This window comes from Helicobacter pylori NQ4053 (assembly GCF_000274605.1).
Taxonomy (GTDB): Bacteria; Campylobacterota; Campylobacteria; order Campylobacterales; family Helicobacteraceae; genus Helicobacter; species Helicobacter pylori_CV.
The window spans coordinates 115,344-173,014 of the sequence record NZ_AKNV01000001.1; the positions used below are offsets into that span (position 1 = coordinate 115,344).

The window sequence follows — 57,671 nt, forward strand, 5'->3', positions numbered from 1 at the left end:
ACGCTAAGCCGGTGGTGCCGCTCCCCATGAAAGGATCTAGCACGATGTCATTAGGGTTTGTGTGGATGGAAATGATTTTTTCCATTAAGGCTAGGCTTTTTTGCGTGGGGTGTTTCACTCTTTCAATCCCGCTCACCACAGGGCTTTTTAAGATCAAAGGCCGTAAATATTTTTTATCTTCAGGTTTGTTAAACACCCATTTGGCTTTCTTTTTAACCGCCCATAGGGCAAATTCTGTGTCTTGGACATAGCGCCGGTGGATGTTTCTTGGCATGGGATTGGTTTTAACCCATTGGATAAAGTCTTTGACTACAAAGCCGTTTTCTTCTAAAAAATCAGCGATATAGCTTATAAACCTGTAAGAGCAAAAAACCACCATGCAGCCGTTTGGATTGACTAAAGGGGCGTAATGTGTGATCCATTCTAAAAGCTTGAAATTTTTATCCCATTCCCCAAAATCTATGCCTTGCCTTTTAGCGCTCTTTAGGGTGGAAAAATTGTTTTTAACCGAAATGTTGTAAGGAGGATCCGTGATGATCGCATCCACTTTTAAATTTTGCTGGTGAAAATCATTGATGATTTCAAAAGCGTCAGCGTGATAAATCTGTATCATTTCTTGTGCTTTTTAAGATCGCTTTGCCTAAGGCTAGGGCTAGAAGAGGGGGCACAGCGTTACCGATTTGCTTACAAACGCTCGTTTTATTACCATAAAAGATATAATCATCGCTAAAACTCTGTATCCTGGCGGCTTCTCTGGGCGTGATAGAGCGGTGCAATTCAGGGTGGGAGTTGGTGCCATTGCTCGGAGTTACTAAATGAGAGCGGTTAAAAAAGTCGTTGTCTATGAGCAGGTTTAAAAGTTTCTTATAAAAAGCGTTTTCGTCTAAATTTAAGTCGTTTTCTAAAATGAAAACAAAAGTTCCTTTGATTTTTGTAACGCTTTCTTGATTGGATTGCCAAATTTGATGCGCGCTTAAAATATTGAGAGCGTTTAAAACTCGTGCTTTGCTTTCTTCATAGCCAGAGGTAAATTTTGAAGCCCTATAAGAGCACACCCCATAAATACAACCATTTTTAATTTGAAAACGGCTCAACAACACCCCTAAATTAAAGGGATCAATAGCGTTTAAAAAGCGAGAAACAAGCAACAATAACCTTTCATTTTTTTAAAGGATTATAAAATAACGCTCATTAGTTTTTGTTTAAAGGTTTTATCATACTGCTAATGCTACCAACAGAGCATGATTTAAAAAAATTTCAATCTAAACTCTCATCAAAGAGCTTTAAGTTAAAAGACTTACGATATTGAATAAGCGCATCATTGGATTTCTTGGGAGTGTCATTTAAATTTTTAAACACATCATAGGGTTTTAGCATTCAAAAATAGGTTTGCAAAAGAATACAATCATATCAATTAACATAGTGAGTTTTTTGACTCCATTTAAAAAAAGCGTGAGTTTAAGCGTAAAAGAAAACTTGTATCAAGTTTTATTGGAGCTATCTTTGACCCAATACAATTTTAAAAAACAAGGAAATCATAAAAATTTTGAGAAACAAACAAGTCTTTTGTTATTGTTTCAAGCTTGTTTTTGCAAGCTTTGATAGCTAAACTGGAATTATCAATGCCTATAAATTTTCGTTGCAATAAAAATGCAGATTTTAAGGTTGTTCCAGAACCACAAAAACAATCTAAAACAATACTATCTTTATTAGAAGAGGTTTTAATGATTAAGTCTAATAATTGAGCGTTTTTTTCTGTAGGGTAGCTTGGATATTGTGGGTCTTTAAATTCCCAGATGTCTTGGACTCTTTTGCCAGCTTGTTCTAAGGCATAAATTTTTTTTCTAGGGTTATTATTGTTAGAATACTCAATCAAACCTTCTTTATCCCAACGCTCAAGTGTGGCAATATCAGTACGCCAATGCCGCCCTTTTGGAGGTAGCATGCCTTTAAATGCTTTAGAGCATTCGCCACTTTCTACTTCTCCTGGAGCATGTATTGGAACGGTAGTGTAACGCCTTTTATCCTTGTCAATTTTAGGGAATCGTTTTTCTAAATCTTGTGGCGTATAAGGGATCTTAGGCTCGTTAAAAATGGGATTTTTTCCTTTAGAATAAAATAAAATCATATCTTTTATATTGCCATAGCCCATCCTTTTAAAATTTTTAGGATTGCACTTTATGCGTGTGATTTCATTTCTAAAATTTTGTATGCCAAATATTTCATCTAACATTACCTTAACATAATGTCCTATCTTATAATCTGTATGCACATAGATAGAGCCTTGTTCTGAAAGCAATTCTTTAAGCAATACTAGGCGCTGCTTTAAAAATTCTATAAAATTCATACCCACTACTTTGTCGCTATAAGCAATATCGCCTTTCTTAGAATTGCTAATTGTGGTTGCTCTACCATTTGTGATAGTAAAATGATTGTTTGTAGCAAATGGAGGGTCAATATATATCAAATCTATTTTTCCTTTTAGGTTTTTGTCATTTAACAAAAAAAGTAGAGCGATTGAATTTTCTGCTTGTATCAATAAGTTTTGCATTTCTCTTATTTAAATTTGGTATAAAAATTCTCGTAGCACTAACGCGCTCATAATATGATAGTTTCTATAAGTAGTATCTAGCAATTTACGCATTTTATTATTGCTTTCAATATATAATACGCCATCTAAAATAGCTACTTTAATCGCTTTGATGTTGGGCGTTTCAATTGTGTTGATAGCGTCGTTAAATTGAGCGTTTTGGTGTCCTCCAAAATCAGTTAAAAATTTAGCTTCGCCAATAATGTATTTTTTGTTAAATCTTGCCACAAAGTCTAGCCCTTTATGATGGTGATAATTTAAATGAGATTTGGCAAATTCTGCCATGACATTATCGCTTGCTTTTAAAATGGCATCGTTTTCATTCGCTATAAAATCATTTAAATCTACAGGCTCAACACCTAAAGATTTATTATTGATCCAATCTTTAAACATAGGACCGATTTGGCGGTTTGTTTCTTTTGGTTCACTGCATTTTTCAAAAATTTTATTAAGCCCCATTTCATACAATCTCCCACAAATACGATTAATTGTTCTTGGATTGCGTTCTAAAGCGCTTTTATCCCGTTTTAAATAAGCCATATAACTATCTTTAATAGGGAATAAATCTAAATTAAGCAATTCAGTTATTAAGGCTAAATTGTCTTTTCGTTTAAAATGATATTCAACATTAGACCAAATTTTTGAATCAATCTCTCTCAAACCTTCTGGAATTGTAGGATATACTTGAAACAAGTCATCCAAATAGGAGCGTTGATTAGCGTATTCTATGCTTAGCTTTGTCCAATAATTCACCAATTTAACCTTTTTGAAAAATAGTTTCACTGCATGGATTGTAACAAAAATATTGCTTAAATTTCTAAAAATAATTTTAGGATAAGAAGTGTTTTTGATTGAAAAATAAGTTTTTAAAGTTCGCTATTTTATCAAATAAAGACGACCATTTTTAATTTGGAAACGGCTCAACAACACTCAAATTAAAGGGGTCAATAGCGTTTAAAAAGTAAGAAACAAGCAACAATAACCTTTCATTTTTTAAAAATTGATTATCTCATTATAGATCCTATAATCGCCATTCAAATTTTGATCTATCATAGTTCCTATATCCTAAAAGCCCATAGCACCCCACTCCTGCCCCAGAAAATAAAGAAATATAGGTTAAGGTTTGATTAAAGAGCATAGGGGGATTAAGGATTAAACTAAACTCATTTGAAGCGTTTTAATGCCTCAAGCTCTCAATTTCTTTAAGCATGGTTTCAAAAGCCTCTTTAGTGCCTGCTCGCACGCTAGAAAACAAACTAAACACCACAATGGCTATGCTCGCCACAATAAAGCCCGGAACGATTTCATAAATATCCAAAAAGCTTTTGCCAAATTTATCGTATAAAATCACCGTGCTGGCCCCAGAGAGCATGCCAGCAATCGCGCCAACGCGCGTCATTCTTGACCAAAAAAGTGAAAACAAAATCACAGAGCCAAAGCTCGCGCCAAAGCCAGCCCATGCGTAACTTACGATGCTGAGAATGCTGGCGTTTCTATCCGTTGAAATGAAAAAAGCGATGCAAGCCACCCCTAAAACCGAAAGCCTAGAAATAACCATCACTAGTTTTTGCGGGGCGTCTTTATTGAAAATCGTCGCATAGAAGTCTTCAGCAATGGTAGAAGAGCTTACAAGCAGTTGCGAACTGGCCGTGCTCATCACCGCCGCTAAAATCGCACTCAATAAAATGCCTGTGATCCAAGGGTTAAAGAGCAATTGACTCATCACAATGAAAATCTTTTCAGGGTCTTCTAAACTCAAATCAAATTTATGCGCATACGCAACGCCTAAAAGCCCCATAACGCATGCCCCAATCAAAGAAATAACCATCCAAGAAATCCCAATAGTGGTCGCTTTAGGGACATCTTTAATGGAGCGGATAGACATGAAACGCACTAAAATATGAGGTTGCCCAAAATAGCCTAACCCCCAAGCAAGGCTTGAAATAATGGCGACTATGCTAGAGCCTTGCAAGAAAGAAAGGTTTTCAGGCTTGATTTCTCTAATGATCTTAATCCCCTCTCCAATCCCTCCAAGATGGATTATCATAACGATCGGCACCACGATTAAAGCGCTCATCATCAAAAGCCCTTGAATCAAATCCGTCCAGCACACCGCCTTATACCCCCCTAAAAAGGTGTAAGAAACAATAATCAGCGTGCCAATGCTTAAAGCGTAAGTGTATTGAATGCCAAAGGTCGCTTCAAAGAGTTTAGCCCCACTCACCAGCCCTGAAGAAATGTAAAAAATAAAAAAGATCAAAATCACAAAAGCTGAAATCAAGCGCAAGATGTGTTTATCATCGCTAAAGCGCGTTTCAAAATAATCTGAAATGGTGATAGAATTAGCGATCACGCTCGTATAAATGCGTAAGCGTTTAGCCACAAAAACCCAGTTAATGAGCGCGCCCAAACTCAACCCTATGGCGATGTGTGAATTGATTAAACCCCCCACATATAAAGCTCCAGGCAATCCCATTAAAAGCCACCCGCTCATGTCGCTCGCCCCCGCGCTCAAAGCGCTAATGATAGGACCCATGGAACGATCGCCCAAGAAATAATCTTCAGTCGTTTCATTCTGTTTGTAAAAATAAAAACCAATATAGAGCATTAACAGCGAATAAACGACAAACATCGTAATAATAGGGGTGCTTAAAACAACATGTCCCATTTTGATCTCCTTATCTAATACAATATTTATTTTTCAGCACAACATGATTTGTGGCAAGTTGGTTGCCTTAAAACCCTTGAGCCTAAATTCCCGTAACGATGATAAGAGATGCTAACCGATCGCTCTAAGTGGTAATACAGCAATTCAAAACGCCCGTTTAAGCATGGTTTAGCCGTGGCTAAAACAATCCCTAATCTGCTCGCTTGTTCATGCAATAAATCCAAATCGCTTTTTAAATAACGGACACGATTGAAAGCGTTCAATTTCTCGCTAAATTTTTGCAAGCTTTCATAAACAATGGGGGTGTTTGCTCGGAGCGCTTTTAAGCATTCTAAGAAAAATGGTAAATCTTTGTTCGCTCGTTCGTTTTCTATGCTGAGCGTTAAAGGGATTTGAGAGATTAAACACGCTAAAGCCACGCCCAACATGTCGCTTAAGGTGTCCTTTTCGGTGATGCGATAGCCCACGCTTTTAACCTTAGTGTAGGAAAAGAGGTTGTCTTCGCCTCTGATTTTGACATAGTCTTTAGCTTGGCTGAATTCATGTTTATAATGATAAGCGTAGCTCTTTGCCATAAAAATCGCGCGCTTCAACTCATGCGTGTGTTCGTCATAGCCTTTTTGAATCAAGCCCTCTAAAGTTTCGCTTAAGGGGTTTTTTAGGGCGTGTTCGTCTTCTTCGTCTTGGTGGATATTCACAAATTGCGTGATGTAGTTGAAAATACCTACCTTCCTCCCAAACCCCACAGCGGATTTTTTAATCCCCCCAAAAGGCTGGCGCAAAACGATCGCCCCTGTGGTGGGCTTGTTGATATAGATATTACCGGCTTCAATGCGTTTTAAATAGTATTCCCACTCCCTTTCGTCTAAAGACTCTAACGCGCTAGTCAGCCCGTAACCGGTAGAATTGACTATCTCTATCGCTTCGTCTAAATCTTGCGCTTCCATCACGGATAAAATGGGCGTAAAAAGCTCAGTTTGGTGCGTGAAATCGCCTTTTTTAGTGCCGTATTTGATGCTTGGCTTCATTAAGTAGGGGTTATCACCAACAAAGCTTGCCGGGATTTCGTAATTTTCATAGCTTTTCAATTCATCTATGGCTTTAATGACTTTTTCATTAGGCTTGTCCGCTAGAGCGCCGATTTTGTTTTTGAAATCAAAAGGATCGCCCACGCTAAGGCTTAGAGTCGCATCTATCAAAGTCTTTTTGAAATTCTCATCTTCATAGACTTCTTTTTCCAACACTAAAAGCGAAGTGGCGGAGCATTTTTGCCCTGAATTGCTAAAAGCTGAATGGATGACATTCTTAATCGCTTGATCTCTGTCTGCCATTTTGCTCACAATGGTGGCGTTTTTACCGCCCGTTTCAGCGCTCAAGGCTAAAGTGGGGTTAGCTTCTAGCATTTTATAAGCGGTGTCTTCGCCCCCGGTTAAAATGGCAAACTGGATGCTTTCATCTTTTAAAAGGTGTTCGCTAATATCGCTCCCTTTAGAGGGCAAGTAAATGAGTGCATCTCTAGGTACGCCCGCATCCCAAAAGCACTCACAAAGCTTATAACCCGTTACGCTAGACAAGCTTGAGGGCTTGTAAATCACCCGATTGCCAGCGGCTAGGGGGGCAGCGATAGTGCCTACAGAAATACCCACAGGGAAATTCCATGGAGCGATGACCACGCCCACGCCTTTAGGGGTGAATTTCGTTTTTTGGTTTTGCTCTTGTAACACCCTTAAGCTGTAAGGGTAAAACTCTAAAAAATCAATGGCTTCGCTCACTTCAGCGTCCGTTTCAGCGAAAGTCTTACCCACTTCTAAAGCCGAAATCCCTACTAAATCGCCTCTCCTTTCTCTAAAAATCTGGGCGGTTTGACTCAATAAAGCATGGATTTCTGTGAAGCTTTTTTGACTGAAATGACTCTTATCGCTTTTAGCCACTTCTAGGGCTTTTAAAATCGCTTCTTTATCCGCTAAATGCACGCTGGCGATTTTTTTATGATGGATTCTATCAAAGACTTCTAAAGGGGTTAAATTAGGATCTTCAAACCTCCCATCTATTTCTGGGTAAAGCTCTAAAATAGGAGCGTTATGTATTTTCTCGCGCACTTTTTTAGCCCATTCTCGGTTGGCTTTTAAAATAAAATCGGTATCGCTTTCGTTTTTAAAGGAGTGGTTTGGGTAGGTGGTGTGGCCGGTTTGTTTGGCGTTTCTGTCTTGGGTCCTGTGGGTGGCGTTGTCTAAAGTGGCGATTCCTTTAAGGCTGTTTAAAAAGCGTTGCTCTTGGTCTTTCCATTCGCTCGTGCCTACTTTGAGATTGAAGAAAGCTTTCATGAAATTATCGCTTGAGGTGTTTTCATCTAGCCTCCTCACCAAGTAAGCGATCGCATTGTTAAAATGCGCTTCATCGCACACCGGCGCATAAAGAATGAGCTTGTGCATCTCTTTTAGTTCCTGGCTCGCTTGCAAGCTCATGCCCTCTAGCATTTCAAAGCTAAAATGCTCCAACACAACAGGGTCATTAAGGGCATGGATGCGCGTATAGACATAAGCGATTTCAAAAATATTATGGCTCGCTGCACCGATATGAATGTATTTATAATTATCGCCCTCTAAAACAAAATCCAACATTTTATTGTAATTAGAATCGGTGTCTTGCTTGTTGGAAAATGTGGGTAACGCCCAGTCTTTCACGGAAGCGATAGTCTCTTCGCTCTCCATGTTCGCTCCCTTAACAAAGCGGATTTTAATGGGCTTTAACCCTTTTAAAACCCTTTCTTTAGAAAAAGCGTGCAGTTTTTTCAAATATTCATAAGAATCAGGGATATAGGCTTGCAGCACAATACCAGCGTTCAAATCAAATTTAGCGATGGATTCCATAAAAGACTCCACCGTGAGCTCCAAATCCCTAAATTCCTCCATATCCAAATTAATAAATTTAGGCATGCCTTGCTTTTTTTCTTCTTCTAAAGCTAGGGCATAAAGAGCGTCTAGGCGTTTGACAATCTCTTTTTTAGAGTATTCAAAATCAAGGATATTGATTTGAGAAAAAATCGTTGTGATTTTAATGGAAATGTATTGGATGTAGTTGGATTTTAGGGCTTGAGAGTATTTTTCAAAACGCGCATTAGCTTCTTCTTCGCCTAAAACCTCTTCGCCAATAAAATTCACATTCAAAATGATTTTTTCATTTTTTCTTTTTAAAATCCGCTCTTTTAATTGGCTTTCTTCTTGATCCAAGACCATCGCTTTCGTGTCGCTTCTGATTTTATTGACAAAGAAAGGCACGCTCATATCAGGGAGCATTTTCCCAAAGCTTAAAAACCCCATTAAAAGCCATTTTTCAAACGAAGAAAAAATCTCACGGCTTTTGTATTTGTCTAAAACATGCTCAATCATTTCAAAGCGGGCTTTATTGTCCAAGCACCTAAAACTCCGATCCATAAGCTCTATGAGCATGACCTTGTTTTCAGGGTTGTTTAAAAGCTTTTGCATTTTAAAATGGAACGCTTTTTCTTGATCGCTCAAATGGTTACTGATACTATCTTGCAGTTTTTTAGCTAATTCTAGTGAATCGTCAATGATTTTTTGCATGAGCTTACCTTTTATTTAAGAATTTGGCTTGATTGTAGCATGTTTTAAGCGGGTGGCTTTAAGTCTCATTTATTGGTAATGTTTTTTAAGTTTTAAATTTTGTTCTAGCGGTAATTAATTCTCATTCCAACCTGTTTGAGTTTATCACGCATTTTTACACAATGATAAGAATTTGAGTGATAATTTGTATTGTTTTTAGCTTCATTTACTTTTCGTTTAAAAATAAATTATACCATTCGCATCGTGTAATTTAAAGTTTAGCTTATTCAATTAAACGATTTTAAATTAAACGGATTTATAACAAATTTTACAAACAAAGGATATAAAATGAAAACAATTAAAAATGGTATTATGATTGGCACACTCGGTGCGTTGTTATTGAGCGGTTGTTCTAGCTTTGATACTCAGCGTTTCGCTTGTCTTCCTAAAGACCATTCTTCAAAAGACGCTTCTACAAAAAAAGAAGTGCAATACACGCCTAAGGGCTTTTTTGACCCTTATTCTTCTAATTTAAACCACTGGGATTCTACATTCTAGGGGTTTATAAAGAGGGGGCTAAAGGGGGGGATAATAAAGCTCATTTTAAGTTTTCTCAAATTACAATAAAAACCTTTTTAACATTGATATAAGATAAAAGGAGATATTTTTATGAGTGGTGCTCATATTGTAGAAAACACGAATACAGAAAATACGAATATTTCAAGAACGACTGCTTCCACCCCCCCAATAATGAAGAGCCTTTAAAATCTGTTGAAGATCTTGCAGATCGCTTTAAAAAACTAGAAGGCAAATTAGAAGACCTTGAACCCCTTATAAAGATCTCTCGTTTCATAGGCTTCTTTTTTAGAAAATCCTCTAACGACACCCAAGAAAACTCAAAAGACGCTCAAGGAAGAGAGGAAGCGCTTAAAAAAGTCCAAGAAGAAAACACCAAACTAAAAGAAGCAAACACCGAACTAAATAGAGAAAGAAATGATCTAGCTAGAGAAAAAGATAAGCTAGCTAGTCAAAATACCGAGCTGACTGAAAAAAATAAAGCTCTATCTACAGAAAGAGAAAATCTAAACAATCAGCTTAATGCATCACAAAAGCAAGTGAAAGAGTTAGAACAATCTCAGCAAGTTTTAGAAAATGAAAAAGCCGAGCTAACTAACAAGATCACCGAGTTATCAAAAGAAAAAGACAAGTTAGAGCGAAAACACGCTCCATACAAAAAGTTAGAAAAACTCTATGAAGTCTTTTTGGAAGTCAAAGGGTGCTTGAATTTTAATTTTGTAGCAACAACTCATAGCGCAATGGATTTGATCGCATACGTTCTTAGCGATAGTAAATACTATTTAGAAAGCCTTTATGACAAAGCGAGCCAAGAATTAAGCGATAAGAAGAGCGATAAAGGCGAAAAATTAGCTGAATTGTTTGATTTGCTTTTTGAATATGTTAAGGATAAGAAATTTGAGCGTTTGAAAGAGCCAAGCGCTTATGACTCTACATGCAAAAGCCTATACCCAGAGCAAAACACTTCTCAAAAGATGCAAAGAGTGGTCTTAATCGGTTATACATACGACAAAAAAACACCACCATATTATACTATCGTGGATATTGGATCATAAAGTGGGAACATTCATTGAAAAATACTTTGGCTTCTATCAAGTGAGGGAAGAATTAGAAGCTCGCATCAGTGGGTTAAAAGACGCCAACAATCAATTAAGGCAAAAAACGACAATCTATTCACAACAAAAGAAAAGCTAACTAAAGCAAACACTGATCTAGGAAACAAAAACGACAAATTATCTAAAGAAAACAAAAACTTAGCTGTAAAAATCAGTGGGTTAGAAAACCCTAACGATCAATTATGGCAAGCTAAAGAAAAGCTGACTAAAGAAAAAGCCGAATTATCAAAAGATAAAGAAAATCTAACTAAAGCAAACACCGAACTGATTGAAAAATAAAGCTCTAACCACAGATAAAGAAAATCTGACTAATGAAAAAGCCGAATTATCAAAAGATAAAGAAAATCTAACTAAAGCAAACACCGAACTGAAAACCGAAAACGACAAGCTCAACCACCAATTTATCGCGCTCAATAACGAGCAGGGCAGCCTCAAACAAGAGCGAGCGCAATTGCAAGATACGCATGGGTTTTTAAAAGAATTATGCGCTAATTTAGAAAAAGACAACCAATACCTAGCCGACAAACTCAAAAAGTTAGAAAGCGCTCAAAAAAATTTAGAAAACTCTAACGATCAATTGTTGCAAGCTAAAGAAAACATAGCCGAAGAAAAAACAGAATTGGAGCGAGAAATCGCGTGCTTGAAGAGTTTAGAAGCCACAGACAAAAGCGAGTTGGACTTACACAACAGTCGTTTAGCGAACGCAAACCAGGATTTAAAACGCCAAAACCGAAAATTAGGAGAAGAGAACATCGCTCTCAAAGAGAGGGCTTACGGCTTGAACGAGCAACTCTTCACATTGCAACCACAAAAACCACAATAAAGGAAATATCATGGTAAACCCCTTACAAAGTTTAAGACTGTCTCTTGGCCACCCCTTAGTAGAGGAGCTGTGCAAGCTGTCTTTAAACAATAAAGCCGCATTCAATGAAAAAAGTAAAGTCAATTTCAAAGAAGAAGTGTCAGACGAAGACAAAATCAAATTCAAACAAGCGCTGCGGGTGCTTCATGCGATCGTCAATAATGAGACTTCTTTAAGGTATCTTTCTGATGAAAATCAAAAATTCATAGAGGATTTAGCGCAAGATAAAAAGATCACTAATGAGAAAATAGAAAAAACCTTAGAGATCGTTTCTTATAGCGATGTGTATGTGGATTTTGAAGAATTTAAAAAATTGATGCTCGAGGTGGATAATATAGCGGTAGGCCTTAAGAGCTATAGCCAAAGCCAATTGCTTGATTTGGACGGAGGGCATTGGGATTTAGAGGTGCCTAGCTTGTCTAAAGAAAGCGTAACCTTTAGATTTGATAATTTACCCAAAAACTCTGACGGAAAAGAAGAGAACTTCTATGCCCGCTCAAGCTTGAAAGACTTAAACAAGGGCGTTGTCGCTATTGACTTTGGGACTAAAAGCACGACTGCAAGCTATATGGATAATAACGGAATATACCGCTTGCTCTCTATTGGTGGGGATGTAGATATAGAGAGTTTGGAAAAGTATGAAAACCCCACGATAGTGGAGTTCAGAGATAAAGAAAAGTTTCTTAAAGATTACAACGCTTTAGATCACCGCCCTTTCACAGAAAAGAACGATATAAAAGTGGCGCATGAAGCCCAAAAGAATCTTTCAAACACTCAAGGTAATGATTTGTATCGGTTTTTTTCTCAATTGAAGCAATGGGCTGGAGCGGATGAAAAACGGAATTTTAGGGATTTATTTGGGGATTTTTCTTTAGAAAGCTTCGCTCATTGCACGGATTTTAACCCCATAGAAATCTATGCTTACTATATTGGTCGCTGCATCAACAACATGCAAAATGGCGTGTTTTTGAAATACTTTTTATCCTATCCTATCAAGTATGAAAAGCATCAGGCTGAAAAAATCAGAGAGAGTTTTGAAAGAGGCTTGAAAAAATCCTTACCCAGGCATGTTTTTGACGATGAAAAAACGGCTAAAACTTTCAAAGTGGAATTGAGAGCGAGCGAGCCTTGTGCGTATGCCATTAGCGCTTTAAAAAGCTACGGGTTTTTTAAATCAGAGAAGTTAGACAAACCGGTTTATTACGGGGTGTTTGATTTTGGGGGCGGGACGACGGATTTTGACTTTGGCAAATGGGAAAAAAGCGCTAACCCCAAATTCTTTTACAAAATGACGCATTTTAGCAGCGGAGGGGATAAGTATTTAGGCGGTGAAAATTTATTGGAATTGTTGGCTTTTGAAGCGTATGCCAAAAATTTCCAAGAGCTGAAATCAAAAGACATTGTCATCGCTAAACCCAACTATGACAGGATCGATACGCAACGCTTTGGATCGTTTATGCAAAATTCCAGGGAAGCGCGCTTGAACTTGCAAGCGATCGCTTCTCAATTACACCCTTTTTTAGAAAATTTAGACGCTGATATTATAGAAGCGATAGAAGAAAATGAAGAGTTTAGCATAGAGGGTTTTGAAAAGGATTTTAAAGCTCAGCTGTTTGATAGGAATGGGGTAGAAACAGAATGCGATCTTAAAGTTGATTGCAAAGAGATTTTAAGCCTCTTAAAAGACAAGATAGATGACGGCGTTGCCAACTTCTTTGCCGGATTTTCTAAAGTGATGGCTGAAAACATTGATGATCAGTGTCGGGCGTTTCATGTTTTCTTAGGCGGGAATGCGAGCCGTTCGGTGCTAGTCAAACAAGCGTTTGAAAACGCCAAAGAAAAGCAGCTCAAAGATTACAAGCAAAAGACTTCTAAAGATGATTTCACATTCATTCTTTATGAACCGCTAGGCACAGAAAAATCAGACAAACAGATTTTAGAGCTTACAGGAGAAGACATCTCTAACACGCCCGCTTATGTGAAAGCCACTTGCAAAACCGGGGTGGCTTTTGGGCTTTTAGAAAGTAGGGACAAGGCTAAAGGGATTGAAATGCCCTCTATAAGCTCCAATCCTGTGTTTAAATACGATTTGGGTATTGAGAGAGAAGGGAAATTCCACACTAAAATCCATAGGGATTCTTTAAAGCCTAATGAATACCAGATTTTCCAAACTAAAGAGGAATGGGGAGGCTTTGATGAGTTAGAGATACGCTACAGCGACAAAGCCCTAGCCAACACCAACACTTTGGACATTAAAGATACGCAAATGATTTCCATAGCGCTAGAAGAGATTGAAGAAGTGGATGTGAAGGTGTGTTGCGTGGATTCCCAAAGCATTAAAGTGGGGCTGTTTAAAGATGACCAACTAATCTATGAAAGCGAGGTAGAAAAATTATGATGACTAAGAACGCTTATGCGTTTGTCGTGATTGAAAAAAGCATTATGGTGTTTAAACACACCCAAGACAAGAGGCTAATCCCTATCACTGAAGGCTTTGCGCCTTTAAAAGAGGGCTTTTTGAGAAGTTTTAAAGAGCGTTGCAATCTGGAATTTTTAGAAAATTTAGACCTTTTGTTTTTGTATGACTACCAGTTTTCAAGCGAAGTTTTTTCCTTGTGTAAGGATTTGAAAAATTCCATTTGGGACAGGAAGCTTGTGGTAGCGTTAGTGGAGGCTTTAGAGAATTTTAAGGGCTTGAATTTGTCTCTTAAGATAGAAGACAGGTATTCTAACAGCTTGGGTAATGGCGCTAAAAAATTGCTCACCAACGCTGATTTAGGGAGCATCCACAAAACAATCGTGATAGACAGCATGAAAACATACCACCAAAGCCAGCAAGAAAAATACAAAAGAGAAAGAGGCGAAACGCTAGAGGTTCGCCCCACAACACCCCCTAGCTATGGGGGTGGGAGCATTAGAATCAGCGGCGATAAAAAGCCTGATTCTAATGAAGAAAATTTTTAAAAGAAAGGACAACCGATGAGCAGAGTGCAAATGGATACTGAAGAGGTCAGGGAATTTGTAGGGCATTTAGAACGCTTTAAAGAGTTACTAAACGAGGAAGTGAACAGCTTGAGCAGCCATTTCCATAACTTGGATTCATGGCAAGACGCTAGAAGAGACAGATTTAGCGAGGTGTTAGACAACTTGAGAAGCACTTTCAACGAATTTGATGAAGCCGCGCAAGAGCAAATCGCATGGCTTAAAGAGAGGATTAGGGTTTTAGAGCAAGATTATTAAGGGGTTGTTTATGGCTGAATGGAAAACGGACACAGAAGAAGTCAAAAAGGTTGTTGATGAATGCAGGGAATTTAAAAAAACCTTGCAAGAAGAAAAGTGTCTTCAATTTATCACAAATCTTGATAGTTACGCACTAAAAATCCTAGTAGAACGCAACAAAATTGAAATGCGATTGGAAAAAGCCATAGGAGAATTAAAAAAAGCCAGAAAGGAGCGAAGTGGTTTTTGGGGAGTTCTTGGGGAGATTGGGAGAAGTTTTTGTAATGCGGTAGGGTCGGTTATCCCTCCTGTTAAATTATGCGCTGAACTTTGTGAAAAGGGCTTAAACCTTATGGAAGACAATATAGAAAAATGGGAACACAATGTAAGGTTATTAAAACAAATGCTTGAAATCTACTCCATTCAAGCCAAAGCGAGCGTGGAACTTGTAGAGGGAGCTTGGGAGAGCGTTAAAAAGAGGTTGCATTTTTATACTGATAAGCACCAGGAATTTATCAGGCGCTTGAACTATGCGAGCGCGGCGATAGATAATGAATACAATATTGCGCCCCCAGAAAGTTTAAAGGAGCGCGATTTTGAAAGCCCTAAGATTGCTTATACCCCTAAAAAAAGCGTTTTTGATGAGCGCTTGAAGGATTTGAGGGAAGATTTTAGCTTTTCTTTATACGCTGATCTGAAAGATAAAATCAGCGCTTTTTCTTATAGGGATCGCGCCACAACTTCTAAAGAGCGAGAATTGGATTTGACGGGCACATCTTTTTATGATGAAAACCCTAACGATGAACTGGATCGCATGGCAAGCTCTAAAGAGCGAGAATTTGAAAAGAGTTTAGAGGATTTGATGCCAAGCGTTTTAAGCGTGCTTTCTTATAACGAAAGCTTGACTTTAGCCAAAAATCGTTGCGTTAAAAATTGTAAGAAAGCTTTAGAAGATTTTGCAGAAAAAATCAAAGAAACCCCCAACGATTCAAACGCTGTGAATGAAGCTTTTGATAGCTTGGAAACAGAGTTAGAGCGCGCTACAGAAAGTTTGAGTCAAAAAATCGACCCCGTTTTAGAACGCAATGAAGATTATACGCAAAAAGCGTTGGAGTATAGGGAGTTTTTAGAAAGCCGTAAAGAGGGCTTTATTGTGGATGAGCAAAACCCCTATCCGGAAGAAGTCCGCTTTAATGAGTGGCGTTTGGCGGAATTTGATAGCGTTTTTAGCGCCATTGTGCCTTTAGAAGATTGGAGTAAAACCGCATGCGCTCATCATGCCCTAAAGGCTTTACAAGCTACGCTTAAAAAGACAACGATTTGGGCTTTGATGCGGCAGAGTTGGAATAGATCGCAAAAGGATTCATTCCTAGGGGTTATTTATGGCATTTCGACGCGAATGTTTTAGGGAATTTAGTGCTGGTGAGAGAAGAGTTATTATTAGGCGTGAAACACACGAAAGGATATTCACTATGGACAGAATTTCTACAGAAACAGAATTGAATTGGGAATTTGTAGAGCCGCTCAATAAAAATGCGTTGAACGGGTTAGAAGAGCGGTTGAAAATAGGCTTTAGCGATGCATTTAAGGACTTCATCAAACGATCAAATTATGGTTTTAGCCAATTGCGTTATTTCATGGTGGGCAATGAGTCTTACATGTTCAAACATGTTTTGAATTTCAACTTAGAGGGCAAGGGTTTGTTCATTGATTTCATGCAGAGCTTAAAAGAATGGTTAGAGCCTGAAGAAATCGTTTTTGCTAATGACGGGTATGGGGGGTATTATCTTTGGAATACCACCACTGATGTGGTGCTGTTTTTAGACACCGATAATGGCTCAAAAAAAGCGCTATTAAATCTTAATATGTTTTTAAAAAAACTGGAATCAAGGGGTTAAAATGTTTTCTCATAAAGTTTTTTTGGAGGGTTGCACCAATGAGTTAAAAAGGATTTGCGACTATTTCGTAGAAGAGGCCATGCAAGATGATTTTGGGGCAGAAACTCAAAAGTGAAGCGCTAGAGGAGATGCTAAAAATCGCGCATGATTTAGAAAATTTAGAGCAGGAAACTCAATACGAAATGAGAAAAATCAACGAGCAAATTGAAGAAGCCAAGTATTTGGAGAAACAAATTCATATGAGTTTCCATTCACAAAGCGAGATCGATAGGCTTATGCGTGAAGCAAAAGAGCATGAAAGAGAAGCTAAGAGGCGCTATGATGAATATCTTAAGGATAAAAATGATTGATGCGGGTAATTTATTAAAAGAACTGGACGACGCCTTAGATAAAGTTGTTGCTAAAAAAGAGCCAGAGAGTTTTCTCAAGCCGATCGTCTCACAAATAGAGGACTATCAAAAGAGTATCAGGCAAATTCAAACGCAATTCACAGACGCGCCAAAGTTCAATGAAACGACCACTTACCCTAAATTTTTAAGCTGTGGTTTGTTGGAAATTAAAGGCAAAAATGGCGCTAACATGGAATTTTTATTGCCTAAAGTTTATCCTTTCCCCCCTAAAAGCTTGTATATAGAGCATGAAAAAGACGGGCAGTTTTTGAGAGAAATGCTCATGCGCTTACTCTCCAGCGTGCCTTTAGTGCAATTAGAGGTCGTCTTGGTTGATGCGTTGAGCTTGGGGGCATTTTCAATCTGGCCAGAAGGCTTTTAGATAAAGACAATGATTTTATTTACCAGCAAAGGATTTTGACCGAAAGCAAGGAAATAGAAGAAGCCCTAAAGCATTTGTATGAATATTTAAAGGTTAATTTGCAAGAAAAATTGGCCGGTTTTAGAGATTTTGCGCATTATAATGAAGAAAAAGAAGACCGCTTGCCTTTAAAAGCGCTTTTTTTTAAGCGGGGTGGGTGCTTTGAGTAAAGACGCGCTTTATTATCTAGAAAAAAAATCATGCGTTTTGGCTCTAAAAATGGGGTTTTGAGCTTTGTCAATTTGGAGAGCGAAAAAAACAATCAATCCGCAGAAGATCTGAAAAAACATGCGGAGTTTTTTAGGGATACGACAAGTTTTGAACGCTTTAAATATCTTAACGTGGAAGTCATCAATGATCATGGTATCCAATCCCAGCACATGAAAGACTTCGCTGATAAAATCAAAGCGTATTACAAGCAAAAAAAAGAAGTTAAAAGGGAGTTGAAGGACTTACAAAGAGACAAAGAATTTTGGACTAAAAGCTCTCAGCATGAGGTGGTTGTGCCGGTGGGGTGGGATATTAACCACAAAGAGGTGCGTTTTGAGATCGGTGGAGCGCAAAACCACACGCTCATTTGCGACCACAGCGGGAGCGGGAAATCCAATTTCTTGCATGTGTTGATCCAAAATTTAGCTTTCTACTACGCGCCCAATGAAGTCCAACTCTTTTTATTAGACTATAAAGAGGGGGTGGAATTTAACGCATACACAGATCCGGTTTTAGAGCATGCGAGGTTGGTGAGCGTGGCGAGTTCGGTAGGTTATGGCATGAGTTTTTTAAGCTGGCTTTGTAAAGAAATGCAAGAAAGAGCCGAGCTGTTCAAGCAGTTTAATGTGAAAGATTTGAGCAATTACCGAAAACATGGCGAAATGCCCAGACTGATCGTAGTGGTTGATGAATTTCAGGTGCTTTTTAGCGATAAAAAAAGAAAAGGTGAGGTGGAGTGGTATTTAAACGCTCTGCTTAAAAAGGGCCGTAGCTATGGGGTGCATTTGGTTTTAGCCACTCAAACCATGCGCGGCGGTGAAATTGATTCAAGCATTAAGACTCAAATCGCCAACCGCATCGCTTTGCCTATGGATGCAGACGACAGCGCTAAAATTTTGGACGATGATGTAGCTTGTGAGCTTGTCAGGCCAGAAGGCATTTTCAACAACAACGGAGGGCATCAAAAATACCACACCAAGATGAGTATCCCTAAAGCCCCTGATGATTTCACAGCGTTTATCAAAAAAATCCATGAAGAATTTAACCAAAGAAATCTCACCCCCATAGAGCATAAAATCTATAATGGCGAGAAGCCTTTAGAAATGCCTAATATCCTTAAGACTAATGAAATGCGTTTGCATCTGGGCAAAGAAGCGGATTATGAGCAAAAGGACTTGATAGTGGAGTTTGAAAACAACGAATCGCATTTGTTGGTGGTGAGCCAAGATTTAAACGCTCGCATCGCTTTAATGAAGCTTTTCGCTCAAAATTTCAAGACTGCCAACAAAGAGTTGCTCTTCTACAACGCCGAAAAACGCCTTGTGAGAGAACTTGATGAATTGAAAAAACACCACATCACGCCCATGCAAGGCCCTCTAGGGAGCGTTTTAGACACCGCTATGAATCCTAACAGCGCGCTTGTGATAGACAATCTCAACGAAGCGAAAGAATTGCACGACAAAGTAGGGGCGGAAAAGTTAAAATCGTTTTTAGAAAAAGCCATAGACAACGAGCAGTATTGCGTCATTTTTGCACATGACTTTAGGCAAATTAAAACTAATTACCATTTTGACAAGTTAAAAGATTTGTTAAACCACCACTTCAAGCAATGCCTAGCCTTTAGGTGCAATGGGGAAAACTTGAACGCTCTCCAAAGCGGTTTATCTTCACCAAGCAGACTCAATGCGCTATTGATAGAGCTTTCTAAAGACAGCCGCACTGAGTTTAGGCCCTTCAGCTTACAAGATTAAAAAAAGGGGGGGTTAAAAAAAGAGAGTTAAAAAAAGAGAGTTAAAAAAAGAGAGTTAAAAAAGAGGGGGGTTAAAAAGACTAAAGGGATTTAATCTTTTTAAAGTGCTTTCAAACCTTTTGTGTGGTGGTTTGCGTAACCAGGCGAGCGATTTTTTCTCTTAAATGCAACAAGGGTTCTGAGCCTTTCGCCAAAGCTTTCAGGCATAAATGAGAACTAGCGATTTCACTCACGGCCCCATCCACCCCTTCGCTTTCTTCAATGCATTCTCGCACACTAGAGAGCTCTATGGGGCAATTGACAAGCACCAAATTCAAATAATGCGTATAGCCATCAAACATGCACATGTTATTCATGTCGGTGGTTTTGGGATCTAAAATCGTGTTGTCATAATAGATGGGTTTCTCATCTTGTAAAATAGAGATTTTGGTGTGCAAGCGGTTGAATTTAAACAACTCATTGCACGCCACTCGCCCGGCGACAATGATTTCACTATAGAGCAATTGAGAGCTAGAGCACAAAGAAATCGTGGTGTTGCCCTTAAAATGCGCGTTTTCAAAGGGGATTAACGGGAAAGGCGCAAAATCTAAAAAAGCGTTTTCCCCCACAACAATGCACATGTCTCTGCTGGCAAACCCGTCTTCAGTGTTATGGATTTTTTCAAAGGATTGCGAAGTGATCCTTAGCTTGCAATTTTGACCGATACTCAATTGCACATCTTGCGCATCGCCTTTCATTAAGCCAGGGCTTACCGCTAAAAGCATGATTTCAGCTAAATCGTCTTTAGGGTAAAAGGGTGCCATGAGCTTAAAGGGGGGCGTGAAAAAATTATCTTCAATCACGCACCGCCCGTCAGCCCCTATTTTGGTTTTTAACCTGAGCTTGGATTCTTGAGCGTAAGTGTTCATCAATCTTCCAATAAAGCGTTGTGCTTGATCCAAGCGATCACATCGTCTAAACCTTCTTTAGCGCGGATATTCGTAAAAATAAAGGGCTTTTCGCCACGCATTTTTTTAGAATCCCTTTCCATGACTTTCAAGTCCGCTCCCACATAGGGGGCTAAATCAATCTTATTGATGACAAGCAAGTCTGAGCGCGTGATTCCTGGCCCGCCCTTTCGGGGAATTTTATCGCCCTCAGCCACATCAATCACAAAGATCGTAAAGTCCGCTAGCTCTGGGTTGAAAGTCGCTGAAAGGTTATCGCCTCCGCTTTCAATCAAAAGCAATTCCAGATTAGGGAAACGGCCATGCATTTCTTCTACGGCTTCTAAATTCATAGAAGCGTCTTCTCTAATAGCCGTGTGCGGACAGCCTCCTGTTTCTACGCCAATGATCCTCTCTCGTGGCATCACCGAATTTTTACACATAAACTCTGCGTCTTCTTTCGTGTAAATATCATTAGTGATGACCGCCATGTCATAATCCTTTGACATGTGGCGCGTTAAAGCTTCAATCAAGGCGGTTTTACCGCTTCCTACAGGACCACAAACTCCAATTTTTACCATAAAATTCCTTTCAATTTGAGATTAAAATTCAAGACATATAAAGGCGCGAGTATAAACTCTCATGCTGCATCGCCTTAATGTCGTTTTGAACGCTTGCCGCGCACAAGTGGCTTTCGTCTAGTTCTAGGGTTTTTTCTATGAGCTGGTTAAAAGGGCTTTGCAAGCTCAACAAGATTTTTTGCCCATCGTTTTGGGATAAGGGGACGCTTTTAACGCAGTTGATCACCATGTTAGAAGTTTGCGCATAAAGATAATGCCTTAAAGCCTTTTTCAACTCCATATTCAAACTCGCTGCAAAAACGCCATAGCTAGTGGCATGGGTTGGATCTTTGGTTTTTTGAGTGTAAGCGTTAAAAAATGTGCCCATGTCTAATTCGTTCATGGCTTGTAAGGTTTTAATGAAACGATTGCCTAGCTTTTGATTGGCTAATCGTAATTCCATGGGGCTTGTGGATAGCATGATGATTTCTTCAATCCCTAAGATTTTTTCTAAATCCTGTTGGAGGGCGCTTTCATAGGTGAGTTTCAAACTCAGCATTTCCGTGTAAAGGAACTGGCTAGAAAGATTGGCTTTTAGATATTCTAAAGCGCTTTCTTTATTGGTAACTTTTTTTTGCTGGATGTAAGTTTCTAGCCCAAAAGAATGCGTGTAAGATCCAATAGGGAACACCGCATCATTGACTTGCAAGATCAGAAATTCATTATCCACATGAGCATTGTTGTCTGTCTTTGGGGTTTTTGGGGGCATACCCACGCCTTTTTTAGTGCTTTTCACGCTCTTTCCTTTATCCATTCTGTTATTTTTCTATTTCTTTTCTATTTTACGACCACTTTAAAATCGCTCGCTAGTGAAACCTTAAAATTAGGCTCACTATGGGGCATGCTCACGGTTAAGCGCTCTTTGGAATCCAGTTTTGAACTTAAAACACGATTTTGAACCCCTAGCTTTTCTAATAACGCTAGCGTGGGCTTTTCAAATGGTGTTTTAAATTCAAATTGAGACTCGCCATAGTATAAAGCCGCATGGCGGTTCCCTATTTCGTAGCATATTTTCGCTACTTCTGCCACGCTCTTGGCTTGGATGTGAATGACTTCAGAATCCAAGATATTAACGGCGATAATTTCCTTCTCTTCTTTAAATAAAATATCCCCTTGAGAGAGACCCAACTTGGGAGCGTCTTTAAGGCGTATGGCTATGTCTTTGCCTTGCCTGGTTTTAAAGCGAGCGATTTTTTTCCTCGTTTCAAACCATTCCAAATCCACATGATCCACATTGAAATCCAAGGGGTTTAAATCCCTTAGATTGCCTATTAAACGCTCTATGATCATCTCACACCCAGTGTTGGATAAAGAGTAACCAAGCAGGGATCCAAGCGGTTAAAATACCCTCAATGATAGCAAGCCATGGAGTGAATTTCCCTAAAGGGATTTTCAAGATGTTTTCAATGAAAGCGGTAAGCCACAAAACACCCCAAGCCAACCAAATGATCGCCCACCAATCGCCCTCAGTGATGCCTAACACTTTGTGGTCATCAAGCATATCGCTATAGTGGGATAAAATCGCAGCAGGAACAGTGTTGATCGCTACGAATAAGCTATACCAAGAATACGGCCTCCAATCCAAACCAAAAGTGTGGTTGATAGCCGCATACAAGTAGGTAAAACCAAACAATAACCCAGTCGCTGGCCCATAGAAACTAGTCAAATGGTGCGATACTTGAGCAATATCTTCTGCACCTTCTACAGGGGCTGTAGGGTGGAGAGCGGAATAAGTGATGACAACTATATTACAAATAATGGAAAGTCCGCCCACAAAAAAGTTCATCACCGCAGTGCTTTTAGGATCGACTTTGGTTAACCCGCAAATCCCATTGCTGATTAAAACAATCCCAACATATAACAATACAAGTCCTAGCATTGCCTTTTCCTTCCAAACAAAAATTTTTACAACAAACGCACCTTACGAATAACTTTTGTTGCTTGAGCTAATCATAAAGAAAAATAGTAAATTGACAAAAAATAAAAACAAAAAAAGCCCCCAATTTTTTGATAAACAAAAAATCAGAGAGCTAAAAACTAAGGATTTAAGGAGCATCGCTCCTAAAAAATCCTAGAAAATGCTAAAGAGTTGCGCCAAGCTCACTTTATTGGCTGGTTTAGAAGTTACTTCTTTGCCATCCACGAACACATGGTAAGTTTCAGGATTGACTTCAATGTGAGCGGTAGTGTCGTTGAATTGCATGTCTTTTTTAGTGATGTTTCTGCAATTTTTTACCGGCAACACTTGTCTTTCAAGCCCTAATTCTTCTTTAATGCCTTTGTCATAAGCCGCTTGAGACACAAAAGTGATATTTGCATCGTATTTAGCTTTACCATGATGAGCGAACATTTCTCTGTAATAAACCGGTTGTGGGGTAGGGATAGAAGCGTTCGCATCACCCATTTGACTTAATGCAATGAACCCGCCTTTGATGATCATGTTGGGTTTCACGCCAAAGAATGCTGGACTCCACAATACCAAGTCAGCCACTTTGCCCACTTCTACAGAACCTACATACTCGCTAATCCCATGAGCGATCGCTGGGTTAATGGTGTATTTAGACAAGTAGCGTTTGATCCTGAAGTTGTCGTTATCGCCTTTTTCTTCTTTCAAACGGCCAAATTCTTTTTTGTTTTTGTCAGCTGTTTGCCAAGTTCTGGTGATAACTTCACCCACACGACCCATAGCTTGAGAGTCAGAACTGGTGATGGAGAAAATCCCCATGTCATGCAAAGTGTCTTCAGCCGCAATGGTTTGAGGGCGGATCCTTGAATCAGCGAACTGAACATCTTCTTTAATGCTTTTATCCAAGTGGTGGCACACCATAAGCATGTCCATGTGTTCGGCTTCTGTATTCACAGTGAAAGGGATAGTGGGGTTAGTGGAAGCGGGTAGAATGTTGTGTTCGCCGGCCACTTTAATAATATCAGGAGCGTGTCCGCCGCCAGCGCCTTCAGTGTGGAAAGTGTGCATAGTGCGCCCAGCAATAGCTGCCATAGTGTCTTCTACACAACCGGCTTCATTCAAAGTGTCTGTGTGGATAGCGACTTGCACATCGTATTTGTCCGCAACATCTAACGCATGATTGATTGCAGAAGGAGTGGTACCCCAGTCTTCGTGGATTTTAAAGCCAATCGCACCGGCTTCAATTTGATCGGCTAAGCTTGCATCGTTAGAAGCGTTACCTTTAGCCAAGAAACCCAAGTTCATAGAATATTCTTCAGCCGCTCTGAGCATCCATTTTAAATTTCTTCTACCTGGAGTGATAGTGGTTGCGTTAGTGCCATCAGCAGGACCAGTTCCGCCACCAATCATAGTTGTTACACCGCTTGCAAAAGCTGTAGGGATTTGTTGGGGTGAAATGAAGTGGATGTGTGTGTCAATACCACCAGCCGTTACGATCAAGCCTTCACCGGCTAAGGCTTCAGTAGCAGGACCCACGCTAAGATTGTTTTTAACACCATCTTGCATGTCTTTGTTACCGCCTTTACCAATGCCAGCGATTTTGCCATCTTTAATACCAATATCCGCTTTATAAATACCGGTGTAATCTACGATTAAAGCGTTAGTGATGATTAAATCCAGTTCTTCTTTGCTGGGGTTGTTAGATTGGCTCATGCCTTCTCTTAGGGTTTTACCGCCGCCGAATTTAAGCTCTTCGCCATAAATGGTGTAGTCATGTTCTACTTCAGCGATCAAGTCTGTATCGCCCAATCTCACTTTATCGCCTGTAGTAGGGCCATACATAGAAACATATTCTTTTCTGCTAATCTTTTTCATTTCTTACTCCTTAATTGTTTTTACATAGTTGTCATCGCTTTTAGCGCCATGAAAACCACGCTCTTTAGCTCTGTGTAAAGCAATTTTTTTGCTTTCGTTGTCTGCTTGCCTATCAACCAACGCGTTAAATCCAAAGATTCTTCTGTTACCGCCAATGTCAATCAACTCTACGGATTTTTCTTCGCCAGGCTCAAACCTTACCGCTGTCCCGCTCGCAATGTCTAAGCGTTTACCGAAAGTTTTTTCTCTGTCAAAATCTAAGCATCTATTCACTTCAAAGAAATGGAAGTGTGAACCGATTTGAACGGGTCTGTCGCCCACATTTTTAACTTTCACGCTAACGGCTTTTTTGCCTTCGTTGATAGTGATGTCTTCATTTTTTAAGAACAACTCACCAGGAACTAATTTACCATTGGCCTCAATAGGGGTATGCACGGTTACGAGTTTAGTCCCATCAGGAAACATCGCTTCAATACCCACTTCATGGATCATGCTTGCCACGCCATCCATCACATCATCCGGTTTTAAAAGAGTGCGCCCTTCTTGCATCAATTCAGCCGCAGTCTTTTTACCAGCTCTCGCCTCTTCCATAATATGGGCACTAATCAAAGCTACTGCTTCTACATAGTTAAGCTTAATGCCTTTTTCTTTGCGTTTCCTAGCTAATTCTCCAGCGTAGTGGAGCATCAACTTATCTAACTCTTTTGGGGTGAGTTTCATCTCATTCTCCTATTCTTAAAGTGTTTTTCCTTGAAGACATAACGCAATCAAGGTTGGAGTAATTGTAGCAATGTTTTGATTTACTAAGATTAACAGAAGCGTTCATTAACTAATTATTATTTAAAATGAATTAGTGTTATGTTTTTGAAGTGCTATAAAAGCGTTATTGGGAGTGCATTTAATACCCCTTTAGAATTTATAAAGATCAAAAACTCGCAAAAAAATGAGAATTAAAATTGGAGTGATAATGGTGGCCACGACTGGACTTGAACCAGCGGCCACTACCATGTCAAGGTAGTGCTCTACCAACTGAGCTACGCGACCTTTATTAAAAAGGGCAATTATGCCTTAATTTTGTTTTGTTTTTGCTTAAAAAAGAATTGTCTTAACAATAAAACGCCCACGCCCACATCTATCATGACATCAGCGAAATTAAAAATGGCAAAATCAAAGCCATAATGATAATACACATAATCCACCACGCCCCCATGCACAAACCGGTCTAAAACATTAGAAACCCCAGCGCCAAACACCATGCCAAACTCTATGGCATGGCTTTTAAAAAGCTCCTTTTGGCGCATTAAAAAGATAAAAAGCCCTAAAATCAAAAGGATTTGCAAGTATTTCAAACCCCCCTCTAAAAAACTGAGCAAGGAAAACGCCACGCCTTTATTGAACACCAAAACAATATCTATCATCAAACTTTCATAGCGAAACCCCTCTAAAATAGCGTATTTAATCGCTTGATCCGCGCCAAAAATAAGAAAAAAAACCCCTATAAAAACCAACAGGCTTTTTTGGGTGGTTTTTAGCACAAATGCCCTTCAAAAAACTCTTTTAATTCTTGCATTTTGGATTCTAAAAGTTTTTCATCTTTAGCTTCTAAGAGAATGCGTAATTTGTTTTCAGTGCCGCTATAGCGGATCAAATGGCGGATCTCTAGTTGGTCTAATTCTTTTAAAAGAGCGCTATAACCTTTCAGGCTTTCTAAAGGAGGCTTTTTTTGGATATTCAAATTCACTAGGCTTTGGGGGTATAATTCAAAGGGGTTTAGTGCAACAGAGCTTACTTGCTTGCTTTCTAACACTAACGCGCTCACTTGCAAAGCGCACACCAAGCCATCGCCTGTTTTAGCGTAATCGCTAAAAATGATATGCCCGCTTTGCTCGCCTCCAAAATTGGCTTTATTCAATTGCATGCATTCGCTCACAAACTTATCCCCAATCGCGCAATGCTTCAATTCTAAATCTTGGGATTTTAAATATTCTTTAAGGGCTAAATTGCTCATGCTCGTAGCGACAATTGCTTGAGAAGAAAGGGCGTTTTTAGATTTTTGATAAACCCCTAACACCCCTAAAAGCTTATCCCCATGCACGATATTCCCTAAATTATCCACCACCACTAGCCTGTCAGCATCGCCATCAAAAGCAAAGCCCAGATCCGCGCGGTATTTTTTCACTTCCTGGCTCAATTGGTTGGGGTGTAAAGCCCCGCATTGCTCATTAATATTACACCCATTAGGCTCATCATTAATCACTAACACATCAGCCCCAAGCTCGCTAAAAACGACCGGAGCCACCTTATAAGCCGCGCCATTAGCGGTATCTAGCACGATCCTTAAACTCTGTAAATTCAAATGTTTGGGGAAAGAGTGCTTTAAATGCACGATATAGCGCCCTATGACATCGTCTATCCTTTTAGCGCTACCGACGCTCTCGCCCACTTTATAGCTAGAGTGCAGTAATCCTTCATCATGAAAGATTTCTTCAATCGCTCTTTCTTCTTCTTCTTTAAGCTTATAACCATAAGAATTGAAAAACTTGATACCATTATCTTCAAAAGGGTTGTGGCTCGCGCTTATCATAATGCCCGCATCACAGCGCATGTCTTCGGTTAAAAACGCAATCGCAGGGGTAGGCATAGGCCCTATTTGAATCACGTTATAGCCTATGGAAGTGAGAGCGCTCACTAAAGCGTTTTCTACCATGTAGCCGCTTTTTCTGGTGTCTTTACCAATTAAAATTTTATTCGTTTGAGAATGTTTTTTAAAATACAACCCCGCAGCAATGCCTAAACGCATCACAAACATGGGGGTGAGTTTCACCCCTGCTTTACCCCTCACGCCATCAGTCCCAAAAATTTTCATCGTTATAAAATACCTTTTAAACTATTTTTAATCAATTTTTAGATAGAATTATGCCAAATTTTACATTACAAAGGGATTAAAACAAGGCTATGGCAAATCATAAGTCCGCAGAAAAGCGAATCAGACAGACCATTAAAAGAACCGAACGCAACAGGTTCTATAAAACTAAAATTAAGAATATCATTAAAGCCGTGCGTGAAGCGGTCGCTATCAATGATGTAACAAAAGCTCAAGAGCGTTTGAAAATCGCTAATAAAGAGTTGCATAAATTTGTCAGCAAAGGGATTTTAAAGAAAAACACCGCTTCTAGGAAAGTTTCAAGGCTTAACGCTTCAGTGAAAAAAATCGCTCTCGCTTAGTTTTGGGGCGTTTTTGACTTCTTTAAGCTCAATAACGGGTTTTTATTATTGGGCTTCTTTTTAAGTTTTGCGTTTTTTAGATTGTTGCATCTTTTATTCACATCTTTTTATAGGTAGTCTCGCATGTCTATTCTAGCTGAAAAGCTTTCTTCCATTCTCAAACGATACGACGAACTCACAGCGTTGCTTTCTAGTGCTGAAGTGATCAGCGATATTAAAAAACTCACCGAATTGAGCAAAGAGCAAAGCTCCATTGAAGCAATCTCCATAGCGAGTAAAGAGTATTTGAGCGTTTTAGAGAATATCAAGGAAAATAAAGAACTTTTAGAAGACAAGGAATTGAGCGAACTGGCTAAAGAAGAGTTAAAAATTTTAGAAATCCAAAAAAGCGATCTAGAAACTGCCATTAAGCAACTCCTTATCCCCAAAGATCCTAACGACGATAAAAACATTTATTTAGAATTAAGAGCCGGCACGGGGGGCGATGAAGCGGGCATTTTTGTAGGGGATTTGTTTAAGGCGTATTGCCGTTATGCGGATTTGAAAAAATGGAAAGTAGAGATAGTGAGCTCTAGCGAAAACAGCGTAGGGGGCTATAAAGAAATCATCGCTTTAATTAAGGGTAAGGGCGTGTATTCAAGGCTCAAATTTGAAGCAGGCACGCATCGAGTCCAAAGAGTCCCTGAAACAGAATCTCAAGGGCGCATCCACACTTCCGCTATCACAGTAGCGATCATGCCTGAAGTGGATGATGTGGAAGTTTCTATCAACCCTAGCGATTTAAAGATTGAAGTGTTTCGCGCTGGCGGGCATGGGGGGCAATGCGTCAATACCACAGACTCTGCGGTGCGCATCACGCACCTTCCCACTAATATCAGCGTGAGCATGCAAGATGAAAAATCCCAGCATAAAAACAAGGATAAAGCCCTAAAAATCTTAAAAGCGCGCCTTTATGAAAAACAAATTGAAGAGCAACAACTCGCTAACGCCAAAGACCGAAAGGAGCAAGTGGGTAGTGGGGACAGGAGCGAAAGGATCCGCACTTATAATTACCCGCAAAACCGCTTGAGCGAACACCGAATCAATTTAACTCTGTATAGTTTAGAAGAAATCATGCTTTCAGGGAATTTAGATGAAGTGATTAACCCTTTAATCGCCCACGCCCAAAGCCAGTTTGAATAAGATTTTTACACGATACGCCCAAAAACGATAAAACACCCAAGCCTTTTTTAAACCACCCACTACCACCAAAAACCCTAGCATGCTTTTTTAAATTTTCGCCCCAAAACAGCGTAAGAGCTTCCATAAAATCTAGTTAAATATAATTTTAAATTATATATATGAACTTTTAAAAATAAAGTTTTATTTAACCCATTCTTAACAAAAAATTCACTTTTTTGTAGTATAACTCCAAAGCTTAATATTTGTAAAAGCGGATTATATTCTGTAGAAGCGAATGCATGAGGACAACTCTCAAATTTTGATAGCTCCCTATTTTTTCCACCATGCATGAATACAATGAAAAAAGAAATTCTTAGGATTTCTCACATTAAGGAGTTTTAAATGAAAAAAGTTTTTTTGGGTATGGCGTTAGCCATTAGTGTGTCCATGGCAGAAAAAAGCGGTGCGTTTTTAGGGGGAGGGTTTCAATATTCTAATTTAGAAAACCAAAACACCACCCGCACCCCAGGCGCTAACAATAACACCCCGATAGACACTTCAATGTTTAGCAACAATCAACCAGCTCCAGCCCCCCAAACGCAGAGTGCTTCTAAACCGGATACTAAAGTCAATCCAAGAGTGATTAACACCAATAATTACGGGCAAATGTATGGGGTAAATGCGATGGCAGGGTATAAGTGGTTCTTTGGTAAAACCAAACGCTTTGGCTTTAGGACTTATGGATACTACAGCTATAACCATGCGAATTTAAGCTTTGTAGGCAGTAAGCTTGGAATCATGGATGGCGCATCTCAAGTGAATAACTTCACTTATGGCGTGGGCTTTGATGCGCTCTATAACTTCTATGAAAGCAAAGAGGGCTATAACACAGCAGGGTTGTTCTTAGGCTTTGGATTAGGAGGGGATTCGTTCATCGTGCAAGGAGAGAGCTACTTGAAATCTCAAATGCAAATTTGCAACAACACCGCCGGTTGTTCAGCGAGCATGAACACAAGCTACTTCCAAATGCCTGTGGAATTTGGCTTTAGGAGCAATTTCTCTAAACACAGCGGGATTGAAGTGGGCTTTAAATTGCCTTTATTTACCAACCAATTCTATAAAGAAAGGGGTGTAGATGGATCGGTAGATGTGTTCTATAAAAGGAACTTCTCTATCTATTTCAACTACATGATCAACTTCTAAGCCTTTCTCTTCTTTCCAGCAGAGGGTTTTTTAAAAACTAAAGAAACGCTTGAAACAGAACCTTTTGTTTTGAGATTTGGTTTTTTACTTTGGCTTGTTTTCAAAAATCATTTTGATTTCTAAAAATAGTCTATAATGCTCGCAAGAGATATTTTTTAAGGTTATCAATGAAAGCTATAAAAATACTTTTTATAATGACACTCAGTTTAAACGCTATCAGCGTGAATAGGGCGTTGTTTGACTTAAAAGATTCGCAATTAAAAGGGGAATTAACGCCAAAAATAGTGAATTTTGGAGGTTATAAAAGCAGCACCACAGAGTGGGGAGCTACGGCTTTAAACTATATCAATGCGGCTAATGGCGATGCGAAAAAATTCAGCGCGTTAGTGGAAAAAATGCGTTTTAACTCCGGTATATTGGGGAATTTTAGAGCGCATGCGCGTTTGAGGCAAGCCCTAAAATTGCAAAAGAATTTGAAATATTGCCTTAAAATCATCGCTAGGGATTCTTTTTATAGTTACCGCACCGGTATTTATATCCCCTTAGGCATTTCTTTAAAAGATCAAAAAACGGCTCAAAAAATGCTCGCTGATTTGAGCGTGGTAGGGGCGTATCTTAAAAAACAACAAGAGAATGAAAAGGCTCAAAGCCCTTATTACAGGAGCAACAACTATTACAACTCCTACTATAGCCCTTATTATGGTATGTATGGCATGTATGGAATGTATGGCATGGGCATGTATGATTTTTATGACTTTTATGATGGCATGTATGGGTTCTACCCTAACATGTTTTTCATGATGCAAGTTCAAGACTACTTGATGTTAGAAAATTACATGTATGCGCTCGATCAAGAAGAGATTTTAGACCATGACGCTTCCATCAACCAACTTGATACGCCTACTGATGATGACAGAGACGATAAGGACGATAAATCTTCGCAACCAGCAAATCTCATGAGTTTTTATCGTGATCCCAAATTCAGCAAAGATATTCAAACCAACCGCTTGAATAGCGCCTTAGTCAATTTAGACAACAGCCACATGCTCAAAGACAATTCGCTCTTCCACACTAAAGCCATGCCCACTAAAAGCGTGGATGCGATCACTTCTCAAGCCAAAGAGCTTAACCATTTAGTGGGGCAAATCAAAGAAATGAAGCAAGACGGGGCGAGTCCTAGTAAGATTGATTCAGTTGTCAATAAAGCTATGGAAGTGAGGGATAAATTAGATAATAATTTAAACCAGCTAGACAATGACTTAAAAGATCAAAAAGGGCTTTCAAGCGAGCAACAAGCTCAAGTGGATAAAGCCCTAGACAGCGTGCAACAATTAAGCCATAGCAGCGATGTGGTGGGGAATTATTTAGATGGGAGTTTGAAAATTGATGGCGATGATAGAGATGATTTGAATGATGCGATGAATAACCCCATGCAACAACCTGTGCAACAAACGCCCACCAACAACATGGACAACACCCATGCAAATGATAGCAAGGATCAAGGGGGTAACGCGCTCATAAACCCTAACAGCGCCACTAACGCCGATGATCACAATGATGATCACATGGACGCTAACACCACAAATGATACTAGCGCCACTGACACCCCCACTGATGATAAAGATGCTAGCGGCAACAATACCGGCGATATGAACAACACCGACACCGGCAATACTGATACCGGTAACACTGATGATATGAGCAACATGAACAATGGTAACGATGATACGGGTAACGCTAATGACGACATGGGTAATAGCAACGACATGGGCGATGATATGAACAACGCGAACGACATGAACGACGACATGGGTAACAGCAACGATGACATGGGCGATATGGGGGATATGAACGATGACATGGGTGGCGATATGGGAGACATGGGGGATATGGGTGGCGATATGGGGAATTGAGATTAAACCCCAACATCAAAGAGTGATAGCCAAAACTTAATATTTTTATTTATAATTCTTTTAGGGTGGTAGGGGGGTATTTTGGCGATGAATACCCCTTTAACCCCCAAAACTAACACTCCCCCTAAGAACGCTTTTAAAAATCCAACCAAAGCTTTTTATCAAACTAGCGCAAAAAACTCCGTCCTTTAGGGCGCAAGATGTAAGCGCTTAGGCTATATTCAAGCTAACAAAATACCTCTAGTCTTTTTAGGGTAAGAAATGCCCATGCAGACTTTAAAGAGCCTTTCGCATTAGCGTTTTTTAGGGCGCTTTATAAAAAAAGCCCTTTAGGCGGTTCCACCTTTCAGACGCTCAAAATTAAAAGCAGAAATTAAAATTTCTTCTTACCCACATCTTCTAAAATGTCTTGGGAGATCCCATCAATTTTAGTGCTGACTTGTAAAGAATGGTTAGCGATAGTCAAATTATCCTGCACATCTTGTTGCAAGGCGTTAATGGAATTGTGGATGTTTTCTACGCCCTTGTTTTGCATTTTGATAGACTCGGCGTTATCGGCGATGCTTTGAACTAAAATATTGATATTGGCTTCAATTTCGCTGAGCGATTTTTGCGTCCTTTCAGCGAGCTTCCTCACCTCATCAGCCACCACCGCAAAGCCTCTGCCATGCTCGCCGGCCCTTGCGGCTTCAATAGCAGCGTTTAGGGCTAATAGATTCGTTTGATCGGCAATATCTCTAATCATATCCACCACGCTTTTAATGTCTTCGCCTTGAGAGATCATCTCTTGGCTTTTAGAATCAATTGTTGTGATAATATTAGTGATTTCTTCTAAGGATTGGGTGGTGTTTTTCAGGCTTCTTTCTTGCTTGTGGGCGGTTTTAGTCAAGTTATCCACGCAAGTTTTTAAATCTTTGGATTCATGATTGAGTGCGTTCGCAAACCCTAAAGAAGCTTTAAGCATGCTAGAAATTTCTTGCCCTAAAGTGTTGAGCGCTTTTTCCATGTTGGCTTTAGGATCTTGGATGTGGTGGGTAAAATCCAAATTTTTATAATGCTCTAGGGCGTTATTTAGGGCTTCAATATTAGCGCCAATTTGGTTGCGAAAATACTGGATAATGCTATTAATCGTATTTCTTAAAGCTTGCAAATCTTTATTTTTAGGCACGCATGCGATTTCTTGCGTGAAATCCCCATTTTCCACATAATTTGTTACTTCAATGCTGTTTTGAATGGCTTTGTTATCGGCTTGAATGCTTTCTTGGGTTTTAAGAATGTTTTCATTGATAGAAGCTTGCATCTGCCCGATTTCATCATAAGTGCTTGGGGGCGTTAGGCTTATGGCATGGTTATTTTTGGGGTTATTAAGCAAGTTGAAAAAATCGTTTAGGGTGTTATTGACCCTACTGATGCGTTTGGTTATAAGACTAGAAATGATGATAAAGACTAAAAGGGCTAACACCAGCACGCCTAAAATCAAAGTGGTGATAATAATGTATTTGGTGTTTGTGGCTTCTTTAAAGACTAAAGATTTATTGACATATTTCCCAATTGCCCAACGCCACTGATTGTCGTTATCCCCTTTTTCTTCAAAAAAATCAAAGGGCTGTATGGCTAAAAAGGTTTCTGTATTCCCGCTCAATGAATGGTAGCTCAAAGTGCCCGCTTCGTTTTGATTGTAATACTCCACAGCTTTAGCGACTCTTCTATCCGGATTGATAGCGCTTAAAATCTTATCTTGAATCTCACGATTAGGGTTGATTAAAAGCCTGCCATCTTTCCCCATTAAAAAGGTGTTGCTCTTTTTCTTGCCCACCACATCGGTATAAAAAGCGTCAATGTTTAAAAAGAGATTCAGCGCGCCTATAATATTTTGATTCTTACCCATTAGGGGGAGGGTAATATCCATGCCATAGATTTTATTGCCATCAACCTCTTTATAATAGGGATCTGAACGGGTTATATTTTTGAGCGAACGGATTTGATTGATCATGTTTTCATTGAGCGCGGTATTAGGGTAGGCGATTTTTGAATCCATGCTCATGGCAGTGATAATTCGTTCGTTATTATTCGTATAAATCGCGCTAATCAATAACACATGAGGGTTTGCCAGCAAAAACTCAGAGAGCATGCGTCTTTTTAGGGTGTCGTTGATAGCGCTATTTTCATCGCTTAAAAATTTTTCAAGGGTGTTAGCGCCAATAAAAATGCGCTTAATGATGCCTTGAATTTTAAAACTGACTAACTGAGCCTTTTTTTGCAACAATTCTGTGGCTTGGCTTTGCAACACGCTTTCAACCTTGTAGCTGATAATAACGCCCATAACAGCGCTAATGACAATAACAACCGCACACACCATCATGACGATTTTAGAACCAATTCTTGTAGATTTCATTCTCTTTGCCCTTTTAAAACGAATTGATAGAGAATGATTATTATACATTATTTTGAAATTTTAATAAAAAAGAGAGAACAAAAAAGAGAATAAAAAAGCAGAAAATAAAGGAGAGCCAAAGCCCTCCAAAACTCCCCCAAAGAAGAGAAAAAGAAATAAAAATTACCTTTTAGAGAATTGTGGGCTTCTTCTGGCCTTTCTTTTACCATATTTTTTGCGTTCAACCACCCTTGAATCTCTGGTGAGCAAGCCCTTAGGTTTTAAAATGGCTCTAAAAGCAATATCATAAGCGTTCAAAGCTTTAGAAATGCCATGCCTTAAGGCTTCCGCTTGCGCTGAGTAGCCCCCACCAAAAACCACCGCTTTAATATCCACAGATTGTTCTTGTTTGGTTAAAAGCAAGGGTTGCATGACTTTCATTTTAATGGCTTCATGCCCGCCTAACCATTGATTCAGGCTTTGTTCATTGATACTCAATCCGCCTTTACCCGGAGTGAGCCACACTTTAGCGATAGCGGTTTTTCTTTTACCGGTAGCATAGATTTTTCTCATTTAGCGTCCTTTTTGCTAGTTTGTGCGGTGTGAGGGTGCTTATCATCACGATAAACTTTGAGTTTTTTAATCATCGCTTTCCCTAATTTCGTTTTAGGGAGCATGCCCCTAACGGCTAAGTGGTAGAGCTTTTCAGGGGTTTTTTCTAGCATCTCTTGGAGAGTCTTGCTTTTAGTGCTGCCAAAATAGCCTGAATGGGTAAAATACTCTTTATCCTCTAATTTCATGCCTGAAAATTTAACCTTATTGGCGTTGATAACCACCACAAAATCCCCACAATCCACATTAGGGGTGTAAAAAGGGCGGTGTTTGCCTCTTAAAAGCACAGCGATTTCAGTGATCAAGCGGCCAAAAACTTTGTCTTTAGCGTCTAAAACGACCCAATCACGAACGATGTCATTGACTTTAGCAGTCTTTGTCATAAGAATCCTTTGATAAAATTAAAGCACCCATTATAAGGAAATAAGCTTAAATATTGCTGAATTTAAGGAAAGTTTAAAGTTTTAAAATAGGGTTTTTAAAAAATTTGTTTGATTGCTTTTGATTTTATGGTAAAACTCATTTCTTAAGTAAAATTCATTTCCTTAAGGGGATAGGGGGGCATTTTGAAATAACTCTCCCCCTACAACCCCCAACTAAAAACCCCCTAACCCCAAAAGACTGCTTTTAAAGAGACTATCACTTGCTTTTCGCAAGCTCTTTTATTGTATTTATTTTAAAAAATACCTTTAAGCTTTTTTAATTTTGTTACTCATGCTTAATAAGCCAAAGCCTTTATTTTTGCTTTTGATTAAGCCTTTCTTCTATCTTTTTGATTTGTTGGCTCATTTTAGCGCTCGCATTGATCTGATTGATGAGCATGTAAAGGTTTATCATCATCAAAAGAACCACCACAATCCCTAAAAAAAACACGATTTGAATGGCCTTTTTAGCGATTTCTCGGGCTTCTTGTTCTTTTGGCATGCGCTTTTAATTTTCCAATTCTTCTGGAGATAAATCTTTATAAAAGCGTTCTAATTCAAAGCTCTCGCCCAAATACGCAGCGATTTCTTGGGAATCCACAAGGGCGTTTTGCAAGCAACTCGTCGCGCCTGGAGAGGGGGTCATGTTGAAAGTGATGCCTTTATGGGTGCAAATCTTTTTTTCACCTAATTCTAGCTTTCGCTTGGTTCTGTCTAAAACTTGCGGGCGCACTTCGCCAAAACCATGAGCGTATTCTAAATCTTCTAGACTAAGAGAGGGGATGATTTTTTGAGCGTCTTTTAAAAATTTCCTTTTACCGATAATAGGCAATTCAAAAACCATGTTTTTAAACACATAATTACGGATTTCTTTATCGCTCATCAAATCAAACGCGATCTTAAACACATCTTTATTCAAATCCATTTTCAACAATTCCAAGCTAATGCCCTTAAGCCAGCATTTGTTGCGCTCTAATTTAGGCATCGTTAAAGCGGTAGGCCCGATTCGTGTTTTTCCTTTAATGACAGCATCAGGGTCGCCATGCACGGCTGCAAAAGGGAGTTTGGGGTTTTGAACGGTATAAACTTTACCCCTTAATAAATCCGGCACAAAATAAAAGCTGCCCGCCACAGGCAAGCACCCTAAATCTAGGCCATAGCCCATGCTCTGAGCCAAAGGCAAAGCGTAAGAGCCGGCATTGACTAGCACGAATTTAGCATACACTTCTTCAGCGTCTTCTGAAATTACGGCGTAAGTGTCGTTGCGTTTTTCAATCTTTTTCACTTTGAAATTCAAAAACACCTGGTTGTTAGGCCTTAATTTTAGGGCTTCTTCAACGAAGTTTTCACTCAACTTCGCAAAATTCATGGTGCTCCAATCCTTTCTATACCCATGCCCGATAATGTTTTCATGCCTGTCTATGCCATTAGCCCCTAAAATCACATTAGGCTCTAATTCTTTAATCTTTTGCTTGTCAAATTCTTCTAGCCCCACAAAGATTTCTTTAAAGGATTCGTAGCGTTTTTTCATGAACTCGCATTCTTCATCGCCCACGCCTATAGCCATTTTCTGGGTTTCAAAAATCACTTCATTTTGCAAGCCTTTATTGAGCGCGTATTGTCTGGTTTTATAAGCGCTCAAACGCACTTTTTTAGCTTTTTCAGGAGTGTAATTCGTTTCAATAGAGCCATCATGAATGGTTTGCGAATTAGCCTTAGCGCTAGAGCTGATTTGAGCTAATTTAGAGCATTTTTCCACGATAGCCACGCGCTTTAAAGAGCTGTATTCGCTCAAAGTATAAAAGGTCGCGCACCCTGAAACCCCACCTCCAATAATAACAGCATCAAATTCCATACTCATTGTCTTTCTCCAAATGTTTTAAATTAATGAATCGTAATCATAGTATAAGAAAATCAATTCGCATTCAAAGGGCTTGAAGTTTTATTGACAAAATCTTTCAAATCGCTCATTCCAAGCACCCTATCAATCAATAATTTCTTTTTAGAAAACGCCCCATTATGTTCTTCTGCTAACCATAATGAAGTGATCACCACGCCTCCTATTTTATGGCTCAAGGTTTTAAAATGCTTTTGGGTTTGCACCGACCAAATGCTGTGAGCGACTATCGCTTGATGGTTGTGTGCGCCTAAATAGAGCATGATATGCCCTTTTAAATAGATGAGCGTTCCAAAAGGCGTGGCGTTTTTAAGGATGTAGTTTTCTTTTTCTTTGGCTTTCATAGAGCTTAAATCCACATAATTGTTCGCATAACGGCTTTGCGCGTAGGAATTTCTGGGGAGCAAAATACCAAAATTAGCAAAACTATCCCTAGTGAAAGCCGAGCAATCCCTATTACCCAATAGCCCACCCCAGCCGTATTTTTGCCCTAGCATGGTGTCTATAAAATACGCCATGTTCTCGCTGTTAAAAGCCTTAGGGAAAACAAAAAAATCCTTTTCTTCTAAGATCACGCTTTGTAAAGTCGCATAGCCCTTAGCGTCTCTCAAAAAACCATAGGCTTTCAATTCCTTTTTTTGGGGTTTTTGAGGCGTGTTTTGACTTTGGGGGATGAGAGCGAACAATTCGCCCACCCTAGCGTTGGTGTAAAAATCCCCATAGTCTGTATAAAGGGGGATTTTATCTTTTATAGGCATGACATAATTTTTAAGCTTGGTTAAAAGCTCTATGTCTTTATCGCGCATATAGGCTAAATCGCTAACTTTGATCCAGCCATAAACAAAACTGCTTTGAATGTGGGCGTAAGTTTTATCCGTGTTGAAATGCGTGACTAAAACCGGCGTGCCTTGAAAAATCAGCGAATTTTGATACCTGTCAAAGGGATAGCCTTTTTGAGAAAGGTAATAAGGCTTGTTAGTAGGCACAGCCCTTACATCGCTATCTCGCACCACAACAGCCTTAATCTTAGCGCTTGGGTAATGCTCAATATCCATGCTTTTAATAAGTGCATCATTGAAAGCTTTTGCGTTGGGTTTTAGATCTTCGCCATAACCGGTGGATTTATTCATCTCCTTAAGGATCCAAAACACTTCTTTTTTATTGCTTTTGATTTTCGCATCTAGCCATGGGGAATACCACGCTTTGAGATAGCTCTCTTTTAGGTTTTCTCTTAACGCTTGGGGGTCAATGCTTTGGTTATTATGACTGCCATTTTGAGAGCTTGCAAGATAGCTTGAAGCCTCTTGGGGCAAGGATAAATCTTTGAGCGTGAAATCCTTTTTCATGCAACCCACAAACAAAAACAAGAAAACTACAAGAAAATAACGCATGCTTTAGAGAAACCTTAACATCAAATACGCAAATAGTTTCTTAAAATGCGCCCGTATTGCGGGCTTCTCAATTTTTTGATCGCAGAGCTTTCAATCTGGCGCACCCTTTCTCTAGTAACATTCAATTCCTTGCCGATTTCTTCTAAAGTTCGATCGCTTTCATCGTCCAAAAGCCCAAAACGCATGCGGATCACCGCTTTTTCTCGCTCATTCAACTGATCCAAAACGCTTTCAATCTGGGCTTTTAAATCTTCGCGCATGATGTGATCAATGGAGCTAACGATATTTTTGTCTTCCACGAAATCCCCAAATTTGCCGTCATCATCATTGCCGACTGGGGTTTCTAAACTGATAGGCTCTTTAGTAACCTTAATCACATTCTTCACTTTATCTAACGAAAGCCCCACTTCTTCAGCCACCACTTCCAAATCAGGCTCTTTGCCGGTTTCTTGAATGTGTTTGCGCATGACTTTATTGATGCGATTGATCGTGTCAATCATGTGAATGGGGATGCGGATAGTGCGGGCTTGATCGGCTATGGCTCTGCTGATAGCTTGTTTGATCCACCAGGTTGCATAGGTAGAAAACTTGAAGCCCTTTTCATGCTCAAACTTATCCACCGCTTTCATCAAGCCAATATTACCCTCTTGAATCAAATCCAAGAATGGTAAGCCTCTGCTCGTGAATCGTTTAGCGATGCTCACCACCAACCTTAAATTGGATTTAGCCATTTTGTTTTTAGCGCGATCAGAAATCAATTTCCCTCTTTTGATTTGCTCTAAAATTTCTTTTAGCTTGTTAGGGGCTAAATCAAAGCCTTCTTCGCTCGCTTCTTTAGTCAAAAAGAGTTTTTTGAGATCCATATACACGCTCACCATAGTCGCTTCTGGCACTTGAGCGATAATGTCTTCTTTAGTCATGTTAGTGATATTGGCAAGGATTTTTTTATGGTTAGCGATGAGAGTGTCATTGAATAAGGGCAGTTTGTATTCCAAGCGTTTCAACTCTTTTTCAAACCCATCGCCGCTCTTTAAAGTGGTCTCCATCGTTTTGACTAATTCATTAATCAGTTTGCTGGTAGGCTCTAAATCATAGAGTCTGTCTTTGAGCGTTTGGCGTTTGTAAGCTAGGGTCAATGAACGCACCAATTCGTCTTCTTTTTCATCTATGGGGGCTTCAAGGGCTTTAAGCCATTCTTTTTTAGCCTTGTCTAGGGCTTTAAAGCTTTCTTGAACCTTTTCTACGCGCTTCTTGTCTTTTTCAGAAACGACTTTTTTCCTTTCTTCGTTTTCTTCATCTTCTTCGCTGTCGTCATCTTTTTTAGAATCGCTCACGCTATTTTCATCGTCATCATCAAAGCTCCTAAAAAGCTCTTTAACCCTTCTTTCACGATTGATTAAAGCGTCTTTATACGCATAGATAAAATCAATCAAATACGGCACCGAGCAAATCGCGTCTAAAATAATGTCTTCGCCCAAGCGGATTTGCTTGCTCAATTCAATCTCTTCATCTTTGCTTAAAAGTTTTATATCCCCCATCTCGCGCAAATACATGCGCACCGGGCTATCGCTTCTGCTCCACTCTAAAAAATCCTTTTCTTTCAAAAAGTCATAGCCATCCTCTAATTCCTCATCTAAAACTTTTTGCTTTTCTTCAGTTTTTTTAATCTTGTCAATTGCATTGAGTTTTTTAGCGTATTCTGAAGAGCTGACTAATTTCTTTTGGTATTTTTGGCACAATTCTTTGATTTTTTTGACTTGGACTAGAGTGGGGACTTTCGTGCTGATTTGAATGATAGACTCATAAGAAACGCAATCGCTTAAGGAATTGGCGAACAATTCTTCTAACGCTTCATTGAAACTAAGCTTTTTAACAGGAACAGGTTCTTTCGCTTTGCTTTCTTTGGCTTTAGCTTCTTTAATTTTGCTTTCTTTGATTTTATTTTCTTTGGCTTTATTGTTTTCTTTAGTTTTATTTTCTTGTGCGGCTTCTGCTTTGGCTTTTTTGGGGGCTTTTTCTTCGTTGGCTTTCTTTTTCATTGGACACTCCATAAAATAAGAACCCATGCTTTCAATCAAAAGTTAGGTCCATAAGATAAGATACACCTAATCCTTTGTTATTTTACTAAAAAATAGCTTAAATTCTAATTATAAAATGAGTTTAAAATAAAATTTAAAACCCCCATTTTTTAAAAAATAGGGTTTTAATTGTTTGCGTTTAATAAAAACAAACCTTAAAGCTTATCCACCATGCTTTTTAGAAATTTCGCTGAAGTTTGAGCGCTTTTTTCTAAAAACGCATCAAAGCTCATGTTAGCTTCCTCATCAGCGTTATCGCTAATGCTCCTTAACACACAGCATGGCACGCCAAATTTTTGGCACACAAACGCCACGCTCGCCCCCTCCATTTCCACCGCGCTCGCTTTAAACTCGCTAACTAAAAATTCTTTCCTCTCTTTGCTATGCACAAACTGATCGCCTGATGCGATGACGCCTTCTTTGAGCGCGATATGTTGCTCATTAGCGACTTTTTTAGCTAAAGCGTTTAAACTTTCGCTCGTTTCAATAAAAATCGCGCTTTCTGGGATGAACCCTAAAGGGTGGTTAAACGCGCTCAAATCCACATCATGCTGGACTAATTGAATAGCCACTAACAAATCATTGATTTTTAAGTCTTTAATTAAGCTTCCAGCCACCCCGCTAAAAAGCACCTTTTGAACGCCAAACGCTAAAATCATGCTCGTTGTGGTTAAAGTGGAATGCACCTTGCCAATCTTGCTATAAGCGACAATGATTTCCTTATTATGATAAACGCCTTTATGGAAAACATTCCCCCCTAAAGGGATCTCTTCAAAACCCACGCCAAACAATTCTAAAATAGGGGTTATTTCTTCTCTCATCGCCCCTAAAATGCCAATTTTTTGCACCATTTTCTCCCCATCACACGTATTCTTCTAAAAACTCAATGGCTTCATCAAGCCCTTTATTATCCCCCACGCTTATAGTTGGCTTGTTGCTCAATCGCTTGTTAAGCCCTTTTAACACACTCCCACAGCCTAATTCAAAAAAAACATCCACTCGGTCGTTGTTGGATTTCACGCAGTCTTGATAACGCACCGGCTGAGTGAGTTGCAAGCTCAACAATTCAACGGCTTTTGCTTTGTTGTGATACGCTTCGTTAGTCGCATTGGAGATGATTTCAAAATGGAATTTATCTTTCAGGCTTTTTTCTAGCAATTCCTGGAATTTAAAAATCATAGGCTCTAAAAAAGGGCAATGGCTCGCCACGCTCATTTCTAAAAAAACCACTCTTTTAGCCCCCATTTCCTTTAAAGTCGGCTCTAGGGCTTTCAAATCGTCTTTAATCCCGGCTAAAACCACTTGCATGCCGCCATTGAAATTCGCGCACCACACGTTTTTGGTTCTTTGACACAAACTCAAAAGGCTTTCTTCAGAAACGCCCAAAACGACCATCATGGAAGCGTCTTTATTCGCGCACGCTTCTTGCATCATTTTGCCTCTTTGGTGCGTGAGTTTAAGGGCTTTTTCAAAATCTAACGCCCCACTCAAAGACACCGCGCTCACTTCGCCGAGCGAATGCCCTAAAGCAAAAACGGGTTTTAATCCTCCATTCACTTGCTTGTTGAGTAATTGGTAAGCGATATAGCTCACTAAATAAATGGCAGGCTGGGTGTAAGCGCTCTCTTTTAAAAGCTCGTTTTCTTCAAAAAGCGTTTTTTTCATATCCACTTTAAGCGCATTAGAAGCCCTTTCAAACAATTCTTTAGCTAGGGTGTGGCTCTCATAGAATGATTTCCCCATTCCTATACATTGCGAGCCTTGCCCTGGAAATAATAGCGCGTATTGCATGGTGTTATCCTTTAAGTTTTATTAATCCATAATTTAAAATTGTAATATAAAAGCCCTTAGTTTTGTTTAGAAACCATTAAAGTTTAAGGTTTATTTTAACTTATTTTTACTATAATTCTACTTTTTAAAGGACAGGTGGGTGAGTTGGCTGAAACCACATCCCTGCTAAGGATGCGTAGCCGTCAAGGTTACCGAGGGTTCGAATCCCTCCCTGTCCGCCAGCCTTTTTGCCTTTAAAAACTTTTTGTTTAGAATGTATTAACGAGACACCATAGTTTCTAAGCATTCCTTTTACGACACTCCTTTTACAGATTTTACAAATACAAATTTTAGGTTGGGTGAAGAGAGACACCCAGCCTAAAACCTATAAGGGTTGCGGTATTTTCAAACATTTTGAGTATAATTGCTTCTGCTCATAACCACAAAAAAGAAAGAACATGATTTATAGAGAATTAGCTAAAAAAGTTTTAGAACAAGCAGAGAGGCCTTTGAAACCTAAAGAAATTTGGGAGATAGCTTGTGGAATGGGATTGGATAAAGAACGCCCAAGCATAGGAAAAACACCTTGGTCCACACTTGGAAGTGATCTTGGTAAAGATAAGAAGCAATTCTATGTTGCACGCAAAGAGGGAGGAGCCTTTTTCTATTGGCTCAAATCTCGTGAAAGAGAATTTCCACCACAAGAAACCCCAGATTCCAAAGAAGAAGATGATGAACAGAGCGAGTGTTCAGACACAGCCGAAAAACAAAAAACCTCTTTTGATGAAAAGGAAAAGGAAAGGGATTTACACCCACTACTTGTGAAATTCCTTAATGAAGATCCAAATTTCAAGCTTCTATGTAAAACTATCCACCATGAAAAGTGTCGTAAAGACAAAAAAGGCAAGTGTGAGTGGAATTATCCTGACATCGTGGGCGTGTATTTTCCCTACAATAAATATTTTCCCTATAATAAATACCAACAAGAAACTTTGAAATTTTTACAGCATACCGGTCAAAAAAGACACAAGCTTTTTTCCTTTGAGCTTAAAATCAGGATTAATTTTTCCAATCTGAAAGAAAGCTATTTTCAAACGGTGAGCAATTCTACTTGGGCTAATGAGGGGTATTTGGTGGTTTTTGAAGAGATTGAAGATAAAGTTTTGGGCGAATTAAGGCGGCTCAGCCAAAGCTTTGGTATAGGGGTTATCAAGCTAGAATCTGAGATTTCAAACTCCAAAATCTTGTTGCCAGCTAAAGAAAGGGAGATTGATATACCCACACTTAACATGCTTATAGAACAAAGTCCGGGGGATTTTAAGCCTTTTATGGAAAAGATTAACAAGCAAATTGAAAAAGGACTTGATACGGCAGTGGATATGGGGGAGTTTTTTGATGAAGTGCTTGATGATGAAGCAATACAAAAACACATTAAAGATAAAGGCATTAAAGCAGAATAAAAAATGGGAGCGTCTTATCTTTCTTGTCCCATTTTTAAAAGCACAGACGAGCTTTTCACCCTTTATCAAGGGGATTGTAATGAGGTTTTGCCCCAATTTGAAAACCAGTTTGATTTGATTTTTGCTGATCCGCCTTATTTCCTTTCTAATGACGGCTTAAGCATACAAAGCGGTAAGATTGTGAGCGTCAATAAAGGCGATTGGGATAAAGAAAATGGGATTAACGATATTGATGAGTTTAATCACCAGTGGATAAACAACGCCAAAAAGGCTTTAAAAAACACAGGAAGCCTTTTAATCAGCGGGACTTACCACAACCTTTTTTCTTTGGGGCACATTTTACAAAAATTGGATTTTAAGATTTTAAACCTCATCACTTGGCAAAAAACCAACCCTCCCCCCAATTTCAGCTGCCGTTATTTGACGCATTCCGCTGAGCAAATCATTTGGGCGAGGAAAAGCCGCAAGCACAAGCATGTTTTTAACTATGAGGTTTTAAAAAAGATCAATAATGATAAACAAATGCGCGATGTGTGGAGCTTCCCAGCGATCGCGCCTTGGGAAAAAATTAATGGCAAGCACCCCACTCAAAAACCTCTCGCTTTATTAGTGCGCTTGCTTTTAATGGCGAGCGATAAAAATTCTCTCATTGGCGATCCTTTTAGCGGGAGCTCTACCACAGGCATTGCGGCCAATCTTTTGAAAAGGGAATTTATCGGCATAGAAAAAGAAAGCGAATTTATCAAAATATCCATGAACAGAAAATTAGAATTAGACGCTCGCTATAAAGAAATCCGATCTAAAATCAAAGATTTAAACCACCAGTAAAGCCCCTTTTTTAAGCCGCTTTAAGCGTTATACTTTTGGGATTTTACCTCAAAATGGGATTCTATTTTCACCCATTCCTTACAAAGGATATTCTCATGCCCAAAAAGCCAGTGTTTAGGGCCAATAATGATTTTTTCTGGATTGTTTATCAAATAAGCCGCCCACCAACTATAAGTGCTATTAGCGATAATGCCATGCTGACAAGATTGCATGAGCAGCATGTCCCAATACGCCTCTTCTTCTTTATCTCTAGTGGTCATGTCCATAAAAGGGTAGCCAAGATCAAGGTTTTGCGTGAATTCTAAGTCTTCGCAAAACACAAAAAGCTCCATGTTTGGCACGCGCTTTGCCATATACTCAAGCGCCTTTTTTTGATAATCAATACCAAGCTGACAGCCAATCCCCACATAATCCCCTCTTCTTATATGCACAAACACGCTGTTTTTAGCGGCTAAAATCAAAGAAAGCTTGCGGTGGTATTCTTCCTCTTTTTTTTTATTATTTCCATTTTCTGGGGGGGGGGTAGGGTGAAGGTTTGCTTGATTAAAGGGGATATAGCATCAAAATATCGTGGATCTTGGAAATAGCCAAAAAAATAAGTCAAGCGGCTTGGTTTTAACAATTCAGGCTCGTATTCAAAAACGATTTCTTGACTCACCCTATCAAACCCCATGCATTTGAGCGCCTCTCTTACTAGCTTGGGGAGGTGTTGCATTTTAGCCACAGCGATTTCTTTTTCACTCGCATAGGGCAAATCAATAGGGAAAAGCTCCAATTGCATTTTCCTATTGCTCCAATCAAAAGAAGTAATATCCAATAGCACGGGCGTATTAAGGTGTTTTTGCAAACTTTTAGCGAAAGCGTATTGGAACATTTGATTCCCAAGCCCCCCACAAATTTGTACCACCTTAAAAGCCATTCAATCCCTTTATATTTTCAAATAAAACGCCTATTTTGGCCAACTTTAAAGCCCTTTTTCAATAAAAGCCCAAAAAGCGGAATAACGCTTTCAAATCATTTGAATTTTTTATTGGAAAAAGACGCGTATGAGGGTTCTAGCAAGCGTTCTTGGTATTCTAAAAGAATCCTGTCTTCGCTATTGAGCGAGTAGGCTTCATCGTATTTGCGCTTGATGATGCCCTTTAAAATGGTGTATTGGACCTGGTATTTATCTTCTTTAAGCATTTCATCCACTAAAGCGTAAAGCTGGATGTCTTGAATGAGTAAATCTGAAATTTTAACGCTCTCTTTATCAAACAATTCTTCATTAGTGCAATATTCATTCACTAAAATAAGCACCCGGTCATACACATCCGATGCGATTTTAGCGTTTAGGGTTCTATAAATGTAATCTTTGATTTTTTTGAGCTGCTCTTCTAAATCTTCACTGGCCTTGCTCGCTAAGGCTAGAATGCTTAAAATTTGAACCAGAGTCATCATTTTATGGCTTAAAGAACGGGTGCGCCATTTAATGAGAAGGCGCATGAAATAAGACATTTTGACAGAAAGGCTACAGGGGAGGGTGTTTTTCTTGGGTTTTGGCATGCTTAGTTTCTTTTAAAAAAGGATTTTGTGGTTTAATTATATAATTTTAAAACTAATTCTAGGAGTAAAGAGATGAAAACATTCAAAAAAGGCGTGGTCTTAGACGCTAAAAGCGTGGGGTTAAAAGCGCTAGAAGTTTTAAAAGAAGTGGCGGATTTTGATTTTTATGAGGTTACTTCGCCTAATCAAGTGGTTGAACGCTGCAAAGACGCTGAAATAATGGTATTGAATAAAGTCGTGATCACTCAAGAGATTTTAAGCCAATTGCCTAAACTCAAACTCATTTGCATCACCGCTACAGGCACGGATAATGTGGATATAAAAAGCGCGAAAGCTTTAGGCATAGAAGTCAAAAACGTGAGCGCTTATTCTACAGAATCCGTAGCCCAGCACACTTTAGCGTGCGCGTTGTCTTTGTTGGGGAGAATCAATGATTACGATCGTTACTGCAAAAGCGGGGAATATAGCCAAAGCGATATTTTTACGCACATTAGCGGTATGAAAATGGGGCTTATTAAAGGAGGTCAATGGGGGGTTATTGGCTTAGGCGCAATCGGTAAAAGAGTCGCCAAGCTCGCTCAAGCTTTCGGGGCAAAGGTGGTGTATTATTCCCCTAAAGATAAAAAAGAAGAGTATGAGCGCTTGAGTTTAGAAGAATTGCTTAAAACAAGCGGTATTATCAGCATTCATGCCCCCTTAAATGAAAGCACGCGCGATTTAATCGCTCTCAAAGAATTGCAAAGCCTAAAAGATGGGGCGATTTTAATCAATGTGGGGCGTGGGGGCATTGTGAATGAAAAGGATTTGGCTTTAATTTTAGAAACCAAAGATTTGTATTACGCAAGCGATGTGTTTGTGAAAGAGCCTTTTGAAAAAGATCATGCGTTTTTGAACCCAAAGATCCAAAACAAATTGCTTTTAACCCCCCATATCGCATGGGCGTATAGCGACAGCTTGAAAACCTTAGTAGAAAAAACCAAAGAAAATATCCAGGATTTTTTAGCTTCTCAAAAATAAAAGTAGGATTTTATAGAGAGATGGGTTTGATTGTTTGAGTTTTTTTACTGCTAACGCTTAATGTTTTTGGGTATGGCATGATAAAAAAGCTCAAAGCATTTTTTTAATGTAATGCAAAATAAAAGAGTTTGTTTTAATCAAGCGATGATTTTTTAAATAGGAAAGAAAAGCCTTTGAGTAACCACCCCCAAAGGCTTTTATGACAGAGAGCGATTAAGCCTTAGAAATATCAATTTTAAAGGTGTGGATTTCATCTTCTAAAAAGACTTTAACCACCACCACGCCCGGGGTTTTAAGGTTTTTGGTATCCACCACGACAAACCCTCCTTTAGCCTTATTTTCAACATTAAGGGTGTTTTTCTTAAGGTAATTGATCGCTAGGATCTTTAAAGCTTGGCGGCTTTCTTGCATGACCTCTTGCTCTTCTACATCATCCATCATCATCATGCCAAAGCCCGGCCCATACATGCCCATTCCCCCATACATCATGCCGTTATAAGCTAAAAAACTCCCTTGCCCGTAATAAAACATAGGCGGGGTGATCATATTGATATTATCAATAGGGGCGGTCGGCACGCTGATATTAAAGCTTTGTAAAATGCCCTCAAAATCAAAACTGGATTTCATCACCTGTCTCAAGCTTAAGACCGGTAAATTCGTTTGGTTGATAGACACTGAAATGGCTTTACGGCTAAACACCACAGGATTTCCCTCTATAACTTGCGCCGCTACATACAGCACTAAGGGGGATTCATTCAAACCTTTCAATTTGCTTTGAGCGATTTCTAGCTGGACTTTAGATTTGGCTTGTGTGGAGGTCATCACTTGAATCCCATTATTATAGGAAGTAACATGTTCAGGCGTGATCTTATAGCTCGCGCAAGCGCTCATCAATAAGGCTATCGCTACTAAAATGATTTTTTTCATTCAGACTCCTTTCATTCAGTTTAATTTTCGTTTAGAGTTTATTTAATTATAGTGTGTTTTAACTTAAAATGTAACTTTTATTAAGGTTAAAAGCGTAAAAAAAGCTCTAATGCGTGTTTTCTAGCCACAAAAGGATAGAAGATTTGATCTCATTGAGTTTTAAAACTTCTTGGTGCTTGATGCCTCTTTCAAACAAATCATCAAGGCGCTGGCTATCCGGGGTATTGTAGCTGTTTTTAAGCGTTTCTAGGGCGGCTTTATCGTCTTTTTTTTGCTCGTTTAGGGCTAAAAGGGTGGTGCTAGGGAATTTTTCATAAGAAGCGGTGGCGGAAACAAGGGTTTTTTCGTTGGTTTTCAAGCTGGCGTTTAAAGCGGTGGCGGTGTGGGGGTCAATCAGGTATTGGTGCTCTACATAAACTTCTTGAATGGTTTTCAAACAATCTTCATCTGAGCAGCTCGCGCAAGAAAAATGCTCCTGTAAAAGGGCTAATTCTTTAGGTTTTAAGGCATAAAATTTCTCTTCTTCTAAAGCTTGCATCAATTCTAGCGTGCGTTCAAACCCAAAAAGGCTAAAAAGCGCTCTTTCCACATTGGAGCTTTTTAAAATATCCATAGCCGGCGAGTAGGTTTGCTTTAAAGAGCGCTTAGTCAAATCGTAACGGCCTGTCTCTATAAACTCCCTTAAAACATCGTTGCTGTTGGTTACGACCTTGATTTTAGCGATATTCAAGCCCATTTTTTGAGCGTAAAACGCCCCTAAAGCGTTCCCAAAATTACCGCTGGGTATGGCTAGGGTGATTTTTTCTTTAGAATTGATCGCGCCTTTTTTATACAATTCTAAAAAGCCCCAAATATGATAGACGATTTGAAAAGCGATGCGCCCAAAATTCACGGAATTAGCCACGCTTAATTTTAATTGGTGCGTTTTTAGGGCTTCGTTAAAATCATCGTCTTTTAAAAGGTTTTTGAGCGCGTTTTGCGCATCATCAAAATCCCCACTGATCCCAAAGACTTTTAAATTGCTAGCGCTTTGGGTTACCATTTGGAGTTTTTGGACTAAACTCGTGCCGTCTTTGGGGTATAAACACACCACAAAAACATTAGGCATGCCCGCCAGACTTTCTAAAGTCGCAGGGCCGGTATCCCCGCTTGTGGAAACGAGCATTAAATACTTTTCATTTTTCCCTACCGCTAGGTTAGAAAACAAGCTCGCTAAAGGCTGTAACGCCATGTCTTTAAACGCCAAACTAGGCCCATGGTAGAGCTCTTGGACAAAAAGCCTTTCATTGAGTGCAAAAATAGGGGCTGGATTTTTAGGGTTATCAAAATTTTCATAGCGTTTTAAAGCGCTTGTCAATAAACCTTTAGGAATCTCTAAACCCAATCGTTCAAACACGCATTCTACTAGCTCGTTATAGCTCAGATTCAAACAATCTTGCCATTCTAGCGTTTCAAAATGCTCTAAAGTGTAAAGCCCGCCTTTGGGGGCGTTGGGGTTTAATACCGCTTCAATAAAATCAATCTTTTTTTCTTTCAAAGAGCGCGTGGGGACAAAAGGCATGATTTTTCCTTCTTAATACTTTGGATAATTTTAAGCCGTAGCATACCCTAAAAGAGCGAATGCAACCTTAAAATGATTTTTTAATGAGAATGATCGATCGCCTTTTTAATCCAGTTTAATTTTGGATTTATGCTTATAATACTATAATGCGGTTTAAAATTTTGCCGCAAATGGGCAAAAAATTCATCATAGTAAGGTTGTGTTTTGTCTAAAGGTTTGAGTATCGGTAATAAAATCATATTGTGCGTGTCGTTGATTGTGATCGTGTGCGTGAGCATTTTAGGGGTGTCTTTAAACAGCAAAGTGAAAGAAATCTTAAAAGAAAACACCTTGCATTCCATGCAAGATAGTTTGCATTTTAAGGTTAAGGAAGTGCAAGGGGTTTTGGAAAATGCCTATACGAGCATGGGCATTGTCAAAGAAATGCTCCCTAAAGACACCAAAAGAGAAATCAAAATCAATTTGTTAAAAAACTTCATTTTAGCCAATTCGCATGTCGCTGGGGTGAGCATGTTTTTTAAAGACAGAGAAGATTTAAGATTAACGCTTTTAAGGGATAACGATACGATTAAAGTGATGGAAAACCCGTCATTAGGGAATAGCCCTTTAGCACAAAAAGCGATGAAAAATAAAGAAATTTCTAAAAGCTTGCCTTATTATAGGAAAATGCCTAATGGGGCGGAAGTTTATGGGGTTGATGTTCTTTTACCTTTATTGAATGAAAACACCAAAGAGGTTGTAGGGGCTTTGATGATTTTCCTTTCCATTGACAGCTTCAGTAATGAAATCACTAAAAACAGGAGCGATTTGTTTTTAATTGGCGTTAAAGGTAAAGTGCTTTTGAGCGCGAATAAAAGCTTGCAAGACAAATCCATCACCGAAATTTATAAAAGCGTGCCTAAAGCCACTAACGAAGTGATGGCTATTTTAGAAAACGGCTCTAAAGCGACTTTAGAATACCTGGATCCCTTTAGCCATAAGGAAAATTTTTTAGCCGTTGAAACCTTTAAAATGCTAGGCAAAACAGAAAGTAAAGACAATCTTAATTGGATGATCGCTTTAATCATTGAAAAAGACAAGGTCTATGAGCAAGTAGGCTCGGTGCGTTTTGTGGTGATCGTGGCGAGCGCTATCATGGTGTTAGCCTTGATTATAGCGATCACTCTCTTAATGCGAGCGATTGTGAGCAATCGTTTGGAAGTCGTTTCTAGCACCTTATCTCATTTCTTCAAATTATTGAACAATCAAGCCAATTCCAGCGGTACTAAATTGGTTGAAGCGAAATCTAATGACGAATTAGGCCGCATGCAAACAGCCATTAATAAAAATATCTTGCAAACCCAAAAAACCATGCAAGAAGACAAGCAAGCCGTCCAAGACACCATTAAAGTGGTTTCAGATGTGAAAGCAGGGAATTTTGCGGTGCGCATCACAGCTGATCCCGCAAGCCCTGATCTGAAAGAATTGAGAGACGCGCTAAATGGGATCATGGATTATTTGCAAGAAAGCGTAGGGACTCACATGCCAAGCATTTTCAAAATCTTTGAAAGCTATTCTGGTTTGGATTTTAGAGGCCGGATCCAAAACGCTTCGGGTAGGGTGGAATTGGTTACTAACGCTTTAGGGCAAGAAATCCAAAAAATGCTAGAAACTTCGTCTAATTTTGCCAAAGATTTAGCGAACGATAGCGCGAATTTAAAAGAATGCGTGCAGAATTTAGAAAAGGCTTCAAACTCCCAACACAAAAGCTTGATGGAAACTTCTAAAACGATAGAAAATATCACCACTTCCATTCAAGGCGTGAGCTCTCAAAGTGAAGCCATGATTGAACAAGGGCAAGACATTAAAAGCATTGTAGAAATCATTAGAGATATTGCCGATCAAACCAATCTTTTAGCCCTAAACGCTGCTATTGAAGCCGCAAGGGCCGGCGAGCATGGCAGAGGTTTTGCGGTGGTGGCTGATGAAGTTAGGAAACTCGCTGAAAGGACGCAAAAATCGCTCAGCGAGATTGAAGCCAATATCAATATTTTAGTTCAAAGCATTTCAGACACGAGCGAAAGCATTAAAAACCAGGTTAAAGAAGTAGAAGAGATTAACGCTTCTATTGAAGCCTTAAGATCGGTTACTGAGGGCAATCTAAAAATCGCTAGCGATTCGTTAGAAATCAGTCAAGAAATTGACAAAGTCTCTAACGATATTTTAGAAGATGTGAATAAAAAGCAGTTTTAATGCTCATTCATATTTGCTGCTCGGTGGATAACCTGTATTTTTTAAAAAAGGCTAAAGAGGCTTTTGCGGGTGAAAAAATTGTAGGGTTTTTTTATAACCCCAATATCCACCCTTATAGCGAATACTTGTTGCGTTTAGAGGATGTGAAACGCACTTGCGAGATGCTAGAAATTGAATTGCTTGAGGGCGATTATGAATTAGAAAAATTTTTAGACAAAGCTAAGGGTAAGGAATTGTTAGGGGAAAAAAGCGAGCGCTGTTTTGAATGCTTTGACTTGCGATTAGAAACGAGCGCGTTAAAAGCCTTTGAATTAGGGGAAGAAAAATTCACTACCACCTTACTCACAAGTCCTAAAAAAGACCCTAACCAGCTCATCGCTAAGGGACAACACATCGCGCAAAGGCACAATTTGGAATTTGTTGTGTTTAGAAACGATAATTTTGAACATTTTAAGAGCGAGTTGGATTTAAACTTGCAAGCTTTGGCGAGAGAAAACGAGCTTTATCGGCAAAATTATTGCGGTTGCCAATTCGCTTTAAAAATCCAAAAAGAATCCCAAAACAGAAGCCCCTTTGAGCTTTATTCGCCTTTAAAACGCCAGATTTTACCCGCAAGTATTGAAGAAAGAACGCAAGTTTTTAGAACATTAGAAGCAACTAAAAAGGACGCTAATAAGCCTTTTTTAGCCCAAAAAACGATTGCAACTTACCGCTTATTGAATGGGGGCGTGTGGCTTTCTAAAAATTCAAACCCCTTGAATTGCTGCATTCTAGCGCGCTCTAAAAGTAAGGCTAAAGTTAGGATCAACGATTTAAGGTGGGTTTTTTCTCAGCGTTTGAGCGCTCTAGTGGGTTATAGCCAAAGAGATGAAACCTTGTTTTTAACTTTAGAAGGCCTTAATACTCTTATGGCGAAAAACTACGATAATTTAAAAGAGTTAAACCTTAACCCCTTAAATTATGAAGAAGAGTTGTCTTTAAGGGCGTTAGTGAGCGGGAGCGAGAGTATTAACCCTATTATCGTGCTAGAAGAATGCATAGAAAAAACCCTTTTTGTAGAAATTAAAAGCATTTTTCAAGAAGAAAAGGTGTTTTATTTGCTCTAAGCTAAACTTTAATACTCCTTAGCAGAAATCCCAGTCGTCTTTAGCGGTTGGGATGAATGCTACCAATTCGTGGTATAATATCCCCATACATTCGTATCTAGCATAGGAAGTGCGCAAAGTTACGCCTTTGGAGATATGATGTGTGAGACCTGTAGGGAATGCGTTGGAGCTCAAACTCTGTAAAATCCCTACTATAGGGACACAGAGTGAGAACCAAACTCTCCCTACTGGCAACATCAGCCTAGGAAGCCCAATCTTCTTTAGCGGTTGGGCACTTCACTGGAGCGATAAATTCTCGTAATGAAAAATCATTAAAGTTGGCTTTAGTTATCCATGCTTGATGGGAACAAAACCTAAAACAATATATTATTTTAAAATATAGCGTTGTGTGTAAGTAGGGGTTATATTCAGTCAAAACATGCAAGTAATTTAAAGTTAATTTAAGATAATTAGGCACAATAGCCGTAAAAAGTTTAAGGCTGTATTTGAAAACTCTATTCAGTATTATTTATCTCTTTTTATCGTTGAATTTACTCTTTTTAGAAGCTAATGAAATCACTTGGTCTAAATTCTTAGAAAACTTTAAAAACAAGAATGACGATGACAAACCTAAACCCCTAACTATTGAAAAAAACAATGAAAAACAGCAAATCCTAGACAAAAACCAGCAAATCTTAAAAAGGGCTTTGGAAAAAAGCCTTAAATTTTTCTTTATTTTTGGATACAACTATTCGCAAGCCACTTTTTCAACTTCTAATCAAACCTTGACTCTTGTAGCCAATAGCATAGGGTTTAACACCGCTACCGGTTTAGAGCATTTTTTAAGAAACCACCCTAAAGTCGGTTTTAGAATCTTTAGCGTCTATAACTATTTCCATTCTGTTTCGCTCTCTCAGCCTCAAATCCTAATGGTGCAAAATTACGGAGGCGCGTTAGATTTTTCTTGGATTTTTGTAGATAAAAATATTTATCGCTTTAGGAGTTATTTAGGAATCGCTTTAGAACAAGGGGTGTTATTAGTGGATACGATTAAAACCGGTGCGATCACAACCATCATTCCTAGAACCAAGAAAACCTTTTTCCAAGCCCCTTTTCGTTTTGGTTTTATCGTGGATTTTATCGGCTATTTGTCCTTGCAATTAGGGATTGAAATGCCTTTAGTGAGGAATGTTTTTTACACCTACAACAACCATCAAGAAAGATTCAAACCACGATTTAACGCTAATCTTTCTTTAATCGTTTCGTTTTAATCCCCCTTTTCCCCTTTTAAATAAGCCCATGATTTTCCTAGGGTATTTCAAAAACATGGAAAAAACATTCGCTTGAATGCCGTTTTCTTTACATGCTCTTATGTTTTCTTTATTCCTTAATAAAAGGCTTTTAAACCCCCTTGCGCTAACTCCCCCGGTGCGCATGATAACTAACACTTCTTTCAAGTAAGAAAAGCTTATTTTTTGCACCACAAACAAGCGGATGATCATCTCAAAATCCGCTGAAATTTTATAATCGGTTTTGTATAGCCCGTAGCGTTCATGAATGGCTTTTTTAACAAAGAGCGTGGGGTGGGCTGGCACCACGCCATAAAGCAAGGTTTTAGGGCTAAACTCCCCGCTTTCATAATAACGGACCACTTTTTCTAAACGATCCGGTTTGACAAAAACCAGATCCGCATACACGCTATCGCAATTTTTGTTTTCAAACTCATGCACCACTTTTTCTATTACAAACTCATCTTTGTAAAAATCATCGCTATTCAATAAAGCGATAATATCCCCACTAGAGCGCTTTATGCCCTTATTCATAGCGTCATAAATGCCCTTATCTTTTTCACTCATCACGCAAGCGATTCTATCTCTATATTTTTGAATGATTTCTAAAGTGCTATCCGCGCTAGCCCCATCTATAATGATGTATTCAATGTTTTTATAAGTTTGATTAAGCACGGAAAGAATGGTGTCTTCAATGGTTTTTTCGCTATTAAAACACGCCGTGATCACAGAAACTTTTAACAATCCAACCCTTTTATAATAAACTCCTCCTGATTAAGTTTTAAACAAATTCACTTGTTTGTCTAAATTCATAGTCGTTCCACTCACATGCGTAGCGATATTTAAAATATCTGAAGAATCCGCTAAAGTTTTAGAAGCCACTTTTTCCACTTCTACAAAATCGCTTACCATAGCTTCAATTTGGTGTCCGGATTTAGCGTAATCGTCCATGCTTTGATTGCTATCTGACACGACTGAGCTTAAATTAGAACTCATTTTTTCGTAAGTTTCTTGCACGCTTTTACTCATATCGCTCAAGCGCTCCATTTTTTGCGAATTGAGATTCATTTGCGAACTCACATCATTGATTTCTTGGACAATCACCATGATAGTGGAATTGATTTCGGCTAAAGACTTTTGAGTGCGCCCGGCTAAATTCCTAACCTCATCCGCCACCACCGCAAAGCCTCTGCCATGCTCGCCAGCCCTTGCGGCTTCAATAGCAGCGTTTAGGGCTAACAGATTCGTCTGATCGGCAATATCATTGATAATATCCAAAATGGATTTGACATCATCAGCGTTACGGCTTAGCTGCTCCACTTTACTAGAGAGTTCCTCTTCAGTGTGCGCGCTCTCTATGATTTGAGAAAATAAATCCCCGATCGCATCCTTGCTCTCTTTGACAAGCCCTTGCGTTTCAATCAAACGCTTCCTTAACCCTTGAGACTGCTCTATGGAAGCATTCATCATGCTCGCTACATCCGTGGCTTTATTTTTTACGGAATTTAGAGTGGTTGAGGAATCTTTCATGCTCTTTTGGGTTTCTTGCGCGATTTGGACTAATTTGTCCATTGAAGTTTTATTGGAAGTGGAAATGCCTTTAATCTCTTCCATAATCAAGCGGGCGTTTTCCACAAACAAATTGATCCCACGGCCCACTTGCGAGATTTCATCGTTGCGATCACCCACATCAATTTTGGCCCTCAAATCCTTATCCCCATGGCTAAAAGCGTTGATTTTAAGGACCAATTCATCAATGCGTTTCACGATCCTTAGTTTAGCGTATATGAGCGTCAAAACCACTAACGCTATCGTCGCTGTCAGTATCCAAAGGAATAATTTTGCGGTGTTTTCATTAAAAACCTTATTCACGCCTTCTTTAATCGCTTTATTTTCTGTGTTAATGTCAGTGTAATAAGAAGTCGTTGCGATCACCATTTGAGACACCTCATCATAATGCGAGTAGGCGAATTTTTTCTCCGGCACGCCTCCATCGTATTTAGGCATTTTATAATAAGTGTAGCCTCCCCCTTTTTTAGCCGCTTCCAAATACCCCCTAACATAATACACCCCATCAACGCTCTGAGCGTCAAGCCCTGATTGGCCTACGGTTTTAGGATTGACCGGATCAAACAGCACTACCCCGTTTTTATCCACCACCACCATATAAATCATGCCCTTATCGTCGTTAATGCGTTTGAAATAATCCAACGCCATTTTTCTTGCAGTAGCATTGTCAAAATTTTTGTAATACTCATGAATGCCCTGTTCAATAATTTTTGTCATGTAAGCGAGCGTTTTTTCACGCTTTTTGTATTGCCCGGTTTCTAAATGCTCCATGAGTTGCACTAACACATCTTTTTGTATAACCTTTACAAAACCAATAAAAAGCCCCCCTAAACCTAAAAGAGCGGCTAGCACGACAAACATAATACGAGTCCCTAGCGAAGCAAATACTGAAGCAAACATCATTCATCTCCTATAAATCATTTTTAAGTCAAACCCTAATTTGAGAGTTCAGCTTCCAAATGCACCCCCCCCCCGAAAAATGAGTGGCGCAAAGTAAAATTAAAATCCGGTGGTTTGAAAACCGCTGAAAAAAGCGAAAAGCCAACAATCTAGGATTATAGAACATTCCTTTTTAAGTTAGGCTTAAAGAATAAATAATAAAAATAAAAATCTTATTTAATTTCACTTTCCTTAATAGATCTGACGTTCAAAGTCCTCCCGTCTTTTGAAGTGGGGATTTTGATGCTCCCTTCTTTTAATTTTTCTCTCAATTTTTTTAGCAGCGGGTTTTTGAAATCGTAGTTGATGATTTCCCAGTTATGTTCCAGTTCAGGGGTTACCTTCCCACCTTTTTCTTCCGTGATGTATTGGATGATCAAATCCCGTATTTGCCCGTTATCTTGCAATGCATCGTAAGAATCATAATACCTATCAGCGTCTGTAACCAATTTTAAAGTCGTGGATAATGTCCCAAATCGGTAATTGTTGATCGCTAATTTATACACCGCTTTTAAATCAATGGGTTTTCCGTTAATTGTCGGATTAATAATCCTTTGCCCGGCGGGTTTGGTAACGTCAACTTGG

At 39.2% G+C, this 57,671-nt stretch carries 49 protein-coding genes, 2 tRNA genes and 5 pseudogenes (2 of these 56 cut by a window edge); 21 read left to right on the forward strand and 35 right to left on the reverse strand.

Translation table 11 applies throughout. From position 1 onward, the window contains the following. From AYS37_RS00595 to AYS37_RS00620, 7 genes and pseudogenes are all read right to left on the reverse strand, one after another. Window positions 1-613, reverse strand: the 5' portion of a protein-coding gene (locus tag AYS37_RS00595; protein ID WP_000614901.1) for a DNA-methyltransferase. It extends 80 nt beyond the left edge of the window; 613 of the gene's 693 nt are visible here — the first part of the coding sequence; it begins with the start codon at window positions 611-613; its stop codon lies beyond the left edge, outside the window. Further along, window positions 591-1,148 carry a DNA cytosine methyltransferase gene (locus tag AYS37_RS00600; protein ID WP_001874433.1) on the reverse strand — a complete coding sequence of 186 codons (558 nt, stop codon included), beginning with the start codon at window positions 1,146-1,148 and terminating at the stop codon, window positions 591-593. The genes AYS37_RS00595 and AYS37_RS00600 overlap by 23 nt, the downstream gene beginning before the upstream one ends. A 371-nt stretch (window positions 1,149-1,519) precedes the next feature. Further along, window positions 1,520-2,551, reverse strand: a complete 1,032-nt coding sequence (locus AYS37_RS00605) for a site-specific DNA-methyltransferase (protein WP_001180468.1) — start codon at window positions 2,549-2,551, stop codon at window positions 1,520-1,522. 9 nt (window positions 2,552-2,560) lie between these two features. After that, window positions 2,561-3,343, reverse strand: a complete 783-nt coding sequence (locus tag AYS37_RS00610; RefSeq protein WP_001874436.1) for a type II restriction endonuclease — start codon at window positions 3,341-3,343, stop codon at window positions 2,561-2,563. Window positions 3,344-3,656: 313 nt separating this feature from the next. After that, window positions 3,657-3,728, reverse strand: a pseudogene (locus AYS37_RS08935) (DNA cytosine methyltransferase); the annotation flags it as partial. 39 nt (window positions 3,729-3,767) lie between these two features. Further along, entirely contained in the window at window positions 3,768-5,258 is a 1,491-nt protein-coding gene (gene putP / locus AYS37_RS00615; protein WP_000510242.1) for a sodium/proline symporter PutP, read from the reverse strand. 26 nt (window positions 5,259-5,284) lie between these two features. Then, window positions 5,285-8,842, reverse strand: a complete 3,558-nt coding sequence (locus AYS37_RS00620) for a bifunctional proline dehydrogenase/L-glutamate gamma-semialdehyde dehydrogenase (RefSeq protein WP_001169299.1) — start codon at window positions 8,840-8,842, stop codon at window positions 5,285-5,287. 327 nt (window positions 8,843-9,169) lie between these two features. Between AYS37_RS00620 and AYS37_RS00625 the strand changes: the two genes are divergently transcribed. The 10 genes and pseudogenes from AYS37_RS00625 (at window position 9,170) to AYS37_RS00675 (ending at window position 19,262) form a co-directional block, all read left to right on the forward strand. Beyond that, the gene (locus AYS37_RS00625) at window positions 9,170-9,379 is read left to right on the forward strand and encodes a hypothetical protein (protein WP_000849022.1); all 210 of its coding nucleotides are present in this window, start codon (window positions 9,170-9,172) and stop codon (window positions 9,377-9,379) included. Between the two features lie 293 nt (window positions 9,380-9,672). Then, on the forward strand, window positions 9,673-10,452 hold the full coding sequence (locus AYS37_RS00630; protein ID WP_029699391.1) for a M protein: 780 nt from the start codon (window positions 9,673-9,675) through the stop codon (window positions 10,450-10,452). Window position 10,453: 1 nt separating this feature from the next. Beyond that, window positions 10,454-11,335 (forward strand): annotated as a pseudogene (locus tag AYS37_RS08695) (coiled-coil domain-containing protein). Between the two features lie 10 nt (window positions 11,336-11,345). Further along, complete coding sequence (locus AYS37_RS00640; RefSeq protein ID WP_000247983.1) at window positions 11,346-13,772, forward strand: hypothetical protein; 2,427 nt, start codon at window positions 11,346-11,348, stop codon at window positions 13,770-13,772. Beyond that, a complete protein-coding gene (locus tag AYS37_RS00645; RefSeq protein ID WP_001874441.1) occupies window positions 13,769-14,338 on the forward strand; it encodes a hypothetical protein in 570 nt (189 codons plus the stop codon). The genes AYS37_RS00640 and AYS37_RS00645 overlap by 4 nt, the downstream gene beginning before the upstream one ends. Before the next feature lie 15 nt (window positions 14,339-14,353). Continuing rightward, the gene (locus AYS37_RS00650) at window positions 14,354-14,614 is read left to right on the forward strand and encodes a hypothetical protein (protein ID WP_000092098.1); all 261 of its coding nucleotides are present in this window, start codon (window positions 14,354-14,356) and stop codon (window positions 14,612-14,614) included. Window positions 14,615-14,624: 10 nt separating this feature from the next. Further along, window positions 14,625-16,096: pseudogene (locus AYS37_RS00655) on the forward strand (HNH endonuclease). After that, entirely contained in the window at window positions 16,066-16,491 is a 426-nt protein-coding gene (locus AYS37_RS00660) for an SMI1/KNR4 family protein (protein WP_000375113.1), read from the forward strand. Before AYS37_RS00655 ends, AYS37_RS00660 begins: the two are co-directional and overlap by 31 nt. 1 nt (window position 16,492) lies before the next feature. Further along, a pseudogene (locus AYS37_RS00665) lies at window positions 16,493-16,841 on the forward strand (hypothetical protein). Further along, a pseudogene (locus AYS37_RS00675) lies at window positions 16,834-19,262 on the forward strand (FtsK/SpoIIIE domain-containing protein). The pseudogenes AYS37_RS00665 and AYS37_RS00675 overlap by 8 nt, the downstream one beginning before the upstream one ends. A gap of 109 nt (window positions 19,263-19,371) precedes the next feature. On the opposite strand, the gene AYS37_RS00680 reads toward AYS37_RS00675, so the two are convergent. The 10 genes from AYS37_RS00680 to glmM all read right to left on the reverse strand — a co-directional run bounded on the left by AYS37_RS00680 (window position 19,372) and on the right by glmM (window position 27,454). Then, window positions 19,372-20,169 carry an urease accessory protein UreD gene (locus tag AYS37_RS00680; RefSeq protein ID WP_001099431.1) on the reverse strand — a complete coding sequence of 266 codons (798 nt, stop codon included), beginning with the start codon at window positions 20,167-20,169 and terminating at the stop codon, window positions 19,372-19,374. Continuing rightward, window positions 20,169-20,768, reverse strand: a complete 600-nt coding sequence (ureG, locus tag AYS37_RS00685) for an urease accessory protein UreG (RefSeq protein ID WP_000238761.1) — start codon at window positions 20,766-20,768, stop codon at window positions 20,169-20,171. Before ureG ends, AYS37_RS00680 begins: the two co-directional genes overlap by 1 nt. A gap of 28 nt (window positions 20,769-20,796) precedes the next feature. After that, window positions 20,797-21,561, reverse strand: a complete 765-nt coding sequence (locus AYS37_RS00690) for an urease accessory protein UreF (RefSeq protein WP_000357419.1) — start codon at window positions 21,559-21,561, stop codon at window positions 20,797-20,799. Between the two features lie 23 nt (window positions 21,562-21,584). Next, the gene (ureE, locus tag AYS37_RS00695; protein WP_000583026.1) at window positions 21,585-22,097 is read right to left on the reverse strand and encodes an urease accessory protein UreE; all 513 of its coding nucleotides are present in this window, start codon (window positions 22,095-22,097) and stop codon (window positions 21,585-21,587) included. A gap of 1 nt (window position 22,098) precedes the next feature. Beyond that, window positions 22,099-22,686: an acid-activated urea channel protein UreI gene (gene ureI / locus AYS37_RS00700; RefSeq protein ID WP_000901248.1), complete on the reverse strand. Its 588-nt coding sequence runs from the start codon at window positions 22,684-22,686 to the stop codon at window positions 22,099-22,101. A gap of 192 nt (window positions 22,687-22,878) precedes the next feature. Then, window positions 22,879-24,588 carry an urease subunit beta gene (ureB, locus tag AYS37_RS00705; protein WP_000724295.1) on the reverse strand — a complete coding sequence of 570 codons (1,710 nt, stop codon included), beginning with the start codon at window positions 24,586-24,588 and terminating at the stop codon, window positions 22,879-22,881. 3 nt (window positions 24,589-24,591) lie between these two features. After that, entirely contained in the window at window positions 24,592-25,308 is a 717-nt protein-coding gene (gene ureA / locus AYS37_RS00710; protein WP_000779233.1) for an urease subunit alpha, read from the reverse strand. 248 nt (window positions 25,309-25,556) lie between these two features. Further along, window positions 25,557-25,632, reverse strand: a tRNA-Val gene (locus AYS37_RS00715). Window positions 25,633-25,649: 17 nt separating this feature from the next. Then, entirely contained in the window at window positions 25,650-26,123 is a 474-nt protein-coding gene (gene lspA / locus AYS37_RS00720) for a signal peptidase II (RefSeq protein WP_000921402.1), read from the reverse strand. Beyond that, complete coding sequence (gene glmM, locus AYS37_RS00725) at window positions 26,117-27,454, reverse strand: phosphoglucosamine mutase (RefSeq protein ID WP_000688440.1); 1,338 nt, start codon at window positions 27,452-27,454, stop codon at window positions 26,117-26,119. The genes lspA and glmM overlap by 7 nt, the downstream gene beginning before the upstream one ends. Window positions 27,455-27,543: 89 nt before the next feature. On the opposite strand from glmM, the gene rpsT reads away from it, so the two are divergent. The 4 genes from rpsT to AYS37_RS00750 all read left to right on the forward strand — a co-directional run bounded on the left by rpsT (window position 27,544) and on the right by AYS37_RS00750 (window position 32,090). After that, window positions 27,544-27,813, forward strand: a complete 270-nt coding sequence (gene rpsT / locus AYS37_RS00730; protein ID WP_001273612.1) for a 30S ribosomal protein S20 — start codon at window positions 27,544-27,546, stop codon at window positions 27,811-27,813. 123 nt (window positions 27,814-27,936) lie between these two features. Further along, window positions 27,937-28,995 (forward strand): peptide chain release factor 1, encoded by a 1,059-nt coding sequence (gene prfA, locus AYS37_RS00735; RefSeq protein ID WP_000025094.1) that lies wholly within the window; start codon window positions 27,937-27,939, stop codon window positions 28,993-28,995. A gap of 381 nt (window positions 28,996-29,376) precedes the next feature. After that, window positions 29,377-30,177 carry an outer membrane protein gene (locus AYS37_RS00745; RefSeq protein WP_000755248.1) on the forward strand — a complete coding sequence of 267 codons (801 nt, stop codon included), beginning with the start codon at window positions 29,377-29,379 and terminating at the stop codon, window positions 30,175-30,177. Window positions 30,178-30,344: 167 nt separating this feature from the next. After that, the gene (locus tag AYS37_RS00750) at window positions 30,345-32,090 is read left to right on the forward strand and encodes a hypothetical protein (protein WP_000644238.1); all 1,746 of its coding nucleotides are present in this window, start codon (window positions 30,345-30,347) and stop codon (window positions 32,088-32,090) included. A 373-nt stretch (window positions 32,091-32,463) separates the two neighbouring features. On the opposite strand, the gene tlpC is transcribed toward AYS37_RS00750, so the two are convergent. The 9 genes from tlpC to fabD form a co-directional block, all read right to left on the reverse strand. After that, complete coding sequence (gene tlpC / locus AYS37_RS00755; RefSeq protein WP_000843361.1) at window positions 32,464-34,485, reverse strand: methyl-accepting chemotaxis protein TlpC; 2,022 nt, start codon at window positions 34,483-34,485, stop codon at window positions 32,464-32,466. A 162-nt stretch (window positions 34,486-34,647) separates the two neighbouring features. Then, the gene (gene rpsI / locus AYS37_RS00760; protein WP_001227274.1) at window positions 34,648-35,037 is read right to left on the reverse strand and encodes a 30S ribosomal protein S9; all 390 of its coding nucleotides are present in this window, start codon (window positions 35,035-35,037) and stop codon (window positions 34,648-34,650) included. Next, window positions 35,034-35,459, reverse strand: coding sequence for a 50S ribosomal protein L13 (rplM, locus tag AYS37_RS00765; RefSeq protein ID WP_000167675.1), 426 nt, complete (start codon window positions 35,457-35,459; stop codon window positions 35,034-35,036). Before rplM ends, rpsI begins: the two co-directional genes overlap by 4 nt. Before the next feature lie 352 nt (window positions 35,460-35,811). Further along, window positions 35,812-36,000, reverse strand: a complete 189-nt coding sequence (locus AYS37_RS00770; RefSeq protein WP_001123732.1) for a DUF5408 family protein — start codon at window positions 35,998-36,000, stop codon at window positions 35,812-35,814. A 6-nt stretch (window positions 36,001-36,006) separates the two neighbouring features. Then, window positions 36,007-37,359 carry an FAD-dependent oxidoreductase gene (locus AYS37_RS00775; protein ID WP_000061444.1) on the reverse strand — a complete coding sequence of 451 codons (1,353 nt, stop codon included), beginning with the start codon at window positions 37,357-37,359 and terminating at the stop codon, window positions 36,007-36,009. Between the two features lie 53 nt (window positions 37,360-37,412). Then, entirely contained in the window at window positions 37,413-38,786 is a 1,374-nt protein-coding gene (locus tag AYS37_RS00780) for a C40 family peptidase (protein ID WP_001268572.1), read from the reverse strand. Window positions 38,787-38,806: 20 nt separating this feature from the next. Beyond that, window positions 38,807-40,852 (reverse strand): RNA polymerase sigma factor RpoD, encoded by a 2,046-nt coding sequence (gene rpoD, locus AYS37_RS00785; RefSeq protein WP_195182780.1) that lies wholly within the window; start codon window positions 40,850-40,852, stop codon window positions 38,807-38,809. 167 nt (window positions 40,853-41,019) lie between these two features. Continuing rightward, on the reverse strand, window positions 41,020-41,715 hold the full coding sequence (locus tag AYS37_RS00790; RefSeq protein WP_000250173.1) for a 5'-methylthioadenosine/adenosylhomocysteine nucleosidase: 696 nt from the start codon (window positions 41,713-41,715) through the stop codon (window positions 41,020-41,022). 10 nt (window positions 41,716-41,725) lie between these two features. Next, entirely contained in the window at window positions 41,726-42,655 is a 930-nt protein-coding gene (fabD, locus tag AYS37_RS00795; protein WP_001199038.1) for an ACP S-malonyltransferase, read from the reverse strand. Between the two features lie 129 nt (window positions 42,656-42,784). Here fabD and AYS37_RS00800 point away from each other — a divergent pair. The 3 genes from AYS37_RS00800 (at window position 42,785) to AYS37_RS00810 (ending at window position 44,922) form a co-directional block, all read left to right on the forward strand. After that, window positions 42,785-42,876 (forward strand) — tRNA-Ser (locus AYS37_RS00800). A gap of 216 nt (window positions 42,877-43,092) precedes the next feature. Further along, entirely contained in the window at window positions 43,093-44,094 is a 1,002-nt protein-coding gene (locus AYS37_RS00805) for an HTH domain-containing protein (RefSeq protein WP_000640312.1), read from the forward strand. Between the two features lie 3 nt (window positions 44,095-44,097). Then, window positions 44,098-44,922: a DNA-methyltransferase gene (locus AYS37_RS00810; RefSeq protein ID WP_000501301.1), complete on the forward strand. Its 825-nt coding sequence runs from the start codon at window positions 44,098-44,100 to the stop codon at window positions 44,920-44,922. A gap of 20 nt (window positions 44,923-44,942) precedes the next feature. Here AYS37_RS00810 and futC1 read toward each other — a convergent pair whose 3' ends face one another. The 3 genes from futC1 to AYS37_RS00825 form a co-directional block, all read right to left on the reverse strand. Then, on the reverse strand, window positions 44,943-45,383 hold the full coding sequence (futC1, locus tag AYS37_RS00815) for an alpha-(1,2)-fucosyltransferase FutC1 (RefSeq protein WP_001874452.1): 441 nt from the start codon (window positions 45,381-45,383) through the stop codon (window positions 44,943-44,945). Then, the gene (locus tag AYS37_RS00820; protein ID WP_000874797.1) at window positions 45,380-45,841 is read right to left on the reverse strand and encodes an O-fucosyltransferase family protein; all 462 of its coding nucleotides are present in this window, start codon (window positions 45,839-45,841) and stop codon (window positions 45,380-45,382) included. The genes futC1 and AYS37_RS00820 overlap by 4 nt, the downstream gene beginning before the upstream one ends. Before the next feature lie 95 nt (window positions 45,842-45,936). Then, window positions 45,937-46,467, reverse strand: coding sequence for a hypothetical protein (locus tag AYS37_RS00825; protein ID WP_001125839.1), 531 nt, complete (start codon window positions 46,465-46,467; stop codon window positions 45,937-45,939). A gap of 72 nt (window positions 46,468-46,539) precedes the next feature. On the opposite strand from AYS37_RS00825, the gene AYS37_RS00830 reads away from it, so the two are divergent. Further along, on the forward strand, window positions 46,540-47,484 hold the full coding sequence (locus tag AYS37_RS00830; protein ID WP_000846843.1) for a D-2-hydroxyacid dehydrogenase: 945 nt from the start codon (window positions 46,540-46,542) through the stop codon (window positions 47,482-47,484). 213 nt (window positions 47,485-47,697) lie between these two features. Here AYS37_RS00830 and AYS37_RS00835 read toward each other — a convergent pair whose 3' ends face one another. Together AYS37_RS00835 and thrC are read right to left on the reverse strand one after the other, a co-directional pair. Continuing rightward, window positions 47,698-48,411 carry a hypothetical protein gene (locus AYS37_RS00835; RefSeq protein ID WP_000720671.1) on the reverse strand — a complete coding sequence of 238 codons (714 nt, stop codon included), beginning with the start codon at window positions 48,409-48,411 and terminating at the stop codon, window positions 47,698-47,700. Window positions 48,412-48,517: 106 nt separating this feature from the next. Next, complete coding sequence (thrC, locus tag AYS37_RS00840) at window positions 48,518-49,972, reverse strand: threonine synthase (protein ID WP_001117342.1); 1,455 nt, start codon at window positions 49,970-49,972, stop codon at window positions 48,518-48,520. Window positions 49,973-50,176: 204 nt separating this feature from the next. Here thrC and tlpA point away from each other — a divergent pair, with 204 nt between their 5' ends. Next, window positions 50,177-52,204, forward strand: a complete 2,028-nt coding sequence (gene tlpA / locus AYS37_RS00845; RefSeq protein WP_000033557.1) for a methyl-accepting chemotaxis protein TlpA — start codon at window positions 50,177-50,179, stop codon at window positions 52,202-52,204. Continuing rightward, a complete protein-coding gene (locus tag AYS37_RS00850) occupies window positions 52,204-53,310 on the forward strand; it encodes an epoxyqueuosine reductase QueH (RefSeq protein WP_000905193.1) in 1,107 nt (368 codons plus the stop codon). The genes tlpA and AYS37_RS00850 overlap by 1 nt, the downstream gene beginning before the upstream one ends. An 18-nt stretch (window positions 53,311-53,328) precedes the next feature. Here the strand turns inward: AYS37_RS00850 and AYS37_RS08445 are convergent, their stop codons facing one another. After that, window positions 53,329-53,544: a hypothetical protein gene (locus AYS37_RS08445; protein ID WP_154079717.1), complete on the reverse strand. Its 216-nt coding sequence runs from the start codon at window positions 53,542-53,544 to the stop codon at window positions 53,329-53,331. Window positions 53,545-53,795: 251 nt separating this feature from the next. Here AYS37_RS08445 and AYS37_RS00855 point away from each other — a divergent pair, with 251 nt between their 5' ends. After that, window positions 53,796-54,560, forward strand: a complete 765-nt coding sequence (locus AYS37_RS00855) for an outer membrane beta-barrel protein (protein WP_000853618.1) — start codon at window positions 53,796-53,798, stop codon at window positions 54,558-54,560. On the opposite strand, the gene AYS37_RS00860 is transcribed toward AYS37_RS00855, so the two are convergent. The 3 genes from AYS37_RS00860 to AYS37_RS00870 form a co-directional block, all read right to left on the reverse strand. Next, the gene (locus AYS37_RS00860; RefSeq protein WP_000922044.1) at window positions 54,543-55,322 is read right to left on the reverse strand and encodes a glycosyltransferase family 2 protein; all 780 of its coding nucleotides are present in this window, start codon (window positions 55,320-55,322) and stop codon (window positions 54,543-54,545) included. The two genes, AYS37_RS00855 and AYS37_RS00860, sit on opposite strands and share 18 nt — an antisense overlap. 30 nt (window positions 55,323-55,352) lie before the next feature. Continuing rightward, entirely contained in the window at window positions 55,353-57,050 is a 1,698-nt protein-coding gene (gene tlpB / locus AYS37_RS00865) for a methyl-accepting chemotaxis protein TlpB (RefSeq protein ID WP_000970887.1), read from the reverse strand. A 209-nt stretch (window positions 57,051-57,259) separates the two neighbouring features. Then, a protein-coding gene (locus AYS37_RS00870) for a bifunctional metallophosphatase/5'-nucleotidase (RefSeq protein ID WP_001228609.1) crosses the window boundary here: on the reverse strand, window positions 57,260-57,671 show its 3' end. Its footprint extends 1,334 nt past the window's final position; only the last 412 of its 1,746 coding nucleotides appear in the window; its start codon lies off the right edge, out of view — the gene reads right to left on this strand; the stop codon is at window positions 57,260-57,262.

What these genes read in the sequence shown, in the direction of transcription:
- AYS37_RS00650 (WP_000092098.1), top strand. Translation starts at nt 14,354, where the DNA reads ATGAGCAGAGTGCAAATGGATACTGAAGAGGTCAGGGAATTTGTAGGG.
- ureE (WP_000583026.1), bottom strand. Translation starts at nt 22,097, where the DNA reads ATGATCATAGAGCGTTTAATAGGCAATCTAAGGGATTTAAACCCCTTG.
- ureA (WP_000779233.1), bottom strand. Translation starts at nt 25,308, where the DNA reads ATGAAACTCACCCCAAAAGAGTTAGATAAGTTGATGCTCCACTACGCT.
- AYS37_RS00640 (WP_000247983.1), top strand. Translation starts at nt 11,346, where the DNA reads ATGGTAAACCCCTTACAAAGTTTAAGACTGTCTCTTGGCCACCCCTTA.
- AYS37_RS00605 (WP_001180468.1), bottom strand. Translation starts at nt 2,551, where the DNA reads ATGCAAAACTTATTGATACAAGCAGAAAATTCAATCGCTCTACTTTTT.
- ureI (WP_000901248.1), bottom strand. Translation starts at nt 22,686, where the DNA reads ATGCTAGGACTTGTATTGTTATATGTTGGGATTGTTTTAATCAGCAAT.
- AYS37_RS00780 (WP_001268572.1), bottom strand. Translation starts at nt 38,786, where the DNA reads ATGCGTTATTTTCTTGTAGTTTTCTTGTTTTTGTTTGTGGGTTGCATG.
- thrC (WP_001117342.1), bottom strand. Translation starts at nt 49,972, where the DNA reads ATGCCTTTTGTCCCCACGCGCTCTTTGAAAGAAAAAAAGATTGATTTT.
- ureG (WP_000238761.1), bottom strand. Translation starts at nt 20,768, where the DNA reads ATGGTAAAAATTGGAGTTTGTGGTCCTGTAGGAAGCGGTAAAACCGCC.
- rpsI (WP_001227274.1), bottom strand. Translation starts at nt 35,037, where the DNA reads ATGAGAAAAATCTATGCTACCGGTAAAAGAAAAACCGCTATCGCTAAA.
- AYS37_RS00830 (WP_000846843.1), top strand. Translation starts at nt 46,540, where the DNA reads ATGAAAACATTCAAAAAAGGCGTGGTCTTAGACGCTAAAAGCGTGGGG.
- rplM (WP_000167675.1), bottom strand. Translation starts at nt 35,459, where the DNA reads ATGACAAAGACTGCTAAAGTCAATGACATCGTTCGTGATTGGGTCGTT.
- ureB (WP_000724295.1), bottom strand. Translation starts at nt 24,588, where the DNA reads ATGAAAAAGATTAGCAGAAAAGAATATGTTTCTATGTATGGCCCTACT.
- rpsT (WP_001273612.1), top strand. Translation starts at nt 27,544, where the DNA reads ATGGCAAATCATAAGTCCGCAGAAAAGCGAATCAGACAGACCATTAAA.
- AYS37_RS00645 (WP_001874441.1), top strand. Translation starts at nt 13,769, where the DNA reads ATGATGACTAAGAACGCTTATGCGTTTGTCGTGATTGAAAAAAGCATT.
- glmM (WP_000688440.1), bottom strand. Translation starts at nt 27,454, where the DNA reads ATGAAAATTTTTGGGACTGATGGCGTGAGGGGTAAAGCAGGGGTGAAA.
- AYS37_RS00745 (WP_000755248.1), top strand. Translation starts at nt 29,377, where the DNA reads ATGAAAAAAGTTTTTTTGGGTATGGCGTTAGCCATTAGTGTGTCCATG.
- AYS37_RS00625 (WP_000849022.1), top strand. Translation starts at nt 9,170, where the DNA reads ATGAAAACAATTAAAAATGGTATTATGATTGGCACACTCGGTGCGTTG.
- AYS37_RS00805 (WP_000640312.1), top strand. Translation starts at nt 43,093, where the DNA reads ATGATTTATAGAGAATTAGCTAAAAAAGTTTTAGAACAAGCAGAGAGG.
- AYS37_RS00750 (WP_000644238.1), top strand. Translation starts at nt 30,345, where the DNA reads ATGAAAGCTATAAAAATACTTTTTATAATGACACTCAGTTTAAACGCT.
- AYS37_RS00810 (WP_000501301.1), top strand. Translation starts at nt 44,098, where the DNA reads ATGGGAGCGTCTTATCTTTCTTGTCCCATTTTTAAAAGCACAGACGAG.
- AYS37_RS00850 (WP_000905193.1), top strand. Translation starts at nt 52,204, where the DNA reads ATGCTCATTCATATTTGCTGCTCGGTGGATAACCTGTATTTTTTAAAA.
- AYS37_RS00820 (WP_000874797.1), bottom strand. Translation starts at nt 45,841, where the DNA reads ATGGCTTTTAAGGTGGTACAAATTTGTGGGGGGCTTGGGAATCAAATG.
- tlpB (WP_000970887.1), bottom strand. Translation starts at nt 57,050, where the DNA reads ATGATGTTTGCTTCAGTATTTGCTTCGCTAGGGACTCGTATTATGTTT.
- AYS37_RS00660 (WP_000375113.1), top strand. Translation starts at nt 16,066, where the DNA reads ATGGACAGAATTTCTACAGAAACAGAATTGAATTGGGAATTTGTAGAG.
- AYS37_RS00790 (WP_000250173.1), bottom strand. Translation starts at nt 41,715, where the DNA reads ATGGTGCAAAAAATTGGCATTTTAGGGGCGATGAGAGAAGAAATAACC.
- rpoD (WP_195182780.1), bottom strand. Translation starts at nt 40,852, where the DNA reads ATGGGTTCTTATTTTATGGAGTGTCCAATGAAAAAGAAAGCCAACGAA.
- AYS37_RS00835 (WP_000720671.1), bottom strand. Translation starts at nt 48,411, where the DNA reads ATGAAAAAAATCATTTTAGTAGCGATAGCCTTATTGATGAGCGCTTGC.
- AYS37_RS00775 (WP_000061444.1), bottom strand. Translation starts at nt 37,359, where the DNA reads ATGAGTATGGAATTTGATGCTGTTATTATTGGAGGTGGGGTTTCAGGG.
- AYS37_RS00680 (WP_001099431.1), bottom strand. Translation starts at nt 20,169, where the DNA reads ATGAACACTTACGCTCAAGAATCCAAGCTCAGGTTAAAAACCAAAATA.
- putP (WP_000510242.1), bottom strand. Translation starts at nt 5,258, where the DNA reads ATGGGACATGTTGTTTTAAGCACCCCTATTATTACGATGTTTGTCGTT.
- AYS37_RS00770 (WP_001123732.1), bottom strand. Translation starts at nt 36,000, where the DNA reads ATGCCAAAAGAACAAGAAGCCCGAGAAATCGCTAAAAAGGCCATTCAA.
- tlpC (WP_000843361.1), bottom strand. Translation starts at nt 34,485, where the DNA reads ATGAAATCTACAAGAATTGGTTCTAAAATCGTCATGATGGTGTGTGCG.
- fabD (WP_001199038.1), bottom strand. Translation starts at nt 42,655, where the DNA reads ATGCAATACGCGCTATTATTTCCAGGGCAAGGCTCGCAATGTATAGGA.
- AYS37_RS00690 (WP_000357419.1), bottom strand. Translation starts at nt 21,561, where the DNA reads ATGGATAAAGGAAAGAGCGTGAAAAGCACTAAAAAAGGCGTGGGTATG.
- prfA (WP_000025094.1), top strand. Translation starts at nt 27,937, where the DNA reads ATGTCTATTCTAGCTGAAAAGCTTTCTTCCATTCTCAAACGATACGAC.
- AYS37_RS00825 (WP_001125839.1), bottom strand. Translation starts at nt 46,467, where the DNA reads ATGCCAAAACCCAAGAAAAACACCCTCCCCTGTAGCCTTTCTGTCAAA.
- AYS37_RS00620 (WP_001169299.1), bottom strand. Translation starts at nt 8,842, where the DNA reads ATGCAAAAAATCATTGACGATTCACTAGAATTAGCTAAAAAACTGCAA.